Genomic DNA, 57,671 nt, shown 5'->3' on the forward strand with positions numbered 1-57,671 from the left:
TACGAGTTTTTTGACGAACAGCTTCAGCCCACCCGGCTCTGGCTTCGACGTCGACGGCGACGTTGGCAGCGCGGTGTTGTTCTCCATCGTTCTTGCTCCTTCCGTCGGGCTAAAGAATAGAAAGGAAAGCCGGCCCTCAGCACGAAGCAGCGCGTTAAGCCGGCTTAGCCCTTCTATCGAAAACCTTTCTTTACTTGGCGACTTCCACGATTTTCTTGATCTGCTCCGTATACCACTTTTCGTAGCCGGCCGTATCGAGCTTGCCGAATTCCTTCATATAATCGGCCCAGACGCCTTCAAAGTCCGCCGGCTTCGCGAGCACGAGCTTGGCGTAGTATTTCTTAAGCAGATCGTCCTTCTTGGTCTCCCAGATCTGCTGCGGCGATCCCTGCTCCTTGGGGATACTCCAGGCCGGGAACCACGGACGGTCTTCGGGCTTGTCGAACATCTGCGCATAGGTCTGCACGCCGTACTTGTCCAGGATCGTCTTGTCGCCTTCGGTCAGGCTGAGCTGGAAAACCTCCGGCTGGAAGCCTGGCGCCACCGCGTTGCCGTCCGCAAGCGTGGACGAAGTGCCGTACTGCGGCCAATCCCAATCGTACGTCTTGAAGCCGAACTTTTCGTTAAACGCGTCATCCAGCTTGGCAATCTGGTCCGCCGTCCGGTAGAAGCGGCCTTTGTCGTCTACTTCGTACGTCTCGCCTTTAATGCCCCAGCTCTTGAGCACCTGATTGTCGTCCGTCAGCAGGTTGTCCCAGTATTGGATGATGCGGGCGGGATCCTTGGCGCTCTTGGTGATGCCAGCGCCGCGGTTGCTGGTCCATCCCGGCGGATCCAGGTACTGGTCGTGCGTGCCGTCGAACGTCACCGGCAGCGGGAAGTAGACGTAGTCGTCCTGCGCCTGATCCTTTCTCGCCGCGTCCTTCAGCACGTTCATCGCATTGCCGATCTGCCAGCCGTAATCGAAGAAGCCTACGACCTTGTGCGAGGTCAGCTTGGCGATATATTGATCGTAGTTGTCGACGAAGGAGGCTTTGTCGAACAGGTTTTTGCCGTTCAGATCGTTAAGCGTCTTGAGCCAGCGCTTCTCGTTCTCCGAGCCGGCGTACGTCTTGGCTTCGTTCGTATTGATGTCGACCATGACGTTGCCGTCGTTCGGGAAGCCGGCGAGGTGCATCGGCGGATTGGAGGTCGCGAAAAACCGCCAATCGTGCGTCAGCGTGATCATGCCTGTCAGATTCTCGTCCTTGTGCTTGGCGACATAGTCCTCGACAAGCTTGACGTATTCGTCCAGCGTCTTGATCTTCGGATAGCCCGCTTCCTTGAGCACGCGCCGCTGTACCCAGAACGCGCCCTGGTTGATGTTGGGATCCGCCACGTACTCGCCGACCTGCGGTCCGAACGGCAGGAAGTAGATCTTGCCGCCGTAGTCCGCCCGCATGCGCTCGAAGTACGGGCCGTAGACGCGCTTGATGTTCGGGCCGTACTGCTCGATGAGATCGTCGAGCGGGATAAACGCGCCCGCCTTCAGCACTTCCTCGATCGCCGCGTCCGGTATGATGACGTCCGGATATTGATCGGAAGCGATCATCGTGCCGATCTTCGTATTCAGGTCTCCGACCAGATGCTCGATCTTGAAGTTTACGCCGGTCTGATCCTCGAGCATCTTGCCGATCGTCGTCTCGTTGGTGTTCAGATCCTTCTCGCCTGCCACGCCATTAAAGAAACTGAACGTAACCTTGTCGAGCGGCTTCTCTGATGCAGATGCCGTTGCCGTTGCCGAGGCCGATCCGCTCGCCGGCGCCGACGAACTGCCGGCGGGTGCGGCGGAGGACGCGTTGCCGTTATTGTTGCCGCTCGAGCATGCGGTCATCGATACGGCCAAGGCGGCAGCCATGCCGGCTGTCCACAGTTTTTTTGCCACTGCGTTCGATCCCCTTCCCTGACGATCCATTGTTTTTGTAAGCACTTTCATTATAAAACGTTCTCGCGAGTTTGTTTACTGGATAAACTAAAGATCCTACTTAGGATTTTTAGGATATGGAATTTTGGGACATAAATGCTATTAACAAAGCGCTTTCCGGCTAAACGTTGGACAACCTATACAAAATCGGCTATTATCTAATCAATAATCTATACAATATCTATACATAAAAAAACGATATCGATCCGTCGAGCCTGCGTCGCACCCCAGTGATGAATCGAGGAGATCATTCCGAATGAAGAGCGATCCCGTAAACAATGCGTTAAGCACGGCTACGATTCGACGAAAAGACGAGCATCTGGATCTGTGCCTGCATGCGGATGTACAAGGATTAGACGCCGGGACGGGCCTGGACCGTTACCGCTTCCGGCACAATGCGCTTCCCGAGTTGGACTTTGCTTCGATCGATACATCGGCGCGTTTTTTGGGACGGGCGTTGAAGACGCCTTTTCTGGTCAGTTCCATGACGGGAGGAACGCCAAGAGCGGGCGATATCAATCGACGGCTGGCGACGGTTGCCCAGGCGAGGGGATGGGCGATGGGACTGGGATCGCTGCGGGCGGCGATTGAAAATCCCGAAGCGGCGACGTCCTTCCGCGTCCGGAAGCTGGCGCCCGATATTCCCCTTATCGCCAACATTGGCGCCGTGCAGCTAAACTATGGCTTCAATGCCGAGAAGTGCAGCCAGGCGATCGATATCGCGGAAGCCGACGGCCTTGTCCTTCATCTCAATTCGCTGCAGGAAGCGATCCAGACAGGCGGCAATACGGATTTTAGCGGACTTCTGCGGCAAATCGAGAAGGTCTGCCGTTCGCTGAATGTCCCCGTAGGCGTGAAGGAAGTCGGCTGGGGCATCGACGGGGAGACGGCCCGGCTGCTGTCCGACGCGGGCGTTCGGTTTATTGACGTCGCAGGCGCCGGAGGCACCTCCTGGAGCCAGGTAGAAAAGCTGCGCGCCACGGATCCGGTCAAAAAAGCAGCCGCGGAAGCATTCTCGCAATGGGGGCTCCCGACGGCCGAATGCATTCGGGAAGTACGCTCCGAGCTGCCCGGCATGTTATTGATCGGCAGCGGGGGCATCGGCAACGGACTTCAGGCAGCCAAAGCATTGGCCCTGGGAGCGAATCTTGCCGGGTTCGGACGCGGCTTGCTGGAGGCGGCCCATGACTCGGAGGAGACGCTGGGCCGCGTATTTGAGCAAGCCGAGCTGGAACTGCGGCTCGCCATGTTCGGGATCGGCGCCGCCAATATCCGGGAGCTTGGAGAAACCAAACGTCTTGTGAAAAACGAATGAAGCTGCTACGTTCCGCCGAGTTCGCAGACCGTGAGACTGCCGGGGTAATCGTAGAGTCAGAAGGAGGCCTTTATGGACACGGAGCAAATGCAAGCGGATTTCGGTTATTGCGAAGCCATTATCAAGAGGCATTCCAAAAGCTTTTATTACGCCTTCTCGCAGCTTCCGCCGCAAAAAGCGAACGCGGTCTATGCCATTTACGCTTTCTGCAGAACGGCCGACGAATGCGCCGATTCGAATCAACGGCCGGAGCAGAAGCTCGCTTCGCTGCAGCAGCTCAAAACAGAGCTCGATTTGTTCAGAGACCGTTCGGAAGCGGATCGTCCCCTGTGGCGCGCGCTCAGGCATGTCTTCTCCGAATACGAGATGGACATCGGGCCCTTTTACGACCAACTGACCGGACAGATGATGGATTTGGCGTTTTCCAGCCCGAAGAACATGCATGCGCTTGAACAGTACAGCTACTACGTTGCGGGCTCGGTCGGCTTGATGCTGCTGCCCGTGCTCGCTTCCAAAGCTGAAGCCGACCTCCGCCCCTCTGCAATCCAGCTGGGCATTGCGATGCAAATAACGAATATTCTGCGCGACGTCGGCGAAGATCTCCACCAGAAGCAGCGGATTTATTTACCCGAGGAAGAGATGGAGCGCTTCCGTTATACCCCGGCGGATTTGCGGCAAAGCCTGATTAACGAAAATTTCGTTCAGCTATGGGAAAGGCTGGCCCAACACGCCGAACAGCTATACGATCAGATCCAAGGCAGCCTGGACTTGTATGACGCCGACAGTAAAATGCCTCTCGCTTTGTCTGTCGCCCTGTACAGAGCGATTTTGGATGCCGTAAGAAGCAACGAATACGACTGCTTTACCAAGCGCAACTATGTGACAAAGGATGCGATAGCCAAGATTAGCGCATCGATTGTCGACTGGTCCTCCATGGCGGAAAGGTGTGTGTGACGATTGAAAAAGAAAAGCGTACTCGTAATCGGCGGCGGACTTGGCGGCCTGTCCGCGGCGATCTCCTTAAGGCAGAGCGGCTATGACGTTGCTTTATACGAACAGAACCGTCACATCGGCGGCAAGCTGAATCGGCTCGAGCAGGATGGCTTCGGCTTCGATCTGGGTCCCTCTATTTTGACGATGCCGCATATTTTTGAGAAAATGTTTGCCGCGAGCGGCAAGCGAATGGAAGATTACGTCCCCACCGTCAAGCTGAACCATCAGTGGCGCTCCTTCTTCCCGAACGGCAATCGGATCGATCTCTTCGAGAATCTGGCGGATATGAAAACGAAAAATCCCTCGCTGAGCGAACGGGATATGCGCGAATACGAGGAATTGCTCCAATACGCCAAAAAGCTGTACGACATGACGGAGCTGGGCTATTTCAAGCATGGCGCCGACAACACGAAAGACATCGCGCGTTACAACGGCGTTTTCAGCGCGCTGATGAACTTCGATCTGTTTTCCACGGTACATAAGTCCATTGCCAAACGGATAAGCAACCGGGATCTGCGGGACATGCTCTCTTATTTTATCAAGTATGTCGGTTCCTCTCCTTACGATGCGCCGGCCGTATTGAACATGATGGTCTACATGCAGCATAAGCAAGGCCTGTGGTACGTGCCCGGCGGCATGCACCTGCTCGCTCGCGGATTGGTACGGCTGGCCGAAGAGACGGGCGTGTCTATTCATACCGGCCGACGAATCGTACAGCTCCGGAAGACGGACGGCAAAATAACCGGGGCATCGCTCGAAGACGGAACGGAGCTGTCGGCGGACTATTTTGTTTCCAACATGGAGGTCATCCCGTTCTACGAGAAGCTGCTGCAGGAAGAGGAGCCCTTTATTCGTCAGCTAAAAAAGAAATACGAACCTGCAAGCTCGGGGCTGGTCTTGCACCTGGGCGTGAAGAAGTCGTATCCGCAGCTCGCCCATCACAACTTTTTCTTTGCGGACAACATGAAGCGGCAGATGGCCAAAATATTCCACAGCCACGAGCTGCCGGACGATCCGGTCATATATCTCGTAAACGTCAATAAAACCGACCCTGCGCAAACGCGCGAAGGCTACGAAAATTTAAAAGTGCTGCCCCATATTCCCCACATCCAGGACAAGCCGCTGACGCAGCAGGACTACGAACGGTTTGCCGAGACGGTGCTCGTCAAATTGGAAAAAATGGGACTGACGGATCTGCGCAGCCATATCGTGACAAAAGACATGTGGACGCCGGAAGATATCAAGCGGGTGTACGGCTCCGACCGCGGGGCCATATACGGCACCTTGTCCGACCGCAAAAAAAACAAAGGGTTCAAGCATCCGAAGCAGAGCACGCGATACGACAATCTGTACTTCGTTGGCGGCACGGTAAATCCGGGCGCCGGTATGCCTATGGTTACGTTAAGCGGTCAGCAGGTACGGGACAAAATCGTGCAAAGGGATGCGAACGATGGATAGTCAAGAACGCGACGCGCTGCAGGCCCTTTTGGAAAAGCAGCAGGAAGCTGCGCGCATGCGCCCGGTCCCTACCGTGGAAGAACGCAAAGACACGCTGCTGCGGCTTAAGCAGATGCTGCTGGACCATGAAGCGGCATTCATCGCGGCGCTCGTATCCGATATGCGAAGACCCGCCTTCGAAGCGTATTCCTTTGAGATCGCCTTGTTGCTGAACGAGATCGAGCATGTATGCGGGTCGTTGAATAAATGGACGAAGGCCGCGCGTTCCCGCCCGTTCAAATTCGGCTATATGGAAACGATTCGTACCCATAGAAGTCCGTACGGCAGCGTTCTGATCATCAGTCCCTGGAATTATCCGCTGCAGCTCGCCTTGATGCCGGCCATCGGCGCGATCGCGGCGGGTAACCGCTGCGTGATTAAACCATCGGAATACGCGCCGGCTACAGGCGAGCTGCTGCAGCAGACGATCGGCCAAACGTTCCCGCCCGAAGTGCTGACCGTGGTGACGGGTGATGCGCAGACATCCAGGCTGCTAACCTCCCTCCCCTTCGATCTCATTTTTTTCACGGGGAGCCAAGCGACGGGAAAAGCCGTATCGCAGCAGGCAGCGGCGCAGCTCACCCCTGTCGTCATGGAGCTCGGAGGGAAAAATGCCTGCATCATGGACGCGTCGGGTTATTCTCCCAAGGCCGTTCGCGAAGTCGTCTGGGGCAAATTCCTTAATGCTGGCCAGACCTGCATCGCGCCGGACACGCTTTTCGTGCATGAATCGGTCTATGAAAAAACGCTTGCGGAAATAGGGTCCGCGTTAAACGAATTTTACGGGGAAAGGCCTTATGAGAGCAAAGACTACGCCCGCATTTGCCATGCCGGACATTTCCAGAAGCTGCAGCAGCTGATCGAGCAAGGCAGCATCCGGTTCGGAGGCGCCATCCAAGCGGAAGATCTATTCATCGCCCCGACTGTATTAACGGACATTCCGCCCGGCAGCTCCATTTTGGGAGAAGAGATTTTCGGCCCCATTCTTCCTGTCATTCCTTATCGCGATCTGGAAGTTTTATTCGAGCAAAGGGCGGTTCAGCGCGATGCCTTGGTCGCCTATCTTTTTAGCCAAGACAAGGAGCAGATCAAGCGGGTCCAGGCTTATATGCGGTCGACGACCGTCAGCGTCAATCAGGTCATCCATCACGGCGCCAATCCCCGCGTCGCCTTTGGCGGTGTCGGGCGCAGCGGACATGGCAGCTATCATGGCAGAGCAGGCTTTTTAGCTTTCAGCTATGCCAAAACCGACTACCGAGCCCATCGTTACCTGCATGTTTCCGATAAATTTCCGCCATACTCGGAACAGGACCTGTCTATCGTTCGAAGGTTTAGAAAGTGGCTGCTGTAGCGCAAATACGAGGTTGAGGAGGACTACCGTGCCGCTCGTAAACTTGCCTCACCTATGGGTCGTTCTGATCGATATCTTCGCCTGGGCCTTTTTTCATCTCGGCATTTCCGTCATATGCCTGAAGCTCCCTCAGTCTTATTTCCTGCAGGACAAGGCCTGGTTTCGGCTTGGGGCATGGGAGCAGTCCGGCAAGCGGTGGCAGCGGTTATTTTTCGTCAAACGGTGGAAGGGCCGTCTCATAGACGGAACTTCGATACTGAGAAGAGGCTATGCCAAGAAAAGCTTGCACGGCACCCGCTTATGCGATCTGAACGAATTCGCCGCGGAAACCAAACGCGCGGAGCTGACCCACTGGCTGTCCATGGCGCCTGCCCCTCTATTCTTCCTATGGAACCCCGTATGGGCAGGGTGGATCATGGTCCTGTATGCAGGCGCGTTCAACTTGCCCATTATTATGGTGCAGCGATACAATCGCGGGCGCATCGATGCCATTACATTAGCGACGAATAAAAAGGGAGCGGGGTCGTTCACATGAAAAAAAAGGTGCTGGTCGTTGGCGCCGGCGTCGCCGGGCTTGCGAGCGCGATCCGATTGCAGCATGCCGGATACCAGGTAGAAATCTACGAAAAAGAAGCGCTGCCGGGCGGGAAAATGCACCGCATCGAAAAAGACGGCTATTCGTTTGATTTGGGGCCGACGATCGTCATGATGCCGGAATTGTACAGGGAGATTTTCGAGCTCTGCGGCCGCAATCCCGACGACTACATCCCCATGGAGCGATTGGACCCGATGTATCGGGTGTACTACAACGACAAGCCGGACGAGCCCTTCGACATCTCCTCCGACCTTACGCAATTGACGAAGACGATCGAAGGCGTCAGCGAAGCGGACATGGAGGGATTTTTCCTCTATTTGCACGAAATCTACAAACGTTTTATCGTAGCCAAGCACAACATTATTCAAAGGCCGTTCCGCAAAGCCCGCGATTTCTATAACTTCTCCATGCTGAAAAAAGCGATGAAGCTGAAGACGCTGGATACGGCCGACCGTTTTATGAGCAAATATATCCGCAACGAACGGCTCAAGCAATTGATCAGCTTCCAGACGCTGTACATCGGCATTTCGCCGTTTCGTAGTCCTTCCTTTTACACCATGATACCGATGATTCAATTCATGTACGGCGTATGGTTTATCAAAGGCGGCATGTATACGATGGCTCGGGCGATGGAGAAGCTCTTTAAAGAACTGGGCGGCACCATCCACTATAACCGCCAAGTGCAGGAAATAAGCGTGCAGGGGCGCAGGACGACCGGCATTGTCGCAGACGGGCAAAAAATATCCGCGGACTTCGTATTATGCAACGCAGACTTCCCTTACGCCATCAAAAATCTGGTGAAGGACCGGGCCGCCAAAGGAAAATACAGCGATAAAAAGGTCGATAAATTAAAATATTCCTGCTCCTGTTTTCTGCTCTACTTGGGCATGAGCAAAAAATACGAGGAAATCGAGCACGTCCACAATTTTGTTTTTAATGAGGATTTGAAAAAAAATCTGGATGATATTTTTGCCGGAAACAAGTTGACCAACGGGTCGTTTTACGTATACGTCGCATCCAAAATGGACGAATCGATGGCCCCTGAAGGAAAAGACGGCTTATACGTTCTGATGCCGGTATCCCATCTGGCGGCGGCTAATTATGAATGGAACGATGCAACGATCCGGGATTACCGGGCCTATATTCTCGATACCTTAAAAAAGATACGCGGTCTTGAGAACATTGAACAAGAGATCGTCACAGAAACCTGCATCACGCCGCGCGACTTCGAATCGAGGTTCAACGCCTATAACGGCTCCACCTTCGGCCTGATGCCTATTTTGACGCAAAGCAACCATATGCGCCCGCAAAGCAAGGCCAAGCATTGCGACAATCTGTACTTTACCGGCAGCAGCACGCACCCGGGAGCGGGCGTGCCCATCGTGCTGTTATCCGCCCGAATCGCCGCGCAGGAACTGATGCAGGACGATCAAGGAATCCAATTTAATTATTCCGGGAAGTGAACGAGGAGGGACTGCTTTGCCTGCTTCAGTCGGGATCAATCTTCTCATCGGTTTGCTAGCGCTGCTCGTCGGATTCATGATGTTTCGGTCGCTGCCGGTTCTTGCGAGGACAAGCGGCCCTGCGCGTTTTCCGCTGCTGTCGATCGTCATTCCCGCGCGCAACGAAGCAGGGCGGATCGCGCCGCTGCTGCGTTCGTTGCAGGAGCAGCACTACCGGTCGTTCGAAGTGCTGGTCGTGGACGATCAATCGACCGACGAGACGGCGGAGATTGCCCGCCGCTTCGGCGCCACCGTACTTCGTAACGACGCGGTACAATCCGGATCGGGGAAATCCGCGGCCTGTTGGCACGGCGCGCAGAACGCCAAAGGACAATGGCTTCTGTTCCTGGATGCGGATACCGCTCTCGCGGATGCCGACAGCCTGACGAAGCTGCTCGGCTCCTATCGCCAAAGAGGCGCCAGGGGGATATTATCCCTGCAGCCCTATCATACCGTGCATCGCTTTTACGAAAATTTATCGGCTATTTTTAACGTTATCGTGATCGTCGGCATGAACGTATTCACCATATGGAAGTCGCGGTTTAACACCGCAGGCTCATTCGGTCCATGCATTTTATGCAATAAAGACGATTATTTCTTGTCGGGCGGCCATCACAAAATCCTGGGAGCCGTATTGGACGACCTGGCGCTGGGACAGGCGTTCTTGGACAAAAATCTGCCGGTCCAATGCATGGGTGGGGGCGGCGTCATCGATTTTCGCATGTACCCGGAGGGTTTGAAAACCCTTGTAGAGGGCTGGTGCAAAAGCTTTGCCGTCGGTTCGAAATCCACCCACCCGATCGTCATGTCGATGATCGTTCTCTGGATTACCGGCGGGTTTATGAGCGCGGCCGCATTGATCTCGTCGATCGCGGCGCGGGAGCCCGTTGCGTTGACGCTCAGCGCCTTTTTATATGCGGCGTATGCCGGCCAAACCTTGCAGTTCGCCCGCAGATGCGGCAATTTCAACAAGGGATTGTTTTTGATTTATCCTATATTGTTTATATTTTTCGCAGCTTTGCACCTTTATTCCCTATTCAGGGCGCACGTGCTGCATTCCGTAAAATGGAAGGGACGAAAAATAGAGGTTTGACAAGCCTGGCCTTCCTCATCTTGTATCGGTTTTGTATAATTTACAAGGAGGAGGAACGATCAATGTATAGCATGAAGCGGGCATCCGAGCTTCTCGGCATCCCGGTCGTCACCATTCGCGCCTGGGAGAATCGATACGGGATCATCTCCCCCAGCCGAAGCAGCGGCGGACACCGTCAGCTAAGCGACGGGGATCTTGCCAGGCTCAGCTTTCTTAAAGAACAAATCGAAAAAAACGGCTTAAAGATCAGCGAAGCGGTGGAGCTGCTGCTGCAGAGCGAGGCTGCCCCTCGGGAACAGGCTGCAGAACCGTCCGCGATCGGCCAGATGTACGACGGTCTTGTCGATAAGCTGTATGCCGAACTCATGCAGTTCAACTCCGCGCAAGCGGATCTGACCATAGATCTGGCATTTGCCCTGTACGATGTCGAAGAGACGCTGCGGCGCATTATCGTTCCCGTTCTGTATCGGATCGGCGCGGAGTGGGAAGCGGGGAAAATTAAAGTCGTTCAGGAGCATTTCGCTTCGGAAACGATCATGCGGAGATTGTCAGCATTGTTTCGCGTGTTTCCCGTTAATCCAAGCCTGCCGGTCGTATTGGCGTTTTGCCCGGAAGGAGAACGCCACCATCTCGGATTGCTGTCGTTCAGCCTTTTTTTGCGCAAACGGGGCGTAAACGTCCTGTACGCCGGTCCCGACACGCCGCTTATGGAGCTGGAAGGCATTATTGAAAGTCAGAAAATATCGTTCGTCGCGTCTTCCGTTACGGACCCCCGCTATACCGGGAAGCTGATGGCTTGGATCGAAGAAACCGCGCGGAATCGCCCGGAACTGCGGTTTTTGCTGGGCGGGGCCGCGTTCGACAATCCGGCGGTCCGGCGCGACGTGAAGGCGAACGTGCGTTACCTGTCCGCCGATCAATGGGAGAATTGGAGCCAAGCTTAGGACGGCGCTCCCTCTCCATGGCGCAAAGCATACGACCGCAGCCGGTTAAGACAGCATTTCCGACACGTCGACCGGCTCGTAGTGAACGTGGACCTCGTACACCTCCGAGGTCTTCTTCAATTTATTTTCCACGCTCGTCGCGATCTCGTGCGCTTCCGCGAAGTCCAGTTCCATGTTGACGAGCACGACGACGTCGACGACCGCGCTGCTGCCGTAATTTCTCGCCTTGATGTCTTTGACGGCCTCGACCCCCTCCACCTCCAGGATCGCTTCCTTGAAGGATTCGATGGTCGATTCATCGAACCCGTCGGACAAATGATGGGAGGCATCGCGGAAAATATCCCAGGCGGTCTTGCAGATGAGGAGCCCGACCGCAATGGCGGTGACCGGGTCGAGCCAAGGCAGGCCGAACTGCGAACCGACGATGCCGACGACCGCGCCTACGCTCACGATGGCATCCGAGATGTTGTCCTTGGCTGCCGCCATCACCGCCTGACTGTTGATCTGGAGCGCAAGCCGTTTGTTATAACGGTAGACGAAGTACATGACGACCGCACAGAACAGGCCCGTCCACACCGAGATGAGGTCCGGCGCCTTCTCGCTCCCGTTGAAGACCGAGGACACGGCGGCGAATAAAACCTGCAGCCCGACGGCCGCCATAATAAAGGAAGATATCAAGGACGCGATCGTCTCCGACTTCCAATGTCCGTATTGATGGTCTTTGTCCGCCGGCTTCTGCGCGAGCCGCAGTCCGATCAGAACGGCGATGGACGCGACGATATCGGTCGCGTTGTTCATGCCGTCCGCTCTCAAGGCTTCGGACCCCGAGGCGTAGCCGATGATTAATTTTAGCGCCGAGAGGACGATATAAGCGACGATGCTGATGACCGCGCCGCGTTCTCCCAGCTTCAGATTGTCGTACCTTTGCTGCTGATCCATTGCCCGAAGTACCTCGCTCCCTCTCCAATACCATCCATACTAGCAAGCGAAAATGGAGTGGGTCTAGAGAAACGTTTTTTCGCCGGGGCTACAAACGTGTCGGTTTACAACAATCGTGTCGGCTCGCAAAAAAGTTGCCCGGCGTAAAAAAAGCTTTCCATAGCCGCCCTGCGGGCGAATATAGAAAGCTTGCATCTTCGCTGCGCCAATCGCGCTCGCCTAAAACTTGTCGGGGAACTGCTTCACGATGCCCTCGGTCAGGATGTCCGCCAAGTGAATCATATGGATCTCGTTCTTGTCCGTCGCGGCGATATCTCCCTTCCAATCTCCCTTGAGACAGTCGAGGACAATCTCCGTGATCAATTGAAGATGCGTATAGAGCATGTCCTGCAGCGTCTTGAACGACCAATTCGGGTTGGCCCCGCTCAGAAACTTGGCGATGTCGTCAGCGTTCCGATGCCAGTCGGCCTCAAGCTTCGTCACGTCCGCCTGATTGCCGGCTTTGGCGGCGGCTACGATTTTGACCGCGATCTGAATATGCTCTCTCAGCAGATCGGCCAGCTTGTCGCCGGCGGCTGCCCCATAATAAGGCTTGATGAGATCGCCGATGTCCTGCTGATTGCGGAGCAGACGGTCCAGCACGTCCTGCTGATCCGGACGATTGTCCATCGCGCTGACAATGTAGCTTCTCGTCCAGATCGTATGGTCGATCCACGCTTTTTGCATATCTGTTTTCAGCTGCACCATTTTGGGGCTCAGGCAGGCCTTGTCCTTGCTCTTGTCCGCCATCGCTTGAACGGATCCCGTGCCGCTCGTCATGCCAAAAACAAGCGCCAGGACCAATAGCAATGCCGGCATCCATCTGTTTTTCAAATTCATCTGCTCCTCTATGCGGTTGAAATGACAGGCTGGTTTATTTTGGTTGAGCCTGTCCCTTTTTATTCAACCGCGCGGATGGCAGGATGCCGGGCGGATGCCGGGTTGGCGTTCAGCCCTCCGCTTCTCCCCTGACAACGAGGCGGAAGGTCGTTCCTTCCCCCTCCTTGCTCGACACTTCGAAGCCGAATTTGTCCTTGTAATACAGCTTCAGCCGATAATAAACGTTTTTGATGCCGACGCTCTCCCCCATTTCCTCGCTCTGCTCCAGCTCGCTTAAGATGGACGCCAGCCTGTCCGGCGGGATGCCCGCCCCGTTATCCTGCACGGTGCAGACAAGTCCCTCGGCGGTCTTCGCGACCGCGATGCGAATCAGTCCGCCCTCCTTCAGCTTTTCGATGCCGTGAATGCTGGCGTTCTCTACGAGCGGCTGCAGCGTCATCTTCGGAATCATGAGGCCCAGCACCGACTCGTCGGCTTCGATCCGATAGTCGAGCTTGTCCCCGAACCGGTATTTCTGGATGTCGAGGAAGCACGCGACGAGATCGAGCTCGTCCCGGATCGTCACCCAGTCTTTGCCCCAGGTGAGCGACTTGCGGAAAATTTTGGCCATGCTGTGAATGATGCGCGCCGTCTCCTCTTCCTTTTTCATCAGGCTGCGCATGCGTATCGTCTCGAGCGAATTGAATAGAAAATGCGGATTGATCTGGCTCTGCAGCGCGTGCAGCTGCGACTGGTTGCGCTTGATGAGCAGCTCCTTCTTCTGAATGTCCGCGATGTAGACGTCGTGGATGAGGCTCTTGATCTGCAGCGTCATCCGGTTGAACTCGGCCGTCAGCTGCCCGATCTCATCCTGGGCGTCCTGCCGCGCGATCGTCTCGAACGTATGGTTTTTTACCTTTTTCATATGCTTCAGGATACGCACCAGCCGCGCGTTGAGCGACCGGGAAAACCAGATGATGATGAGCGTCGGCAGCAGCACGTTGGGAATGGCCAGATACAGCACGAAGTATTTGGACTTGCGCACCTCCTCCAGCACCGCCGATTCCTTGAATCTGCCCACGATCCGCCAGTCGGACAGATAGGGGACGCCCTTGAAGTCCTCGTCGATGACAATCGTGTCCTTGGACACCGGGGTCGCGGCAAAATCGGCCGTCTGCGCGAGGTCGACTTCCGGATTGGTCGTGTACTGAATCTCGTTGCCCTGCAGCAGGTACAGATCTCCCTCCAGGGTCACGTTATGGAAGATCTCCTTGATCGCTTCGGGATGGAGATCGATCTTCATGTACTTTTCCCATGGCTCCGCGGCCTCGGTATCGGCGATCTTGCGGACGACGCTCAGCATGTCGCCGGTCGCGCCGGGATAGTCGGACGTCGTCCGCAGCACGATCGGGGCCGACAGCGCCGAATCGCGGACGAGCCGGTACCACGGCTGCTCTCTCGTGCTTGCCATGACGGGCTCGACCTGCCCGCCATAGATAAGCGTATCGTTGTCCGAATACAGCGTAATGCGCTGGATCGCCTCGTACACGGGACTATATTTATTAAGCATGCTGATAATGTAGGTTTGATAGTTGTACACGTAATCCGACGGCACGTCGTAATTTTTGTCCATGTATTCGATCAGCAGCGCATCGTTATAGATGACCGCGGAGATGCCGACGGCCACGTTGACCTGCGTCATGAAGTCGTTGCGGATCTGCTCGATGGCGAGCGAGATGTCTCTCATCTTCTGCTTTTTGACGTTGTTGGTCGTAATGTTGTAGAAAATAACGTTCGTCAGCACGACCGGGATGAACACCGACAAAAAGTAGACGATCAGCATTTTGTTGCGGAGCCTGACGTTATTTAAGCTGAAGGCCCGCTTCCGAATCCGTCGCAATCCCATTCGCATTCCCTGCACCGCCGATAATCAGATCTTTTCGCCGATGGCATTTTTGTACGCGGTCGGCGTTTTCCGTTCGACCTTCTCGAATTGGGTGACGAAGTAGTCGGCATTGCAGAAGCCCACGCTAGCCGCGATCTCGTACACCTTTTTGTCCGTCTGGCGGAGCTGGCGCTTCGCTTCCTGAATGCGCAGCTGCAGCACGTATTCGTTGAAGTAGACCCGGTACGTTTTCTTGAACAGCTGCCCGAGGTAGACCGCGTTCATGTAATAGCGCTGCGCGATGCTCTTCAAGCTGATATTCTCGTGGAAATGCTGATCGATGTACGCCTTGATCTTGGCGATATCGCCCTTGCCGATCGATTCGCGCAGCGACGAGATATAATCGGCGCATTCGGTCAGGAAGGCCAGCAGCAATTGCCGCAGTCCCGCGAGCGAGCGAGGGGCTTCCTGCCAGCCGATCGCCGCATTCATCGTCTTCAGCTTGCGGTCGTCGCCCTGCATCGTGCGGACGATGCCCGTCGCCCCGTAAACGACGCGGGATACGGCCGCCGCGACGGCGTCCGGCGCAAAGCGCTGCTCGCGGAACGCCGCGAGCATCCGGTCCAGGGCGTCCGTCATCGCGCCCGCATCATGCTCCTCCAGCCCTTCAAGCAGCGCGGCGTATACCGCGGGCTCGATCTCGCGGCAGGCGTCGGTCTCGGTATCGCGCAGCTCTTCGAACAGGAGGACCGTATCCCCGGCCTTCGCGAACTTCGCTCTGCGCGCCTCCTGCGCGGACAAAAAGGACTGTCGGGCCCGCAGGAGGCCCGGCGCGGCCTCGCCGACGTAGACGCGGGCCACGGTGCCGTCGCCGCAGCCGGCCACTCTCGCCAGGCGCTCGCCCAGCGCCTTCGCCTCGCGCGCATCGGCCGTGCCCGGCACGAGGAGGCCCAGCTCGTACCGGTCCCTGAAGTGAACGTAAGGCTCGCAGGAGCAAGGCGGCACGGCGCCCGCCTCCGACACGGCGCGGGCGAGCGCGCGGGCCGCGTCGCCGGCGCGACGCAGCGCCGCCTCGGGCTCCTCCTCCGTCGGCGCGTCGTTCAGCTCGACGGCGTAATAGCGGAATTGCAAATCCGCCTGCCATCCCAGCGTATGGCGGCCCGCGTCCAGCTCGCGCGCCTCCGCGCGTCCCGACACGAGCGCTTCGAACAGCGACGGGCGCCGCAGCGCGTCCTCCGCTTCGGTCCGCTCCTGCTCCCGCTTCAGCTGCTCGCCGATCCGGACAAGGCAGGCGATAAGCTCATATTCGTCGATCGGCTTCAGCAGATAGTCTTGCACGCCGAAGCGTACGGCCTGCTGCGCGTACTTGAAGTCGCCGAAGCCGCTGATGATGATAAAGTGCGTGCCGCGATAGCCGCGCTCCTGCGCCGCCCGGATCATCTCGAGTCCGTCGAGCACGGGCATGCGGATATCGGTGACGACAATGTCCGGCGACAGGCGGCCGATCAGCCCCAACGCCTCTTCCCCGTCCTCCGCTTCTCCCGCCACCTCGAAGCCGTACTGCTCCCAGGGAATCAAGCCCGCCAACCCTTTGCGGGCGAACATTTCGTCGTCCACCAGAATGACCTTTCTCATGGCAACCTCCCGTCCGGCCCGATCGTCTCGGCATCGTTATTGTAATCGCTTTCATATCTCGTGCCGAAGGCGGCACGGCATTTTATCGTCTTCGCTGCTTCTATTGTAGCGTATCGCGGTCCCGGCCGCACTTTCAAAACTTAGCATATTTCTTTGTAAATTTAACAAGTGCGGCCGCTGTGCGGCGGAGCTAAACTTTGGACGGTGTTAAACCATGGTTTGCGGGGGTGTCCGAGGACATAAGCTCTGCTACAATGAGAGCGCTTCGGTCCTCGGCGGAACGCCGAGCGATCGCGTCCAGGCTGAAATCACAGCGAAAACAGGGCGGCTGCCGTCACGGAATGCGGAGCTGCCAAAAAGCGCCTATCTCACGTGAAAGCGGGTCTTGCCCATGCCCCTTGCTATTCGCGACATGATCGCCTGGCTGCGCGGCGATGTGCCGCCGGTCGCGGATACGGTCGACGTCCTGCTCGGCCCCCACGATCCGGATGCGCCGGTTAGCGGCGCGGCCGTCGCCTTCATGCCTTCGATCGAAGCGGTGGAGCGCGCGGCTGCGCTGGGCGCCAATCTGCTGATCGCCCACGAGGGCCTCTACTACAGCCACCGGACGCCCGATCGGCTCCCGGAAGGCGATCCCGTCTATGCGTTCAAGCAGGACTTGCTCCGCCGGTCCGGCGTCGCCGTGTATCGCCATCACGATTATTGCCACCGCGCGGCGCCCGATCCGATCACGCTAGGCATGGTCCGGGCGCTGGGCTGGAAGGCCGAGCTCCAGCGCATGCTGCCGGCGGCGGCGGTGCTCGCCGTCCCGGCGATGCGCGCGGACGAGGCGGCCGCGCACGTCAAGGCGCGGCTCGGCCTGTCGGGCGTCCGCTTTGCGGGCGACGCCGCCGCGCTCTGTCGCCGCGTCGGCGTGCTCGCCGGCTATCGCGGCGGCGGCGGGCTCGCGATCCCGCTTCTGCGCGAGGAGCGGCTCGACTTGATCGTCGCCGGCGAAGGACCCGAGTGGGAGACGCCGGAATACGTGCGGGACGCGGTCCATCTTGGCGCGGCGAAGGCGATGCTCTTCATCGGGCACGCCGAGAGCGAGGCGCCCGGCATGCGGCTCGTGGCGGAGCGGCTGCGCATGGCATTTCCCGGGCTGCCGGTCCATTGGCTGGACGGTGATCCGGCGCTGCGGTACCTGTAGCGGCTCGCCGCAAGCGCCGGGACCGGGCTCCGATGCAGCGGCACGATTCACGGATGGCCCGCACTTCCTGGCGCGGCGTTATGCCTTCGGTCCGGCCGCGCGAACGACGCGAAATCCCTGGTCCGGCCCGACGCCGCTCGCCTCGAACTTGCCGCGGTAGGCCGTCTCCCCGCTGCCGATGTCGCCGATCCACCCGCCGCCTTTGACGATACGGAACAGGCCGCTCCCGAGCTCCGGATCCTCATACCAGTCCCAGCACCATTCCCGAACGTTGCCGGTCATATCGTACAGCCCCAGCTCGTTAGGCTTCTTGCCGCCGACCGCCCGCGGCTGCGTATGGTTGTTCTCGATGGCGGGCCAGTTCCAGGCGCCGGACAGACGCTGCTCGCCGGCATTTCTCCAGTACCAGGCCGCCTCGTCCGCTTCGTTGCTCCCGCTGTACGTATAGCTCTTGCTCGCCGCGCCGCCGCCGGCCGCGTACTCCCACTCCGCCTCGGTAGGCAGCCGGTAACCGTCCGCTCCCTCGCGGATCGTGACGGTCCACTTCAGGGGATCGTTTTCGCTCCGATTGCGCGGATCCTTGTTCGTTTTGTCGATGACGTAGTAGGGCTCCAAGCCTTCCTTCAGACTTCGCTCATTGCAATACGCGACCGCGTCGTACCAGCTTACCATCTGCACCGGCAGACGGTCGCCCCTAAACGCCGAGGGGTTGCCGTCCATGACTTCGGTCCACTCTTTTTGCGTGACCTCGTAGCGGCCGATATAAAAGTCCGGCACCGCCGTCTCTTTTCCGTAAAATCCGGACTTCGTATTCGTGAAATGCCCCCCATCGATCAGCGCGAAGTTATCGCTTGCGGCAGGCGTCCCGCTTGCAGCAGTACGGGCGGGCGTTGTGCTCGCTGCCGGCTTGCCGTCGGACGAGCGAGCGCAAGCCGCGAGAAGGACGGCGGCGACAAGCGAAATCAAGGTAAGCTTTCTCATGCATCTGCCTCCTTTCGGACGGGTCGAAGCCAATCGGTCCCCGGCGTTGAAAAAGAGAAGACCGCCGGCGGTTAGACCGGCGGTCTTGTGTCTCTCAATAGGGGGACATTACCAGACGGTGACGTTGGAGCTGCCGCTGCTCTGGTAGCCTTCGGTCGCCAGCACTTGATAGGACCAGCTGCTGCCCAGGTTCATGCCTTTGCTCTTCCAGGCGTTGACGTGATTGCTGAAGGTGATCGCTACGTTGCTTCCGGTCGGTCGCTTCGACTGCCGCACGCTCCAGTACTGGGTGAACGTCTGGGTGCCGTCGATCGAAGGCGCGTTGTAGCGCGTCGTCGTGTAAATGTCATACGTGCCGCCGTCGCTGTTCACGGTACCTTTATAAGTCCCGGTCGGCCTGTAAGTGCCCCAGCTGTCCACGACGTAATATTCGATGAGCGAGTTGCGCGTCCAGCCGTACAGCGTCAGGTAACCGTTGCCCGAAGGCGCCCATACGCCGGCATTGTAATTAATGACCCGGTTCGGCGAGCCGGTGTTCCAGCCTTTGCCGACCACGAAGTTCCCGGTATTCGACCAGTTGACGCTGTAGTTGCCGCCGGAACCGTTGACCGCATTGACCGTCCCGCCGCCGTCCGTCCAATTCTGCCAATAGTCCGTCGCCGCGCTCGAGGCCGTCGCGAACAGGCCGAAGCTCATCGTAGCCGCCAGCAATGCCGAAGTCATTTTCTTTGAAAGTTTAAACATCATATTCCTCCTCGTATTCGTTTCGGATTTAATCATGCCTCTCCAGGCACCGTTTGGGCCTTCCTCACGCAGCTCGCCCGTTTGCCGCGTCCGATATCGTGCCGAGTACGACTGCCTCACCTCCGAGTTCATTATAAATTGTAAGCGCATCCATAAATACCTAAGAAATTAAAGATTGGCCTCCAATAAATTTACAGATTTGAAGTTCCCTATGAGATAGGCACCTTTAATAATCAACACATTTAGCCGATCTGTTCACATCTGAACAGATCGCTTTTTTTTAACCATTGAATGCAGGCTTCGGCCCTCTATAATAGACACGAGTCGATTAAACAAAACGTATCGAGCTTGCGCGGCGCGCTTTTATTGATTGCCGAATGGGGTGCGTCGTTGTCGTTGTCGTACTCGTAGGCGTATTGTCAAACCGCACGTTGCCCGCAGCTCCGCTACAAATCATGAACATCCAGGAGGTTTTAAGATGATCACCGTTAACGCACGTGCGACCTTTGGCCCCGAAGGCCCGTTCAAACTGACCGAGATCGAACGCAGAGTGCTTCAGCCTCACGACGTTCTTATTGAAATTAAATACGCCGGCATCTGCCATTCCGATATCCACACCGCCCGCGGCGAGTGGGGGCCGGTTCAATATCCGCTCGTGCCGGGGCACGAGATCGCAGGCATCGTCGCTCAGGTCGGGCCGGCCGTCACCAAGCATGCCGTTGGGGACCGTGTCGGCGTCGGCTGCATGGTCGACTCTTGCGGCGATTGCCCGAACTGCCACAAGGGCGAGGAGCAGTACTGCCTGAACGGCATGACGAGCACCTATGGCGCGATCGACAAGTACGGCCAATATACGCAAGGCGGCTATTCCACCCATATCGTGGTCACCGAGGACTTCGTCGTGCGCATCCCGGACGGGATCGCGCTTGACGCGGCCGCGCCGCTGCTATGTGCCGGCATCACCACCTATTCGCCGCTGCGCCACTGGGGCGCCGCTCCCGGCAGGCGCGTCGCCGTCGTCGGACTCGGCGGGCTGGGACATATGGCGGTGAAGCTCGCGCATGCGATGGGCGCGGAGGTCACGGTGCTCTCCCAATCGCTCAAGAAAAAAGAAGACGGCCTGAAGCTGGGCGCGGACCACTACTACGCAACGAGCGATCCGGAGACGTTCAAGACGCTGGCGGGCTCGTTCGACCTTATTGTGAACACTGTGAGCGCGAAGCTTGACATGAGCGCTTACCTTTCGCTGCTGGCGCTGGACGGCACGCTGGTCAACGTCGGCGCGCCGGCGGAGCCGTTGTCGGTGAACGTATTCTCGCTGATCGGCCACCGCCGCTCGTTCGCCGGCTCGATGATCGGCGGCATACGCGAAACGCAGGAAATGCTCGACTTCTGCGCCGAGCACGGCATTGCGCCGGAGATCGAGGTCATCTCCGCGGACCGGATCGACGAAGCGTGGGAACGCGTGCTGGCTTCGGACGTGCGGTACCGGTTCGTCATCGATATCGGCACGATGGAGGCTTGACTCCCGGTTTTTGGACCGGACTTCCAACAAACGCTTGCTTCGTCTCCCGGCTGCCGTATGATCTGGACCAGGAAAACGGCGCGGCGCAAATGCCTGCAAATCTGCAGGCTTTGCTTCGTATTCCGATGGCCGTAAGTGTAAAGATGCGAATCTGCAGGCTTTGCTTCGGATCCCGGTTGCCGTAAGGGTAAAGATGCAAATCTGCAGGCTTTTTTAACGGCAAGCGCCCCCGCTGCGCAGTTCGAGCAGCAAAAGATGCACGTACGCAGGCATTTGCTCCAAAAACGGATTCAAGTGTTGAAAAGGATGTATATTTGCAGGCTTTCGAGGCTGAGCAACCCGCTCGACTACCCGTAGAGCAACCCGCTCAGCCACCAGCTGGGCAACCTGATGAGCAGCTCGCAGAGCAACCCGCTCGGCCACCAGCTGAGCCATCGCCGGGCCACAAACGAATCGACACGGCGATTAAGTCCGATCTGGACCAGGAAAACGGCGCGGGGGCAAATACCTGCAAATCTGCAGGCTTTGCTTCGTATTCCGATGGCCGTAAGGGTAAAGATGCGAATCTGCAGGCTTTTGTAACGGCAAACGCCCCCGAAGCGCCGTTCGAGCAGCAAAAGATGCACGTACGCAGGCATTTGCTCCAAAAACGGATTCAAGTGTTGAAAAGGATGTATATTTGCAGGCTTTTGAGTTTGAGCAACCCGTTCGACTACCCACAGAGCAACCCGCTCGGCCACCCGCTGAGCAACCCTACGAGCAGCTCGCAGAGCAACCCGCTCGGCCACCCGCTGAGCAACCCTACGAGCAGCTCGCAGAGCAACCCGCTCGGCCACCAGCTGAGCAACCTGATGAGCAGCTCGCTGAGCAATCTGCTCGGCCACCCGCTCAGCAAGCTGCCCAGCAGCCCGCTGAGCAACCCGCCCGGCCACCAACTGCTGAGGTTGACAGTCGACATGCGCTGCCGCGCCTCGCGCGGACGCCATCCGCGCAGGGCCGCTCAAGCCCTGCAGGCGAGCAGAAGAAACGAGGCTGTTCCAAATGACTTTGGGACAGCCTCTCCTTTTCATTTCCTCGGTTCATGCGCCGATTCAGGTCCCGTGCTTGGTGGCGCTATGAGTAACGACAGCGCGGACTCGATGCAATTATCGATCCATTCCCGACTCAGATTCGATTTTTTCAATACGGTGATTCCGACGAAAGAAGCCAAAAGAGACTGCGCGATTGCCCGGCAGTCGACCGAACGGTCGATCTCCCCGGCGATTACCCCCCGCTCCAGCGTTTCTTGAAATATCGCCGCCAAATATTGTTGATGCTCCCGCGTCAAAATTTCAAGCTTCGCATCGTGCGGAGCGAGCTCCACCATCGTATTCAAGCAGAAGCAACCATTTTGCTCCTGCGTCCCGCCCGGGAACGCTCCATCGAGAAACAGCTGCCTGAACGCAGCCTTGACGCTCGTCTTGTTGACCAGCTTCGAACGCACGGACTTCGCATGCAGCTGGTTATAGTTTCGAAGCGCCGATTCGAACAAGGACAATTTGTCTCCATAGGCTGCATACAGACTGGGTTTCTGAATCCCCATGCGCGAGGTTAAGTCGCTAAGCGAAGTCGCCTCGTACCCCTTTTCCCAAAAAACATGCATAGCCTCCGTTAACGCCTTCTGCTGATCGAATGCTCGCGTTCTGGCCATAAAGCCTCCTTATAAAATACCAATTGGTACATAAATAATATCCAATAATTTTATTCAGGTCAATTATTCGTTGACAATACGTGAAATAAGTGCGTTAATCGGAGAATAAATAATGTACCAAATGGTACACTTATGGAGGTTATTTGCATGTTTACTTCTCCGGCGTTTCGTCCAAATGACAAAGCGTCACACACGCATCTCACGCGTGCAGCGGTTTTGCTGTATGCAATCATCTGCGGCCTGGCAGTCGCCACGATTTATTTTTCTCAGCCTTTGCTTGATGCGATTACGCTGGAATTCGGCATCAGCAAGGCTGTCATCGGCATCGTAGTAACGGCGACGCAATGTTGTTATGCGTTAGGATTATTTTTCCTGGTCCCGCTGGGAGATATGCTCGATCCGCGTCGGCTCGTCACCGGAATGCTTGTATTCATCGCGATCGGATTAAGCATCGTTGCGTTTGCGCCGAACAAATGGTTTCTATTTCTCGGCATGGGCATGGTCGGTTTTCAGGCTGTCGTTGCACAAGTTCTCGTTGCCCTTGCCGCCAATCGGGCGTCGCAGCAAAGTCGCGGCCGGACGATCGGCGTCGTTACGAGCGGTATCGTCCTAGGGATCTTACTGGCCCGCACTTTCTCGGGGATCCTGGCGGATATGGCCGGATGGCGATCCGTCTATATAGCTGCGGCAATGATTACGATCGGCATGGCATATTTATTCATAACCGTCACCCCCGCTTCCAAGCGCCCGCCAAGAGCTGTCACGTATCCGGACATGCTCCGGTCCATCAAGGATTTATTCGTTCAAATTCCGCTGCTGACCGTTCGCGGACTGCTTGCGTTCTTCCTTTTTTCAGACTTTAGCATCTTATGGTCCTCCATGGTGTTGCCGATGAGCGCCCCGCCCTTGTCGTTCAGCCACAGCCTCGTTGGACTCTTCGGACTCGCCGGGGCAGCGGGTGCTCTGGCCGCCCGCAGTGCGGGACGACTGGCGGATCGGGGATTCGGACAATGGACGACAGGCATCGCTTTATTTCTATTATCGTTTTCCTGGCTGCCCATAGGAGCGCTTCAGCACTCTATGTGGCTGTTTGTCGCGGGAGTCGTGATGTTGGACTTCGCGGTGCAGGCGGTTCACGTCACGAATCAAAGCATGCTCTTAAGCGTTCGTCCGGAGGCGAGGAGCAGGCTGACCGCAGCTTACATGATTTTTTATTCCTGTGGAAGCGCAGCAGGCGCAGTCGCCTCGACCTGGATTTATTCGTGGGCGGGGTGGCTTGGCGTGTGCATACTGGGGGCCTCGGTTAGCTTGGCCGCGTTGGTTTTTTGGGCATGCACGTTAAAAATGGGGCGAATCGTCGACAACACTTGTCCATGCGATTGATAAAACCTCGCATACGATACATCATGCCATACCAAGAGGAGGTGACAGGCATGCCTTTTTCAACCGGTACGGTAACGAACACGAGAGACTTCAACACGGCCGCTTCCAACATCGTCCTGAACGTCAGAAATCTGGATCTTACGACTCCTGTAAGTATCATCGTTTCTGTTTTCGCTTCTGTCGATTCGGACACCTTCTATTCGGCGTATATGCTCTCGTATGACGTCCCCGCGAATTCCTATGACGTCAGAACCTTTTTCATCGGAGGCAACGTCGCTTATGAAGTACAGATCGACATGTTCTCCACCTCGCTGCCCAATACGCTGACTTCCGTTTACGGCATCGACGAATTCGGCAATCTGGTCACGGACCAGCGCTTCGCACCGAGCGAATTGAGCTTTATTCCTGCTTTGAGCCCGAGCATGTAAAGTAAAAGAAAATTTGAGGGGCGGAGCCTGCCGGATTGTCCGGCGGGCTTTTTCGTTGTGGGACAAGCGTTGTGGCGGTTTGGCGTTATAATGATATTGCGTGTAAAACCCCCTTCGAAATGCAACTAAACTTACTCCGCCTCGTCCAATTAGAAGTTCCTTCAATTTGGAAAAGGAGGCAAATTCATGTCCAGATCAATGTTCCGAAAAACCGGCATTTTAGCTCTATCGCTATCCATTCTGCTCCTGTCCTCCGCATTCGCTCAAGCGGCCGAGTCGTCCGGCCCAGCTGCGAGCAATCCCATCGTCTCCATCGAAGCGGGTTGGAATTCGCAATTTCTCGTCTATGCCGACGGCCGCACCGCCGCATGGGGAGCCAATAAAGACGGTCAACTCGGCGACGGTACGCTGTACGAGCAATATGTACCGAAGTGGCTATCTCTAGCCAACGTGAAGCAGACGGCGTCTTCGAAGAGCGCTTCCTACGCACTGCTCCAAGACGGCTCGGTATGGCGGTCCGGCACCTTCATAGACGCCATCAGTCACAACGTGGTCAACGCTCCGCCGACCCGGATCGAAGGGCTCTCGAACATCTCGGCGATCAGCGCCGGTGCGGACTTGTTGATCGCGCTCAAGAACGACGGAACGGTATGGACGCTTGGCAACGATCTTCAAGGAGCCAATCGTGCAGCCCAGGATGCTTCGCAAATCCCCGTGCAAGTCAGCGGTCTCCAGAACATCTCAGCCGTATCGGCTGGCGGCTACCATATGATGGCGCTGAGCCGGGACGGACAAGTCTGGACATGGGGCTACAACTATTACGGCGCGATCGGCAACGGCACGAAAAATACGCAATTCGAGCCCTACCTTGTTCCCGGAATCGGCAAGGTCAAATCCATCGCTGCGGGCAATTATGACTCCAATGCGCTTCTGGCGGACGGCAGCGTGTGGAACTGGGGGAAGACCAACGGGCTCACAAGCGTCCGTAAAACGCCAGCGAAACTGAATGCTTTAAAAGCTACGGTCGCGATATCCGCCGGCGGTCAACTGTTGGCCTTGCAGGCAGACGGAACGATAAACACGGTCGAAGGCAAGGTCGCCGGTCTCTCCCATGTCATTCGGATCCATGCAGGATATACGATGAATCTGGCTCAGACGAAAGACGGAACCGTATATAGTTGGGGTTACGGCGGCTATCCCGGCGACGGCACGCCATATGCAGTCGACTTAAAGCCGTCGAAAGTCAAGATGCCGCTGAGCTTTTCGGTCAACGGCGAACCGGCAAACGTAAAATTGTCCCCCATGTATCGCGACGGCATCCTGTACATTTCTCGCTCGGAATTGTTCCAGAGCCTGGGCGTAAAGGTCGATATCAGCTTTTCCAACCCGGATCCTAAAAAGTATAACGCGGTCTATGAAACCTGGACGTTCTCCAAGGGAGATCGGCTTATTACCTACTCGTGGCGCGACCAAAGCTACCGAATCGGCGACGAGCCTATAGCCGAAGCGCCGAAGCCCTTTTCGGTAAACGGCAACTATTCCAATACAACCATGTTCCCCCTCCGGTTCTTATGCGAGAAATTGGGGATTTCCGTGGCGTTCGACGCGGCTATGAATACGGTTATGCTGGATGAATCCTAATTATCAACCGATACATGCAAGCCGTAATACTTCCGCCCTGTTCGCGTTCCGGAAATTATAGGATGATAAATGACATCAGGACTGGCGGTCATCGGCTGCCGGTTCTGATCCCCAGGCTATTGCGATCCTTCCTTCTAATCAAATTCGAGATTTAGGGTCGCAGCTTTCCTGGGGATTTCTTTTTACGGGAGAACAACAATGATGAATTCCATTTTTTTGCGCCGAGCGCTCAAAGTTGTCATCGAAAGCGAGCCTAGCGACAATCCGGTCTCGACGGCTTGGCTGGCTACCGCCATGAAGAACATCGAGGCGTTAGGATATCGGTTTTCGCCGCGTTTGACGCGCGAGGCCAGCTTGCTTTCTGCTGAAGACTTTCATGTACTCTACGACGGAATCGTTGCCGATCTGAAGGTGATGGTCGGGGCCCATGTCCAATATCGGCCGATGTATTCCGGATTTCCCGGACAACTCATGCAGGAGCACGATGCGGATCTTTATTTGAACGCCTTCTATCATTACTACACCTTGGAGCTGCCCCATAACGAAGCCAGCGACAGAATGCCGTTGAAGGATGGGCGCCGCGAACTGAAGGTCATCGACCTGGGATCAAGGGCTGAATTCCACGTGCTCATCGGCCGCATCATGAGTGCCAAAGGATCGATCTCGGAGACCGACAAACAAGATCTAGATACCGCGATCAGTTGTTTGGAAAATGAAGCGTTAAAAGAGACACTTCCTTCTACGATTCCTTTTAAGGAAAATGCAGCTTTTGTTGTTGGCTCCCTTCTCAAACACGGCAAAGCTGAACCGGCTTTAATCGGACGATACGTCAAAACGGCTACCGACGTTCTGCGGCTTGCCGTCGCCTGGTCGGGCGGCGATACGAGCCTTGCCGAGGCAACGCGGTTCCGCAAGTTTACGCGACCTGAGAGAAAGTTGCTGCTCTCCCTGCTAGAACAGAGCAACTCCACGACAGAGGATATGCTGCGGCACAAACAGCGCTGGATTCGTTTGGGCGAGATTCTTCATCCGTCAGAATATAAGCGCCGATTCCCTCAATGTCAGGAAGCCTTCGATATCCTTCGGAACGATAAGCCGTTCGTTACGTTCAACAATAGTATTGAACTCGCTTTTCAGTCGAATCAGGTCTGGAGGCTTATCGATCTGCTGATGCAGCGTCCGGGCGAGTTTGCCAGAAGACTGGATCAATTGGCGCGTTCGACGGAACACGGCGAGTACGTTGTGCTGGCCTTTGAAGAAGTGATAAACGAGATTGCGACGCCTGTATTGCTCCAGGTCAAATCGCATTTCGCTAATCGCCCGAACCCGCAGAAGCTGCGCACCTTTTTCCCAAAAGGCAATGTAGCCAAAGCATTTTCGATTCCTTATTCGCTCTCCGACATTCCGGATGCCGTATGTTCCGCTATCGTGGACGCATGCCGGCAGGAGCTGGTTCGCCGCTTCTCCTTGCTGCCTCCGCTTGGGAAGACGTACATCGATCAACGCCTTAAAACCTACCTCGTTCCGTTCTCACAACGGTCAGCAAGCAAGTCGCTGCGCACCATCGTTCGCGGCAGCCGCGTACCGATACCCGAGGGAGATACGATCCGCTTTTTTACTTGGTGGAAAGAAGGCTTGGTCGACGGCCAGCCAACCGGGAGAGTCGACATCGACCTGTCTGCCGTCTTGTACGATCATAAATGGCGATACGCCGATCACATCTCCTATACGAATTTGCGTTCCTCCAAGTATCTGGTCGTGCATAGCGGCGATATCGTATCCGCGCCTCATGGCGCTTGCGAATTCATCGACCTGCATATCCCCACGCTGGTCGGAAAAGGCGTACGGTACGTAGTCGCCGCGATGCAATCCTTCACCTTGCAGCCATATTGCGACTTGCCGGAATGCTTCGTGGGATGGATGATACGCAGAAATCCGGGTTCCGGCGAAATATTCGAGCCTACTACCGTTGTCGATAAAATCGACTTGGCGGCAAATACGCAGGTTGCGATTCCGGTAATTCTTGATTTAGCAAAGCGCACCGTCATCTGGACCGACCTCTCGCTGACAAGGCACCCCGACTACTACAATAACGTGGAAGGGAACCGGCAAGGGATGACGCTGATGGGCCAGGCTATGACTGAACTGAGAAAGCCTGACCTGTACGATTTGTTCCTGCTCCATGCGCAGGCAAGAGGCGAGCTCGTCGAATCGATCGAGCAAGCGGAATCCGTCTTCGCCGTGAACCGAGGGGTGTCGCCTTACGATATCGAGCTGATTATGGATGCGTATATGGGATAGGTATTCTGGCTGCGGGCGAGCGTTAGCGGGACTGACGTGCGGGGGAGTCCCTGCATGCGAGAATAGCGCAATTTTGCGCTATGCTGAGTATCATGTGAGCGGCGGGCGAGCGTGTGGAGTCTTTGCATGCGAGCATAGCGCAATTTTGCGCTATGTTGGGTACCACGCGAGCGGCGGGCGAGCGTGTGGAGTCTTTGCATGCGAGCATAGCGCAATTTTGACAATTTTGCGTTATGCGGGTTTCACGTGAGCGGAGGCAGGCGCCTTACCGATTTAATTCAGGGTCTTTTTGTTTTGGCCAGCCGAATACTCGCAACTTTGAACTTGATAAAAAAGAAGATCTCAGCAATGAATACGACCATTATAGAAAAAGCCAAAAAACTGCTGCCCCAATAATGCTCCTCTGCATCTTGAGGATTGTTGTGGAGGATATAATCATTTGAAAAGGCATAACCATACCTCTGGCCCAAATAAACCGCGCACAGCGGTACAATAAAGCAAGAGATAGAGATTGAGCGATAGTGATTCCAATGGTTTTTAAAATTACTCCGGACAACGATGACTGGCAGTATAAATACTAAAAATAAAATTATTAAAATGTTGAACACGCCTATGTAGCTTCCCAAAATGTACATAGAAAAATATACGAATATAAAAAGTATGTTTGTAAGTACGTTCGACCAAGCAAAATTCGTTTTAGTAGGTTTCAAAATTATATTAACTCCTAATGAGAATAAAAATGGATTAAGGCACCCATACAAACGGCTCGCTCATTTCAAAGTCCTTCAAAATCACCTTTGTTACATCTCTCTTGAAATCCCATACCACTAGGTCATAGCCTTTGCTTAACGAACTGCTCGACTTTTCAAATGCCACGAAACGTTCACCGGGCGAGAAGATCGCATAGCGATGATCGACATCGATGCTCCATTCGTTCCGAGACGTGGAATCCCGCACAACCAGTCTATCTCTAGATTCAGCGTCTAGTTTATATCGATTCGTCGGCGTGCTGCCGCTCGATAGACGATTTAAGATGGTATGGGCGATCGGTCCCCGAGAAATACTTTGCTCGTTTGACGGCAGAGCGATCTCGAGAACTTCCTTCTCATTCGACTTCGAAGAATAAGGGTTGGGTAAAATCAGTCGTCCTGATAATTCTTGCTGCTTAAAGGTCCTAAACGGATGTAGTTGGATCAAAAATATCCCGATGAGAACAAACCCGATAAGCGTTAATGCGGACAAAAAGATATACAGCTTTTTAATCGCTTATCCCTCACAATCCGCAGTCGCTACTCCTACTGTCTCCTGGAAATATTATGCTTAATTCGCCCAATCCGCAAGCACTTTACACAAATTTAAGAGCGCTCCCTGCCTCCCGCCCCCGCCTGAGTCAGCCTGCCCCGCGCAAGTCCCGAGCCTGCGAACAGGCTGTAGCCGATCGCGCCGCCGAGCGTGTTCAGGATCATATCGTCCACGTCGAAGCTGCCCATGGCAAAGACCAGCTGGGCGCTCTCCAGCGTGAGGCTGACGCCGAGCGCATAGAAGAGCACGGCGGGCAGACGGCATCCGACGAACAAGCCGAGGAACAGCCCGAGCGGCACGAACAGCGCGATATTGCCGAACAGGTTGATCGTATCGTGCATATGCGGCAGTCCCGCTACATTTTCCCGGATCGATACGAAGGGCGTCAGGTTGGCGAACTGCAATCTGTAGGCGATATTGTGCGGTTGATCGGCAGCCTCGAGCAAGAGGCGTCCGAGCAAGGTGACGTTCACGTCGCTGAATTTGAACAGGATAATCTTGATCAATACGTAAAGGTAGCCAGCAAACAAGGTGGCGGCGCCCAGCTTGATCCATAGTACAGGAGAAAGGTACTTCGCGTTCAATCGTTCCACGCTCCTCTGCAGCTCTTAAGTGCATTTTAGCGCGTATTGTTAAATTTTTTTCCATATTAACTTTTAAATTTTCCTTAAGATTGGCATTGGGGCAATCCCCGGCATAACGAACACGAGCCGCGCAGGCACCGGCAACCGGCGTCCGTACGGCTCGCTTTACCTCGCCCTCGATAAGTCCGTCCCAATACGAAGGCTCCATGTGAAAGTGGAAGTGATGACCGACGACCGGCCCAAGATTATTTTCCATCGGTTTGCTGGTATGGATGTTGGCGATCCACTCGGCCAGCTTGGCGGAATCGGTTAAAGCAGACCACAGCTTCTCGATCGACGTCTCGTATTCAAAATCCAGGACACCATTAAGATTCATGTCAATCTATTTATGAAATGCAACCTTCCTTCGGTCTAACGAGTCTACCTTGTAAGGGGATGATAAAACGATGACACGCGCCGCCAAAATTTCAATCGCCGTACCTGCCGTCGTTGCCGCACTCCTGCTGTCCCTCTTCGCGGTATGGAAGACCAACGACGAATTTTTCAGGCAATTCCGAAGCTTCTCCGTGACTGTCGTCAACGACTCCGATTACGACCTCGTCTCCGTCGAGACGGGCATCCTGCACAGCGACGCCGCCGGCAATGCGATCGAGAGCGGCGCCAAACACACCTATGCGAAAACGATCAAGACCGGACAAAAGAAAGCAATTAGTCCCAAGCTAAGCCTCAACGGCGAAGGCGGCATTTATCTCAAGTACACCGACGCGCGCGGACAGACAGTTCAAAAAACGGTATGTTCTTACACGGAAAGCGCCTCCGGCTATTCCACCGTCACGATTAGAAACGATCGCGTCGACGTGAAGGAGAATTGTCGCTAGACGCCCCCGCGAACAAGGAGAGAAAGCAAACAGCAGACGCGCGCGTCTGCTGTTTGTTTATTCTGATGGTTTTCCTGGTCGTACTGTAAGCAAACGATTCGATTATTGGAACAAGAGCATCGAGATCACCTTGGCGGTCTCCGCGCGGCTCGCCGGGTTCAGCGGCTTGAAGCTGCCGTTCGCATCGCCTTCCATCAAGCCGAGCTTGCTAAGGGCTTGCGCCGCATCGCGCGCCCAATCCGCAAGGTCGGCCTGATCGCCGAAGTTCGCTCCGCCGCCGGTCTGAGGCACCGTCACCTTGCGGTAATCCAGCGCCCGCTGGATCATGACGGCCATTTCTTGCCTGGAGATGTCGGCGTTCGGATTGAAGCGCCCGCCGCTATTCCCCATGACGATGCCGTGCTCCGCAGCCGCGGCGACAGCCGAGCCGTACCAGGCGCCGGCCTTCACGTCCGCAAAGGCAGCCGAGCCCGATGCCTGAAGCCCAAGCGCTCTTGCGATCATCGTCGTGAATTCGGCCCTCGTCACTTTCTTGTCCGGGCTTACCGAGCCGTCGCCGGTGCCTTGGATGACGCCGATGCCGGACAGCATCTGGACGTACGGATACGACCAATGGGAAGCCGCAAGATCCGAATAGCCGTGCTTCACTTCAACCGCTGCATACGTCACGCCCGAGGACAGCGTCGGCGTCTGCTTTTGGTTGACGAGGCTGAAGGTCGCAAGCTCCAGCTTTCCGCCTTCGGTCACCTTGTACAAATTCGTATAAGGCGTAAGAGACAAGCTCTTCCAATCCAATGTGTACGCGAATGCCTTGCCGTTGGAGGATACGCTGAAGGCCAAGCGGCTGGACGCTTCTGCGTTCGGCGCCATCGCGACCTGATTCAGGGTGCCTGCATTCACGAGTTCTTCCTTCTTCCAGGTCAGAACGAGATCCGATCCGTCGGCCGGCGCGCTCAGCCCGGCTGCCGCGATCCGGATTTGCGGCTGATTGTCGCCCGCGATGACCAGGGAATCGACTTTATTCGCGGCCAGCTTGGCCAGCAGGCTCGGATCGATTTTCAACTGTTGAATCGTGCCCGTTACCTTCACCGTCAGATCGCCGTTCGCCTGGACCGCTTGCAGCTCCTTCTCCGTCAGCTCATGCACCGTCTTATCCGTTTCACCGGAACCGGCCTGGTTGGTCGGCGTGCCCGGGTTGGGAGTGCCCGGATCCGTACTGCCGTTCGTCTTGGCGATCGCAAACGAATCGACGAGCTCGCCGGTCAGCGTTCTCGCTTCAACCTTGATCGCATCGTCCGCCACTTGAACGTGAGAATAGACGGGCACGTCGTCATCGAACGAGAAATTCAGGTAATCGTATTTCTCGCCATCGTAGAACTTCCAGCCGGAAGCGCCGCCGTCCAGGTACACGGTGCCGACGCCGTTCGCGGCGACTTTGCCGCCCGCCATCGGATGCGTTCTCGCATACACGTGATCGTGACCGACCAGGACCAGATCGACTTTATGGCTCTCGAGAATATCGGCAAAATAAACCTTCACGTCTTCCACGAGATCCCCGCGGCCGGCTTCCGTATGATACACGGGACGGTGGAACATCGCGATGGTCCATTTTTTCTTGTTGCTGTCCAGGTCCTTGCGCAGCCATTCCGCCTGAAGCGCCATCTGCTCCTTCGTTCCCTCGGAGTTCAGGACGACGAAGTGGGCCTCGTCCAGATCGTAGGAATACGCGTATTCCTTGTACGTATCCGGACCGTTGTCCGGCAGGATCGCGCCCTTGGCGTAGACTTCCTTGCCCTCCGCCTTGACGTCATGGTTGCCGAGCGTCGTCGCCGAAGGAAGGAACGTCGCGTAACTGCCCGATGCCTCCCAGAATCGCTTCCATTCCGCGAACGCGCCGCCCGCATCCACAGCGTCGCCGCCATGCATCAGGAATTGGGTATCGGGGTAAGTGTCTAGCGCGTTTTGAATGAGCGATTGATACGTTTCCTTGCCGTTGTCGGCCTTGATGTGGGAATCCGTGACGAAGACGAACGATACCGGCGTAGACGTCTTCGCATCAGTCGTCGAATAATCGTACCACTCGCTCCACTCGTAATCGTCGCTACCTACCCGATACTTATAGGCGGTCGACTCGCTAAGCCCGTCGATCAGCGCCGTATGGAAACGCACCTCGCCCTTCGGCCCGTTTTCCAGCTCGCTGAGCACTTGATTCACGCTCTCCGCTTGGACCGTCGTGATCTTGGGATCGTCCGCAACCAGCTTTTCCTCTTTCCAATCTGCCGCCTTCACGTATTGAATGTAGTTTGTCTTGGCCAGCGGGCTTGTCGTCCAGCCCACGCTCAGCTGAGAAGACAAGTCCTCCGTTACGTATGTCTGTACGTATTCCGGCTTCAGCGCGCCGTATGGCTCGACGACCTCGAAGCTCATGGCCGCGCTATTTTGGCTGCCGACGACCGCTTGCACCTTGTAGGTGCCCTTCGCCAACGTCGCTACGTCGGTTTTCAGCTCGCCGTTCTCGTCCGTCTTGCCCAGGGAGCCGTTCAAAGGAACGATCGAAGCAGCATTCACGTTCGCTTCCTGAACGTACCCCGTCGTCACGCCGTCGGGAAGCTGTACTTCAAACCAGCCATCGTCAGCTTCAGGCGTTCCATAGATACGCGTACCTGCGGGAAGCGTGGCGATCACTTTCTCCGACGTATCGTCGTCCTCATAAACCGGCGTTTCCGCATGAACCGTTAAGACGGCCATCTGACCCAGCAGTCCGCGCAGGAAGACGTCCGCGCCTGCAAACGGCGTACCGTCATGCTTGGTCACCTTGAAGGTCGTCAACGAATTCAAGCCTACGCCATCGACCGTGATCAAGTAAGGAAAAGCGATGGTGTAACGGACGGGCTGGGCTAATGAAGAAACATTCGCGGCATCGGAAGCGAGCGTGCCCGCGCTCATCTTCACGAGCTTGAAGCGCTCTCCGCGGCCCAGTACAGCATCGGAGCTGACGCGGAATTGCACCGTGGCCAACTCGCCGGACGACTGAACGTCGTTGACGTCAAATTGGAGCACGCCGTCCGCATCGGACGTCTTGGTTGCCGTCGTTCCGTTTTTGGAGACGATCCGCTCGACGGTGAGCGTGGTCGGATCGTATTGGAGCGAGACCTTCGAGGACTTGCTCGTCCGTTCTCCGGCAAGAGAGACGGTCACTTCGTACAGCTCGTTGCTGATCGCCTCCGCCGGTGCCGACATGACGAGACGCTCGCCGGCGTCTTCCGTGAAGGAATAGCTCAGCCGGGCCGGATTGCCAGCCTTATCCTTGGCCGTCACGACAACCTCGTGATAGCCGCTCGTGATGAGCGAAGCAGGCAGCGTCAAAAGCTTCGTTTCCTCAGAATAAGTCGCCTGGGCCGTCAGATCCAACCCGTCCACGAGCAGCGAGATCGAGGTCGTGTCGATGCCGGACATCGTGTCCGTACCCGCTTGCACGTCCTGAATGCTCACCTCGAACTTGTCCAGGTCGCTCGTCAGCAGCGCATTCGGCGCCGGGGAGACGGCCTGAATCGCAGGCACTTCATGATCGAGCCCCGTGTCCTCGTAGATCAGCTGCACGTCGTCGATCCAGAGGGAGCCTTTGTTCTTTTTGGACATATCGGACTGCTTCACCTGAAAATAGAGCTCCAGGGAGCTGCCTTCGATCTTGTCCTGAGGGACCCCAACCTCTATGTACTTCCAGCCCGTCCAGTTCACGCCGATGGAAGCGTCCGAAAAATATTCGGGCGTAAAAGAAGAGCCTTTGCTGTCGCGGAACTTCGTCGTTAACAGGTGGCCGTCGTTGTTGCCGTATACCCACAAGCCGACCTTGATCGGCTTGCCTTGGATGGCGATGCTGCCGGTACCGGGCGCCAGCTCCAGCTGCGACGGATTGTCGACGACGTCGATCATGTCGTAATCGATTTTAAGCGAGTACGCGCCGTTCCTTACGTACTGCGGTCTGCTCTCGATCGACGCAGCGGCCGATACGACCCGCTTCGGATTTAATTTTACGACGCTCGCATTACCGGACTCGAAGTCTTCCAAAATCAACACGCCTTTATCGTCGGGAACGGTCGGAGCAGCGTGCGCGACATGCTTGACGGACGCCGGTACGGCGAAGGGAACGGATAACAGAACCGCCATCGATCCGATGACGATGCGGGTAAGACCGGTTTTACTTTTAATCAAAACAGGACACATCCTCTCTTTAATGCGCTAAGCTAATAAAGGAGATTATAGATGGCCCATGTCAATTCCAATCCATTTTTATGTAAACATTTGGTGAACGTTCGACAAAAACCGCCAGGAACCGCCCTGGCGGCATGTCGGAAAAGTCTATTATTCTTGTTCGTCCAAGCGTTCGATCCACGTCTCGTCCGGCCGATAGACAGCGGTCACGGCGCCCGAACGGTCGATCGCGAACAGTACCGAGCGCTCGGCTTCGAGCTCGAACCGATAGATGCTCCTGCTGACGGGATCGCGCACCTCGATGTCCGCCGATACCGCATATTCGGAAACAAAGACGAACAGCGAGCCTCCTGCGAAATCAAGCTTGCGCCCGAAAACGCCTGGCAGCTCTCCGCCGCGTCTCCACTCCAGCTCCGGTCCGACGCCCGCTTCGCCCAGCGCATACCGGTACAGCTCTGTCAGCGTTGCGTGCCGCTCGTTCAGCTCGACGGGCAGCGGGCAGCGGATCAGCTTGCCTCGGCCTAGCGGCTGGACCGTGACCGAGACTGCGCCGTTCGCGTCCGTCGCATCCGCCGGAAGCTCCTTGGCCGTCTCGGCGAACCGCAGCTTGTGGAACGAGACCGGCAGCGCCCGCCCCTCGAGCAGCAGCAGCTCTTCCCTTCGCACGTTGGCCCAGCGCGTCTCCCCGATCCGCGAAGCCATGCGAGATGTCGGCCGCCAGTATTCGTCCAGCCCCATCGGGCCTGTGAACAGCAGCGTACCGCCTTTCGCTTCAACATGCGCCAGCAGACGCTCCAGCGCCTCGCCGCTGAAGTTGTGCGGGCTCGGGACGATCAACAGCTTGGGCGGATGGTCGTCCAGCGAATCCAGCGCGTACTCCGACAGCCCTCGTATCGGCTGCTTCAGCTCGTAGAGCATCGTGCGGGTCAGCCGCGTCGTCGCGTCCATCGCCAGCTTGCGCGTCGAGAAGTCGTTGGAAAACGGATAGACGACCGCCGCTTCCTCCAGCCGGCGCTCCTTGAACAGGCCCGAGATCGAAGCCATGAACCGGCCGAAATCGTACGACACGTCCGCCTCCGGCTTCTGCGTGCCGTCCGCGCGCAGCGCCCCGATGTTCGACTCGTTGACGTTGTCCATGTAGGGATTGATGTTCCAGATCCACTGCACGGCGCCCGCCCCGCCCGAAGCGAAGGCGTACGCGTACTTGCGCTCGAGGATCGCCTTCAGCTCGTTCTCGGTGCGCTTCGCCTTGCCCTCCGGCGTCTCTACGTACATGAGGCCGGTCTCCTGGACGAGGTTCGGCTTGTCCGGCGTCTTCGTGAAGATGCCGTCCCACATCAGATCGTCGTTCTGCCACCACGTATGCACGGTCGTGTAGTCGACTGCCGGTCCGTAGAAAAACGGAGACGGCCGCTGGCTGCATATGCCCTCGTCCTGGCCGACCGTTACGAGCTGCGCCGGCTGCGCGTCGCGAATCGTGGCACTGAGCTCGCCGATCCACCGGTTGTGCATGTCCATGGAGAAAAGCGTGTAATCCAGCAGCCGGGCATTGCGCCGGGGCTGTACGCCGGTGATCTTGAACTGGAGATCCGCCGCCGTCGGCGCGCGGACCGACTCGAAGTCCGGCAGCTCCTCCGGCGTCATGTTCCAGCGCTCCTGAAGGACCCGGATGCTGTTGTCATGGCGGGCCTTCAGCCAATCCGCATACAACTTCCGCTCAAAGGGATCTCCCGCCGTCTGCGCGCCGTTAAAAATGTTTTTCGGATCGAACAAGGACGGTTCGTTGATCAGATCCCAATGCACATGCGTCGAGGCGGCGTGCCGCGATACGATCGAGGCGATAAAACGCTTCTGGGCCTCCACGCTCCGCGGGTCCAGGTACGGATTCGACCCTTCCCACAGCTCCGGCGTGAACGTGAAAAAGGTGAAGGTCACCTCGAGCCCGTGACGCTTGGCCGTCAGCAGGAAAGCGTCGATCGCCCGCATCGTCTCCTCCGACGCGTGGCCGTCGACGAACATCGTCTGCCGCCACATCGACCAGATGCCGGTGCGGATCAGGTTGATGCCTGCCCGGCTCATCTCGGCCATGTCGCGGTCCCAGGCGGCCGCATTCGGCAGCAGCAGGAACTTGCGCGCCACGTCCGATGTCATGTAGGTCATTCCGACGATCGGGACCGGCCGTCCCCCGCGCTCGAAGTAATCGCGGCCGCACGCAAGGAATTCTCCCTCGGCCAGCAGCTCGCGGTCAAAGCCCCAGAACCCTTGGCGGAGCAAGCGGTTCTCCCCGTCGTCGGACGTCGCCCGGCATGCCGCTTCGTAATAGCCCGGCTCGGCGTTCAATCCGGTGGGAAGCCGCGTGAACCGAAGCTCGCGGGAGGCATCGAGCGAAGCGCGCGTCTCCCAGATACGCTCGCGGCTTCCGTCCCGGCCCGGGCGGAAGATCTCAAGCTCGAAGGTCCATCGGCGCGGACTCGAGCCTGCCGACGATCGGCCCAACGCCTGAAGCTGCACGGTCAGGACCGGCATCTCCCCAAGCTCGTAGCTGGCGTAGTTCGGCTTTAACCAGATCTCGGTCACGCCTCTTGCGCAATAGGCGGCCCAGTCCGCGAGCGCCTGCAGCCCCTCGTCCTGCCACAGCTTCGCTTCCGCCTGCAAATGAACGAACAGCCACCTGCCGCCGGCGAAGGCGCCCTTCGTGTTGTCCAGCAGCACGGCCGGCGCAGCCACCTCGCGCCCGTCCCGCGATACGCCCTTCAGCAGCGGATACAGATGCGCGTCCATCGGGCCGGAGGTTCCTCCGTCGCCCGGATGGTCGTCGAGCGTCGTGAAGTGCGCGACGATGCCGTACGTCGGCTGCACGCCGAACAGCGCTTCCCTGCCTGCGAAAAGCGGAAATTCCTCGGAAGCCCGATACTCTACGATCGGACCCGGGTCTACGGGCAGAAGCTCATGGATGCCGAGCTGCTGATGATAAGCCGTCTGCTCCGTCTCCAGTTGCCACGCGCCGTCTTCGCCCCGGTATGCGGGACGCCGGAACGGCGCGCCGCCCACGTGCAGCAGGCCGCCGCCCCGCTTCAGAAAAGCGGAAAGTGCGGGCCAATCCTCTTTAGGAAAATAAGGACCCTGAAGATGGATCGCTGCCGTCGCATGCGCCAGTGCCGCCTCCCACTCCCCGGCCGCCGCCAGCGTGCCCAGCTTCGCCAGCGCTTGCAGCGCGCGGGCGTCGGGACGTTCGCCGGGGAAGGGCAGGTTTTCGTCGTATAAAATCGCGATTTTGCTCATCGGATCGTTCCTCCGTCGTCTTCGATTGCGTCGATTTCTTCGATGTCTTCGTTGTCGGCCAACTTAATCGCCCGTCACCATCACCATGTTGGCGGGATCGAAGTTGACGCTGACCCCGCGTCCCCCGAGCGTATCGAGGAACGCGCGCAGATACGAAGCCCGCTCATGCCCCGTCTCGATCGCGAAATACCCGCCGAGGCTCGACGCGTACTCCCCGAGCTCTCGGCAGGCCCGCTGCATCGCGTCGTATACCGGGCCGTCGCGGTCGTCCGGCACGATGCCGATATGCGTCGTAACGATGTTCGTGCCGAGATCCAGCGCCAGATCGAGGATCCGCTTGGACTTCTCGATCTTGGCGGCATTCGCCGCCCGGTCCTGGAAGCCGTGCCCGCCCAGATCGCCGCACAACGCCGAGATCTCCAGCCCTAGCGACGCGATGTATGCGCGCAGCTCCGCGCGTGCCGCAGCCGTCAGGCCGGCCGGGTCCATCTCCCCGTCCACCGCGTAGATCTGCACGCCGTCCGCGCCGATCGCCCGCGCGCGGCGCAGGCCTTCCCGGACGCCGACCCGGAAGCTGTCCACGATAACGCCGATTTTATTGCCGGACATGTTCATCCCTTCCTCTCTCCTTCAGTTCTCCTTTTCCGAAATCCAAAAAAAACGCGCCACCCGGCCAGCGTGCCGAATGACGCTACAATACCCGTAAAATGCGAAACTCGCCGCTCCCGAATCGCCTCGAAAAAAACCGCCCGCAGCCGAACCTCGCCTCAGCTATTCAGCCCTCACGCTTCGTCCCACAGACGCCGCGCGTTCGCCAAGGCGATGCGCGTCCCGTCGCGGCAATCCTCCATGCCCTCGAACTCGATGGAGATATAGCCGTCGTACCCCGAGCGCTTCAGGAGGGACACGATGCCCGGCAGGTCGAGATCGCCCTGACCGACGATCGCGCCTCGCAGGTATCTGCCCGCCGTGCTGCGGAACCAGCCTTCGCCCGGGTCGCGCCCGGGCGGCCGCACGTAGAAGTCCTTGAAATGCACCATGGACGCATAGGGTACGCTTGCGAGCACGGACGCCAGCGGATCGCCGTCCGCACAGACGAAGTTGCCCACGTCGAGCGTGGTACGGAAGTTTTCTCGTCCGACCGCGTGCACGAGACCGAGCACCCGATCGAAGGCTTGCAGCAAATAGCCGTGGTTCTCGACGCTCGTCACGATGCCGTAACGGGCGGCGTAGTCGGCAATTTCCGCGCAGCCCTCGGAAAGGCGCGGCAGCAGCCGCGCGTAATGCGCCGCCGACGTGTCCGGGTGCGTCGCGGCATCGTGCCGCATGCGCTTGACGCCGAGCCTCGCCGCCATGTCGACCTCGCCCTTGAGCCGCTCGAGCTCTGCGCGGAAGGCTTCCTCGCTCTCCGCGACGAGATTGCCGCGTACGGCATAATTGGACACCTCGATGCCGCATGCCGCCGCCCGCGCCGCGATTTTTTCCGCGAGCCCGTCTTCTTCATAAAGGCTGTAGCCGACGGGAACGATCTCGATATGTTCTCCGCCCTGGTCCGCCGTCCAATCGACGACGTCAAGGACGTTCATCTCTTTTCGCAAGACCGCTTGATACAGACTATACGTGCTGACGCCCAGCTTCACGCGGGTTCGCTCCTCTCCTGTTCCGGGCCGCCCGCAATTACGAGAGCCGGATCTCCTCGCCTTTTTCCGCCGACTCGTAAATGCCGCACAGCATCTTCATGACCGCGACGCCGTCGGACACCGGGCTGATCGGCTCGCTGCCGGTCCGGACACAGTCGACGAAGTGGTCGATCTCGTTTTGAAACGCGCTCTCCAGGTGGAAGCCCGGATGGTCGGTCTGCGGCGTCACGTTCAGGATCGTGTCGTGCTTCTCCGTCACGATGGCCAGCGCCGGATCGATCTCGACGCCGCCTTTGTCGCCGAACAGGGAGATCGTCGTCTTGTTCTCCTTGGCGTGGAGCGTGAAGCTCGCTTCCAATAGAAGGGATGCGCCGCCTTCGAAGCGGATGATCGCGTTCGCCATGTCCTCGACCGTGTTGCGCGAGGCGTCGTAATCGGCCGCCCTGTAGGAGGTCATATGCTTGACGTTGGCGCGGTTGCCCAGCTTGCGGTACGTATTCGCGGAAACCGACACCGGCTTGGGACGGCCCATCAGGTACCAGCAGAGATCGACGACGTGCACGCCGATATCGATGACCGGACCGCCGCCGGAGCGCTCCTTGTCGGCGAACCAGCCGCCAGGGTTGCCCACCCGTCGGATGCTCGAAGCCTTCGCGTAATAAAACTCGCCGAATTCCCCCGCATCCGCGAACTGCTTCACGAGCTGCGCATTGTTGTCGTAGCGGCGGACGTAGCCGACCTGCAGCTTGCGGCCCGTCGAGCGGACGGCTTCCTCGATCCGCAGCGCCGCTTCGACCGTCGTGCTGAGCGGCTTCTCCAGCAAAACGTGAAGGCCCGCTTGAAGCGCCGCGATTGCGATCGGCTCATGGGTGTTGTTCCAGGTGCAGATGCTCACGCCGTCCAGCCCGGCCTCGGCGAACATGCGGTTATAATCGGAATACGCCTGCGGCGCGCCGTACTTGACGGCAGTCGCCTTCGCCCGCTCCTCGTTCAGGTCGCAGATCGCCTCGATGCGGACGTTCGGATTGTTATTGTAGGCGTTCAGGTGCAGCTCCGAGATGGTCCCGACGCCGACGACGCCGATTTTCACGATGTCCGTGCTGCTCATGCGGTTTCTTCCTCTCCCTCTTCGTTTCCGTAATTCGCGATCAGTGCCGCGAGCGCGTCCGCGGCCGCGCATACCTCGGCCAGCTCCACCCATTCGTCGTCCGTATGCGCCTGTCGGATGTCGCCAGGTCCGAAGACGATGGACGGGACGCCGACTCTGGCCAGCTTACTCGCATCCGTCCCATAGGCGGCGCCGTGTTCGGCGGTTCCGCGCTTCACCAGGTTCACCGCTTGCGCAAGCCTGCCGACGACAGACTCGTCGGTACGGATCTCCATGGCATAATCGATGATAAAAGGCTCGTGAACGGCGAGCGCAAGGCCCGGCGTCTCCCGCGCGAACCGCTCAAGGTCCGTCTTCATCCGTTTCCAGACGCCGAGCGGCTCCTCCCCTGGCACGGTCCTGCGGTCGATCGTCAGCGTGCAGGCGCCGGGAATCGTGTTGGGTGCGTCTCCGCCCTCGATCTGCGCGATGCAATGCGTCGGCGGCCCGACGAGCGGATGCCGCAGCGCCTCGTAGCCAGGTTCGATGACCTCGCGCAGATAGCGCACGATCTCCATCGCTTGCTCGATCGCGTTGACGCCCTTGCTCGGATCCGAGCTATGGCCGGCGACGCCGCGCGCCTCGATGCGGAAGCGGACGCAGCCTTTGTGCGCCACGACCCGGCTGAGCCCCGTCGGCTCGCCGACGATCGCGGCCTCGTAGCGGAGCTCGCCCGCCTCGATCGCCTGGGCCAGCCTCGCAACGCCAGCATAGCGGTATTCCTCGTCGACGACGGCCGCGAGATGCACGCCGATCGTCGGCTTGCGTCCGCTGCGGGCGAACGTGCCGAGCACGACCAGCATCGCGGCCAGCGACGCTTTGGTATCGCAGGCGCCTCTTCCGTACAACCGACCCGACGCCGTCTTCGCGCCGAAGGGCTCGATCGTCATGCCGGTCGTCTGCACCGTGTCCATATGCGCTTCCAGCAGCAATGTTCTGCCGGCGCGAGTGCCGGGCAGCATGCCGATGACGTTGCTTCGGCCTTCCGAGACAGGCTGCTCGATGCATCTGATGCGGTTGCTCTCCAGGTAGTTTCGGACATATGCGGCGACTTCGGCCTCGCCCGTTCCGCCGGGGAAAGCCGGATTCACGCTGGGGATCGCCACGAGGTCCCGAAGCACTCGCCAGATCTCTTCGCGATCAACGATCGGAACAACCATCTTCTTCCCCCTCTTCTTTAGTAGCAGCAGCCGCGGGCGTCGATCCGGAGCCATTGGTCCAGTTCCCCGCCGCGCACGCCGGCTACCCGGTCGCACAGGTTCGGGAGCACGCAGGAATGATTCGGGATTAGCTCCAGCCGGTCGCCGACCTTAATCTGTTCCGATGCCGGATCGAACGCCAGGAAACCGTGCTCCTCGTTTAAGCCTTCTATCCGGATGCCTGGACGGCCGACGACGATGCCGAAGCCTTCCCGGCCGTGCGCCCGGTCCCCGGTCAGCGTCTTCGTGCCGGCATCGATCGTCGCGCGGCCCGGCAGCGGCACGCTGACGACGGTCACGACGACGCGTAATGCGCAGTCCTCCTCGCGTGCAATGCCGAGACCGACGCCGGATGCGTCGAAGAACACATAGTTGCCGGCTCTCACTTCGGTGACCCCCTGGAGCTCATGGCTGTAAATCGCCGCAGGCGAGGAGCCGGTGCTGACGATGCCGACCGGGATGCCGGCGCCGCGCAGCAGCTCCGCCGTCTCGGCCATTTCGGCCGCCTCGGCACGGACCGCCGCCGTGAAGCCGGCTTTGTCCCGCTGCGCGTAGATTTTGCCGTAATAGCCCATGATGCCCGCGATCTGGATGCCCGGCAGCTCGCGCAGATCCCGCGCGAATGCCAGCGTGTCCGCGCCAGGCTGGCGTCCGCCGCGATGGAGACCGCCGTCGATCTCGATCAGCACCCGGACCGGTTTGCCAGTGCGGGTGCCGACGGCGGACAACCCCTTCGCGACCGGCATGCTGTCCGCCGTCACGATCAGGCTCGCGCGCCGATGCAGCGCTTCGAGCCGCCGCAGCTTGTCTTCGCCGACGATCGAATAGGCGATGAGAATGTCCTTGATGCCGGCGTCCGCGAACGCCTCCGCCTCCGACAGCTTGGCCACCGTGATGCCGACGGCCCCCGCCGCCAGCTGCCCGCGCGCGATGGCGGCCGACTTGTGCGATTTCATATGCGGCCGGTGGGCGATACCGCTTCGGCGCAGGCGTTCAGCCATCGCCGAGATGTTGCGTTCGGCGATGTCCAGATCGACGATGACGGCCGGCGTCGTCAAATCCGCATAGAGGCTCACACCTCCTCGACCTCTACGATCAGCTCGATCTCGACCGGCGTATCGAACGGAAGCTCGTTGGCAGAGATGGCGGAGCGGGCGTGCCTACCCTTTTCGCCCAGCACCTCCACGAGCAGATCCGACGCGCCGTTAATGACAAACGGCTGGCGGGTGAACCCATCCGCCGAATTGACAAACGCAAGCATTTTGACAACCTGCTTGATCCGATCCAGCTCCCCCAGATGCGCCTTGAGCACGGCAAGCAGGTTGATCGCCACCTGACGGGCCGCCGCGTACCCTTCTTCCACCGTCAGATCCGATCCGACTTTGCCCGTCGCCATTAGCACGCCGTCAATGCGGCAATCGTTGCCCGACGTGTAGACGACATTGCCCACCTGCTTCGCCGGCACATAAGAAGCTACCGGAGGCGGCACCTCGCCGAGCTTGATCCCGAGCCGCTCCAGCGCTTGTTCGGCTTGTCCCATCGCGAATTCCTCCTGTTTGGTTTTAAGTAACTAGATTTCTATTACGCCGCGGACCGACGATTCCGCCACGAACTGACGATTCCCGCTGGCATAGGACGCTCGCATATTGCTATCCCGCTTTGGCCCCGCCATAACGGCACAGCATGCCGCTAGTGCTGCAGCCACACACATTTGCACCGCCATAGCGGCATTGCATGCCGCTGTCGTCGCGGCCAGACACATTGGCCCTGCCATTGCGGCACAGCATGCCGCTATCGCCGCAGCCACACACTTTCGCCTCGCCATAGCGGCACAGCATGCCGCTATCGCCGCAGACAGCTTCACCTCGCCATAACGGCACCACATGCCGCTATCGCCGCAGACAGACAGCTTCGCCTCGCCATAACGGCACCACATGCCGCTATCGCCGCAGACAGACAGCTTCGCCTCGCCATAGCGGCACAGCATGCCGCTATCACCGCAGCCAGACAGCTTCGCACCCCCATAGCGGCACCACATGCCGCTATCGCCTCAGCCAGACACTTTCGCACCGCCATAGCGGCACTGCATGCCGCTATCGCCGCAGCCACACACTTTCGCCTCGCCATAGCGGCACAGCATGCCGCTATCGCCGCAGCCAGACAGCTTCGCACCCCGATAGCGGCACCACATGCCGCTATCGCCGCAGCCAGACACTTTCGCCTTGCCATAGCGGCACGGCATGCCGCTAGCCTCGGGCTCTTCTTTGGTTACTCCAACACCTTACCGCTCTTTCCCGTCCCGATAGACCGAGGTCCCGCGCTGCGTCCGCGCCCAATCCGCCACGCGATGGGGATCGCCTTCCCACAGGCGCTGCCTTCCCCAGGAGTTGGCTTCCGGCGGTCCTTCGCACTCGACGCGGATGACCGGGAACAGGCGGGACGGCGCCTCCCGCGGCAGTCCGTCGATGATCAGCTCGTCGCCTTGCTGGGTGAAGCCGAGCGTCTGGCCGGTCGTCAGCAGCGTGACTCCCTTGACGCGGGTCGCCAGGTCGGCGAGTCGAAGCGTCGGGCGCCCGTCCCAGAAGCGGATGATCAGGTACAGATTGTTGCCGCGCGTCGTCTGGCGTCCGCGCGTGATGAATTCCGTGATCGCGCCGCCGTCCGAGCCGTAGATCGCCTCGCCGTGAACGTCGAGCCAGCGGCCGATCGCTTCGGCGCGCTCGAGGAACTCCGGCGGGAACTGTCCGTCGGCCGTCGGTCCCACGTTGAGGAGCAGGTTGCCCCCGTGGGCGCCTCCCTTCTCTGCGCATTCGACCAGCATGTCGAGCAGATAGTCGGCCGGGCGCCAGCGCTCGCCGAATACGTGGCTCCACAGTCGCCACGTCGTGACCTGGCACGACTCCCACAGCCGCTTGCGGTCGACGACGATCAGATGCTCCGGCGTGCCGAAATCGCCGAGCGTATCCGAATCCCCCGCCCCGATGCCGCCGTCGGCGCGATATCCGTCGTGCTGCTCGGAGTAGCCCAGCCGGTTGTTGATCAGGATGTTAGGCTGAAGCTTCCGCATTTCCTCGACGAGCTCCACGCTGCCGAGGTCGTCCGCGTTGCGCGGCCATACGCCGTCGAAGAAGAAGTGGTCGATCTGCCCGTAGTTGGTGAGCAGCTCCTTCACCTGGTTGTGCAAGTATTCCTTCGTCTTGGCCCAGCCTTCGGGGTCCTTCTCCGGCCCGTCGAAGTAAGCCGGCAAGCGCCAGTCGATCCACGAATAGTACAGTCCGACACGAAGTCCCGCCTTGCGGAAAGCCTCGACGTACTCGCGGACGAAATCGCGCTTCGGCGCCTGCTTCGCGCTTGAGTAGTCGGTGTACGCGCTGTCCCACATGCAGTAGCCGTCGTGATGCCGGGTCGTGAAGCAGGCATATTTGAAGCCCGCCTTGCGCGCGGTGTCCGCCCACAGCTCCGGATCGAAGCGCTCCGGGTTCCAGGCGCTGGCCGCGTCCGCGTACTCTGCATGGTTCATATGCTCTCGGAACAGCACCTGCTCCCCTCTCCCGAATTGGGCGTAAGGTCCCCAGTGAATGAACAAGCCGTAACGGCTCTCGGTAAACCATTGCCACTTGTCGGGCACCGAAAAGGTTTGTGTCGGCGCTTGCGTCGTCATCGATTCCGCTTCCCTTCAGCGCGCGCGGAAGCAAGACGCCGGCACGGCGGCCTGCGGCTCTGCCGTTTCCCGCCGTGCCGGCGCCTCCCTATCGCCGCTATTCCATTTTTTTTAAAACCTTACTGCGCAGCCGCAGCCTTACGCGCCTCATAAGCCGTTTGATAAATCTCGAGGTAACGCTTCAGGTTCATGCCATCCAACGTCTTCAAATACTTGTCCCACTCGGCGTCGACGTCGGCATCGCCGATAATGAAGCGCGCCATCATCTCGCTCGTGTAGTCGTAGATCGTCTTGGACAGATCCGCGATCTCCTGGGATTGATCCACCGTCAGGTTCAGTGGAGGCAGCACCGACTTGACGTCGACGCGGTACGGCTCGTACTTGTCTTTCGTTTCTTTATAAAGGATCGACTCCAGCGGGTTGTCTTCGCTCGCGACCGCGCCGAGGCGAAGCGAGTTCGGACGGTAGGCGATGCCGCTCTGCGACCAGTGCTTGTTCTGCGTCACGCCAAAGGAGGACATATCCTTGTAGACGGCCGGTTGACCGTTCAGGCCGATCTCGCCATCCTTGGCCCAGCGCCAGTCGACTTCCGGCTCCCCGATCGTCGAGCGAAGCGTGATCTCGCGGTCGTACAGCGCGTCTGCGAAGCGGAACGCCGCTTCCGGATTTTTCGCTTCCTTGGTGATGACGAACTTGCCGGGAGCGACCTGGTACGGATCGTACTGGGTGAGCTGAACGCCGCCCGGTCCCTTCAGCGGAGGAACGGCGACATACTCCTTCCAGCGTCCGCTCGCGCCGTTCAGCTGTGTGATGACGCTCATATTCGGGCCGGAGGCGGCGCCGAGAATGACCGTGTTCGGATTTTCCCCGAGCTGAACGAGCTGCGCCGGGTCGCGCGTCAGCGCCTGCGGATCCATCAAGCCCTCCGCGTACAGCTTGTGCAGGTACTTCATGCCGTCCTTCCAGCCGTCCTTGGTGAACGGAACGTCGACCTTGTCCTGATCGTTTACGTAGAGGCGGGTGTATGGCGCATAAGTAAAGGAATTCATCAGGAAATTCTCGACGCTCGTCGTGAGCGTAGCGCCCTGGGATTGGGCAGGCGCGCCGGAGAACGGAATTTCGTCAGCTTTGCCGTTGCCGTTCGGATCCTGCTCCTTGAACGCCTTGAGGACGTTATAGAACTCATCCGTCGTCGTCGGCATCTTCAGGCCGAGCTTGTCGAGCCACGGTTGATAAATCCACATCTTCTGGCGCATCGAACAGTGATAGCATTCGTTAGGCGCAGGCAGCGCGTAGATGTTGCCGTCCGCGGACGTGATCGTCGGCTTGACGAGCGGGCTTTCCTCGAACATCTTCTTCGTGTTGACGCCGTATTTCTCGATGTAATCGTTCAGCGGAAGCAGCACGCCTTGCTGTCCGTACAGCGCTTGCTGCTCCGGCGTGACGTCCATCATCATGACGACGTCGGGCAGGTCGCCGCTGGCCAGGGCGAGGTTGAGCTTTTCAGCGACCATGCTGCTCGGCACGATCTCCCATTCCACGTGGATGTTGGTGAGATCCTCGAAGTACTTCGTGAATTCGTTCGTGTTAAAATCCTCTACGGCAGGGTTGGCCCCCGTCATCACCTTCAAGGTGATCTTATCCTTCACGATCGGGAATTCCCCGGCCGGCGCGACCGCCGCTTCCGTACCCGTGGAGGCTCCGCCGGAGGCGTTCGTGTCGGCGTTGTTGCCGCTGCAGGCTGCCAGAATCGTGACCAACATTACAATCGCAAGCGTCATCGAGACCATCTGTTTGATTTTCATCGTATCTATCCCCTTCTTTATCCTTTTAATGAACCGATCATGACGCCCTTGACCAGATACTTTTGCACAAAAGGGTAAACCACGAGCAGTGGTACGGTAGAGATGACGATCAGCGAATACTTAAGCAGCGTCTTCAGCGCTTCGCGCCTCGCGGCGTCCATCGGGTCTCCGGACAGCATCGCGACGTCGACGTCGTTTTTGACCAGAATATCCTTTAAAACGAGCTGCAGGGGATACATGTGCTGGGACTTCAGGTAGATCATCGCGTTAAAATACTGGTTCCAGTTCGCAGCCGCGTAATAGAGCGTGATGACGGCCAGGATCGGACCGGACAGCCGGATGACGATTTTCCACACGAACTGAAAGTCGTTGCAGCCGTCCAGCTGCGCCGCTTCCAGCAGCTCGTCGGGAATCGACATCTGGAAGTAGGTGCGCGCGATGATGACGTTCCAGACGGTCAGCGCGGTCGGGATGATCATCGACCAGACCGTGTCCAGCATGTGCAATTCGCGAACGAGCAGGTAGTTCGGGATCAGTCCGCCGGTGAACATCGTGGTGAACATGAACAGGAACATGAACACGTTTTTCCCATAGAAGTCCTTGCGCGATAACGGATAAGCTGCCAGCACCGTCATTGCGACATTGACCGCCGTCCCCGCCACCGTGTAGATGACCGAGTTTTTAAACCCGGTCCATACCATCTTGTAATCGAGCACCGCCGTATAGCCTTCGAGGCTCGGACGCACCGGCCACAGCCACACTTCGCCCGATACGACCGCCTGCGAATCGCTGAAGGAAGCGCTGACGATGTAGATGATCGGATAGAGCACGCTTATGAAAAGCACGGTGATGAACAACGCGTTAACAATCGTGAAGAGCTTGTCCGTGAACGACTCGTTGCGAAACCGGATATCCATGCGCACCCTCCTTTACCATAAGCTCGCCTGCTTCGTCTTCTGCGCAAGCTTGTTTACTGCCAGCAGCAACGCCAGATTGATGACGGATTTAAACAATCCGATGGCGGTGGAGTAGGAGTAATTCGCGACCTGCGCGGTCAGGCCGACCTTGTACACATACGTGTCGATGATTTCGGATGCCTTCAGGTTGATCGGATTTTGCAGCAGCAGCACCTTTTCGAAACCGACGTCCAGAATGTGTCCGGTATTGAGGATGAGCAGAATAATCGCCATCGGCATGATGCCGGGCAGATCGATGTGCCACATGCGCCTGAACTTGCTCGCTCCGTCTACGACCGCCGCTTCGTGCAGCGCCGGATCGATGGCGGCCAGCGCCGCGATAAAGATGATGCAGTTGAACCCGGCATGCTGCCACACGTCCGACCAGACATAGATGGAAGAGAACATCGAGATCTCGCCCATGAAGTTGATCGGCGCGATGCCGAAGACGTCGAGCAGCTTGTTCACGATCCCGATTCGCGGGTCGAGCAGCTCCTTGACGATGCCGACGATGACGACGATCGAGATAAAGTGCGGCGCGTACGTCACCATCTGGACGACCTTGCGGTACGACCTGCTTCTTAGATAGTTGAGGCCCAGCGCCAGCAGGATCGGAAATGGGAATCCCGCGAGCAGGTTGTAGAAGCTGAGCAGCAGCGTGTTGCCCAGAATCCGGGTGAAATCGTACGAATGAATGAACCGCGAGAAGTGATCGAGTCCGACCCAGGCGCTCCCCCAGATTCCCTTGGTGACAATAAAGTTCTTGAACGCGATCTGGGCGCCGTACATCGGCACGTACTTGAAGATGATCAGGTACGCGAAGGGCAGCGCCATCAGCACGTACAACTGCCACCCGCGGATCATCTTTTTGGAGACGGCTGACTTGCGGGGCGCGACGCTCTCTCTGCTTGCTAGACGCTTGATATCGGGTACGCTCACTTCCTCTCACCTCCCTTGCCTAAACGTTTAGAGTCCGTAGCCCCCGATCGGGGTCTGCCGGGTACGACCGTGTCTCGGATCGTCCGGGCTGCTCTGCGGCTTAGGGCAAGCTTAGGCGCTGGGGGCCGGGCTAGTAAATTGCGTTGTCCTCCGATGATAGCCATTCGTTCAGATTTGGGGATTGATGTTTGCGTTTTCAGTGTGCATTTGATCAGAAATCGCACTGAAATTCCCTTTTTTAGTGTGTAAATGAGTGGAAATAGGCGGTCGCTTCAGAACAAACACCCTCGTCAGCGAAGCTGCGTCACCTGTCTACTTGGCTCCGTGAGGCCGCTAAAAAAGTTCCTTGATGAGTGAAAGGTACAGCGCCCGCGAGACCTCGGGGCACTGTACCTTTTTTGCAAGACCTTTTAGGAACACGCAAGTGCGGATTGATGCCGCGCTGCTCTGTCTAGAAAACATTCGCCGAAATGTGCTTCCTGGGCTTTAACCTTCGCCGCCATCATTGCGATGCCGAGCCCGAGACGTCCAAGCCTCAACACGCATGGTCCCTCTAAGCTCACTTCTTGCGCTTACAGCTCCCAAGCTAAAGTTCTTCCGCGCCTCACGCAAGCTTCGCGGCCAGGGGAACCCTCGTCTGTGCTGTTGTCACGCCTCGCTCATCGCTCCCGCGTGACCGGTAGCGGACGAATATGTCGTTTCGTTGCGGGCCAGCTCGCGGAATACGGTCGCGCTCAGCCCCGTTCCCCGCTTGAACGCCCGGCAGAACGTGCTGGACGAATGGTAGCCCACCTGCTCCGCGATCTCGCGAATCGTCAGAGACGTCGAGGCCAGCTTGCTCTTGGCCTCGTCCATGCGCATATTTTCCAGATACTCGGAGAAGTTGATGCCCGTCTGTTCCTTGAAAAACTGGGACATGTAACCCTTGGACACGTTCATGTTATCGGCAACGGCATCGAGCGTCAGGTTCGCGTCGCCGTAATGCTGCTGCAGGAAAGCCAGCATGTCGTCGAGCAGCCTGTGATTGCGGCTCTTCTTGCGCCGATCGAGATCGCGGGCGGTTGTCAGGAACATCTCGGAGGCGCTGCGGTAGGACAGCTTGGGATTATCGACGGCGCTCGGATGCTGCAGAAGCTGCTGGATATCGATGGCGTTGTCCAGCGCCAGCTGCTCCTGAAGCTTGGCCAGGCAGCTCACGATCTCATAATAGAACAGCTGCTGAAGCGCGAGAGGCAGATGCCTGTCGCTGAAGTTTTCCTTGTACAGCTGGCGGAGCACGGCCTCGACTTCCTCGGGCTCGCCCGCTTTGGCATAATTGATCAAGCGGTTCTCCAGCTCCTGCGGGAAGAAGAAGCGGGCGTTCGTATGCGGAAGATCGGCAAACCAGACGGTCTCGTTCTTGCCTTCGTAGCTGATCGAGGACAAGCACTGCCTGGCCTCCTCATAGGAGCCGGACACCTCGAGCAAGGTCGACCGGAAACCCCCGATGGCAAAGTAAAGCTGCAGCCCCTCGCGCCCGCTCGTCTCCGCCTCGATCGCGGCCACGCTCCGGTCGATCATATGCCTGAACGATGCCTCGTCTCCCAGCTCGTCTACGAACAGCAAGGCGATCTTGTCCTCCGCGATATGATGGGCGTACCGGTCGTCCCCGAGACCTCTGCGGATCGCTTCGGTTACCCATACGCGATTGACGTCCAGCTTGTCCAGCTCCGCTTCCGTATTGCTTTGCCCCGAACGGCTGAAGTTCAGGATCCCGATCGCGTAGCCTTGGCCGTGCAGGCCGATCCGCTGGTGCGCGAGCAGCGAATTGATCTCGTTCATCGACAGGAAGTCGCCCTTGAGCAGCCGCTGGAAAAACGTGTCCCAGACGAGCGGCACCTGCTTGTCGATCTCCTCCCGCAGCTCCGCGTTGTTATCGAGCAGCGAGGACAACGATTGCTGGATGTAGCCGTACATGTCCTTCGGCTTGCGCGGCGCGCCGGCCGCCTGGTGACGGTCCCGAAGCGTGGACATAATGCGCACGAGCGGACGGCCGCTCCGGGTCGCGAACAAATACGCCAGCACGATGCCGAGCCCGAGGAACACCGCCACGATCGAGAAAGTCAGCTTTTTAATGGAGATGACCTTCCCCAGCACGATATGAGGAGGCTGAGCCACGACATAGGACCACTTGTTATACGAGGATGTCGTATAGGTAACCATGCGTCCGTCCGTTTTGTCCGAAGCCTCGATCGTACCGGCAAGACCCGGCAGGACGACGCTCCCGCCAAGCGCAGGCGCCGAGCCGTCGCCGGAGAGCGAAGCGACCACTCTCCCCTTGTCGTCAATGATCGATGCCGAGCCGCCGTCCGAGATGTCGATGCCGCTCAGCAGCGACTTCAGTTCGTTTCCGTCCACGAGCACGATCAAAGCGCCCTGGATGCGTCCCGGATAACCGAGCGACTGCACGTAGGTGATCATATCGTACGTCTTATCCTCGTACCGGGCCGCTCCCGTCGGCATGATCTCCCGGTTGCGGTACGTCGAGAGCAGATCGTCGCGCCAAGCTTTGTAACCGATTTCATTGTAAGTTAATACATGATCGTAGAAGTAGGGAAGCTCATAGGAGGAGTTGGACGACAGGGCCAGATTGCTGTTTTTGAAAATGAGAAAATAATCCAGCACGAAGTTATTGGAGGCGTTGTAGCTGTACAGGCTCTTCTGCGTCCGCAGAACCTTGTATGTATTCGTGCTGCTGAAAGGATCGGAGACGCGCTGGAAGCTGTTGACGCCGGGATCGTTGAGCAGCTGCAGGGAGATCGTGTTGATCTCGGAAAATCGGCTGTCGAGCGTATTTTTGACCTGCTCGAGAATCTGCATGTTGTTGCGGACGACTTCTTCCTTCACGACATGATACGTCTTGTTATAAAACAGCCACCCCAGCGTGAGCGCCAAGAGCATAAACAGGAAATAAGGAAGCATCATTCGGAGAAATAAAGGCTGCTGACCCAGTCGATTCCTCAAGCGCATGACACACGTCCCTCCGTTCGTCTCAGGTGTATTGTTAGCTATTATAACATCAACTCGCGAATTCTTAACACTAAATTAACAAGCCTAATAAAAGGTAGCGCTATCATTTTGAGTCGAACCATCGCTTCGAAAGTGTAGCGCTTACAGAAAACAAATTTAATCATAACACACTCCGTCAAGGTGTTGAGGCGGCTCGTGGTTGAAAACAAAAGGAACGAAGCAGCTATTTCCTGCTTCGTCCCTTTTTGTTTTCGCCCGGTGGCGCGGGCTCGCTATGTAGCTCCATCTGGAGCTTCTTCGCCTCGGTTGGGCGAGTGGGCGTGACATATAGCTCCAGATAGAGCTTCTTCGCCTCAGCTAGGCGCGCGGGCCTGCCATGTAGCTCCATATAGAGCTTCTTCGCCTCGGTTAGTCGTGTGGGCGCGACATGTAGCTCCATACGGAGTTTCTTCTCCTCGGTTACCAACGCGTGCTCACTTAGAAGCTCCATTTAGAGTTACTTCTAGTACTACTGCAGTAGCTCACGTCCAACCTCTCCACCGAGGAAGGACTGTCTGCGAAATGCATCCAATAAAGCCCCCTCCATGTCGCGGGAAACGAGTGATCGCTATTCGCGTCCCCCTTTTTGCGCTTCATTCCAGCAGGTAACGACCGGCATGCCGGTCCATTCGACGCCCGCCATGGTCCGATAAGCGACTTCCCTTGTCTCGCCCGGCATCAGATCGAAATAGTTGTCCTCGAGCAGCAGTTCATTCTCGATCGTGACCACGCGCGCATAAACGTCCGTACGAATGACGAGGTGACCGGATGACGCGTCTCGGCGGAAGCATTCAACTTCTAACGTCGCAGGCGGGCAGACCAATTCCTTCGGCAGGACGTCGAAGAAGACCACACTGTCGCCTTGAACGCCTTGATCGCCTTGATCACCATGAACGCCATGAACGCCTCGATTGCCAAAATCGCCCTGTTCGCCCTGTTCGCCCTGTTCGCCCTGTTCAGCCTGTTCGCCCTCCGAACCGCTTCCCGTCGCATAAGGCTGCCATAACGCCTGTACGACCGCATCGGCCGCGCCGCCCGTCAACCCCCACTCTCGCTTAACGATCGTATGAATCAGCGCTGCCTCGTTCGCCGGGACGACTGCTTCCGTTTCCCACGACACCCCGTACACCCCCGCAGTCGTGGCCGCGCGGACCCGGACCACGCCCCGCCGCTCCGTCAGCGTATCGTTCACGAGCCATACGCCAAGTTCTTCCCCGCGGTCCTCCAGCGAGATCATAACGGGCTTGGATGCGCGCTTGGCCCCGTAATAGCCGGCCTTCGGATACCCGTAATAATCGATCATCGACCAGCCGCTGGCGGGCCAGCAGTCATTGTACATCCAAAAGAGGACGCCGCTCGAATCGTATTTGCGCCTTCGGTAATGCTCGATCTGCATGCGCTCGAACTCATACTGGACGTACTCCATCTTCTTGACCTTCTCAAGCGGACTCGCGCTCTCCCCGAACAGCGCCGCCGACGTCTTTTCCAGCAGCCGGTAGTGGGTCAGTTCGTCCTGCCCGTTGTACGGATTGTCCTTCGTCCTGAATTCCCAGATGTCCGCCTGCTCGTCCGTCACGTCCGCCATCGTCATCATTTTAAGCAGCGAGGACAGCGGCGGCGAGCCGGGAATAGCCGATTCGCTCAAGAACCGGCCGCGTCCCTCGCGGATGCGTTCCCGGTAGTCGCGCATATCGCCAAGCAGAAAGTCCACCTCGTACCAGGGCGATACATGGCAGTCTCCCGCATCCTGACTGTTGAACGGACGTCCGTAAATAGGCGAGGTTGGGAAAAACGGACGCGACGGGTCCAGCTCGGCGCACAGCGGCGTCGTCACTTCGGCGCACACCCGCTTGCCCCAGTAGTCGTCCTCTTCGTTGTTGTTCATCGCCAGCTCGTTGTCCCCGTACCAGAGGGCGAGGCTCGGATGATTGCGCAGCTGCTTGATCGTCGAGGCGACTTCCTTTTTCATGGCCGCGATGAACCACGGCTCGTCGTCCGGATATTCGGCGCAGGCCATCATGAAGTCCACCGACACCAGAATGCCCAGCCGATTGCACGTGTGCCAGAATTCCGGCAGCTCGTACGTGCCGCCTCCCCACACGCGCAGCATGTTCATATGACCGTCGACCAGCAGCTGCAGCAGGTGCGCGTAGCGCTCCGCGGTCACCGTGGACGGGAACGGATCCGCCGGAACCCAGTTGCCTCCCTTGGCGAATATACGCTCGCCGTTCACGACGATGGTGAAGGAGCTGCCGCGCTCGTCGGGGATTTGCTCGACCTCCACGATACGTATGCCGATCTCGTCGGTCCGGGTATCCAGCGCCTCGCCGCCGCTCGCCATCAGCGAGACGGAGAAGCGATACAGCGCAGGCTCGCCGTAACCGGCCGGCCACCATAGCTGCGGCTGCTCCACCCTGAGTTCTCCCTTGACGACGGGCTGCGACGGACGGATCCCGGTCACAAAAGACCATACGGGTTCTCCACCTGGCGCGGCGAGCTCCAAGCGAAGTACGCCGTCCTGCGACAGCCCCGCCGTTTCCACTTCCCAAGCCAAAGTCGCGGAATCTTCATGAAGCGCCAGTGTGCGGACCCAGCTATGGGCAATCTCGCCGGCGGGCTTCGCCTCGATGTATACGGGCCGCCAGATCCCGTAGCTCACCAGCCGGTGCACCCAGTCCCAGCCGAACGTGCATTGCATCCGGCGGACGTACACGCGATCCTGGGAAAACAGCGATACGTATTTGTCCGTGTCCTTATCCTGCAGATAGATCGGGATCGGCGTAAAACGCACCTTCAATCGGTTAACCCCGGGCTGCAGCGCATGCGCGACGGAAAAGGCATGCGGAATAAACATGTTGTCCGCCTCGCCGACCGGGCTGTCGTTCAAATAAACCGCCGCGATCGTATCCAGACCTTCGAAGCAAATTCGCACCGAAGTTCGGTCCCGGCCGGCTGGCCACTCGAATTCCGTTTCATAAATCCACTCACCATGTTCCACCCATTGGCATTCATTCGCCTGATCGCGCCACATCGGGTCCTTAATCAGCCCGCGCCTGAGCAGATCCGTATGGACATGCCCGGGCACCGTCCCTTCAAAGGGGCCGACCGGCTGCCCGTCCGGCATGATGCCCGTTACTTTCCAGCTTCCGTTCAAATCGATGCGTTCGTTCATGTGCGGCTCCCTTGCCTGTATTCGGCGTGGCGCCGGGCGCATGCGGAACCGTCTTCAGCGATGAAGCTGTTCGCGATACTCCTTGGGCGTCCATCCGGCATGCTTTTTGAACACCTTGATAAAATAAGGCGGATTGTCGTAGCCGAGCAGCTCGGCGATCTCGTGCACCTTCTTGTTGCCTTCGGTCAGCAGCTTCTCGGCCTTCTCCATCTTCAGCCGCAGCACGTAGCCGCTCAGCCCCTCTCCGGTCTCGGACTTATAGAGCCTGGATAAATAGACGGGATGCAGGCAGACATGATCCGCCACCGCCTGCAGCGAAGTATCCCCAGCCAGATTCTGCTCCACGTATTCCTGCGCCCGCCTGACGAAGTAGGCCGCCGTCTCGCCCTGCTTGCCCGCAATGTCGTCCGTCCGCACCAGATCGATCGCGCGCGCCGACCAATCCCGCAGCTGCTCGACATTGCGCAGCTGCGACGGCTGCAGGAGCGCGCCGAACGGCTCGCCGATGACGTCCTCGAGCCGTTTGCCGTTCTTGTGGCAGATCGAGATCAACGCGCTGCCCAAGGCAAAGACGACTTCCATGATGTGCTCCTGGGAAAAAGACCGGTCCAACCGTCCGATCGATAAAAAAACGGCCTCCAGCTTGTCCGCGAGCATCTCCCAGCGGCCGGCCTCCAGCAGCTGGACGAGCGTCGGCGTATCGTGCAGGCCGGTCAGGCCGTCGACCCGCGGCGCCTCGCCGAACGCCTCCGCCGAGATCAGAAACTCGCCCTCCTGCCCGAACCGCTGGCGGATCATGGCGAGCGACGCCTGGTACAGCGCCGGCACGTCGCGCGGGAAGGTTCCCCTGCCGCTGATCAGGACGGATACCGTGCCGTGCAGGTAAGCTTTGACGCCGCTCTGAATCTCGCTCGCCTCGCGCTCGAGCGCGCGCTGCCGCCGCGGCGGCTCGGACGCCTGCGCGTCCGCTTCGCCGCCCGGCGATTTCTTTTCCTTGACCAGAAAAACCAGATAGCCGTGCGCATCCTTGCAAAACCAGGCCTCGTAGCCGTCGCGGAAAATTTCCTCGGCAATGTTGCCGATGGCATACTCCATCAAGCCCAGATCGTGACGGCTGTATGCAAAAAACGTCTCGTCGGGACGCAGCAGCACGAGCCGCACCTCGTCTTCGGCGGCGAACGCAAGCTCCAGCGACCCGAGCCGCTGCGCCAGCGCAGACGGGGACATCGCGCCGCCTGTCAGCAGCTCGCCCAGCAGTCCGTCCCTCAGCTTGGGGAAGTTCTCTCTCAGCGCGGTCAACGCCCGCTGACGGGAGCTGATCTCCTCCCATTCCCGGTGGATCAGCTCCGTCGCCTTGCGCAGGCTCGCGACGATCTCCTCGTCCTCCGCCGGCT

41 protein-coding genes and 1 pseudogene (2 of these 42 running past the window's edge) are annotated in these 57,671 nt (G+C 58.2%); 15 read left to right on the plus strand and 27 right to left on the minus strand.

The window, feature by feature from the left end; translation table 11 throughout:
* Together KB449_RS22780 and KB449_RS22785 are read right to left on the minus strand one after the other, a co-directional pair.
* On the minus strand, positions 1-87 hold the start of the coding sequence (locus tag KB449_RS22780; protein ID WP_282910540.1) for an ABC transporter permease. Its footprint begins 888 nt before the window's first position; 87 of the gene's 975 nt are visible here — the first part of the coding sequence; its start codon is at positions 85-87; its stop codon lies beyond the left edge, outside the window.
* Between the two features lie 103 nt (positions 88-190).
* Positions 191-1,924 carry a type 2 periplasmic-binding domain-containing protein gene (locus KB449_RS22785; protein ID WP_282910541.1) on the minus strand — a complete coding sequence of 578 codons (1,734 nt, stop codon included), beginning with the start codon at positions 1,922-1,924 and terminating at the stop codon, positions 191-193.
* A gap of 295 nt (positions 1,925-2,219) precedes the next feature.
* On the opposite strand from KB449_RS22785, the gene fni reads away from it, so the two are divergent.
* The 8 genes from fni to KB449_RS22825 all read left to right on the plus strand — a co-directional run bounded on the left by fni (position 2,220) and on the right by KB449_RS22825 (position 11,253).
* Entirely contained in the window at positions 2,220-3,278 is a 1,059-nt protein-coding gene (fni, locus tag KB449_RS22790; RefSeq protein WP_282910542.1) for a type 2 isopentenyl-diphosphate Delta-isomerase, read from the plus strand.
* Positions 3,279-3,350: 72 nt separating this feature from the next.
* Entirely contained in the window at positions 3,351-4,232 is an 882-nt protein-coding gene (locus KB449_RS22795; protein ID WP_282910543.1) for a phytoene/squalene synthase family protein, read from the plus strand.
* A 3-nt stretch (positions 4,233-4,235) separates the two neighbouring features.
* Positions 4,236-5,729: a phytoene desaturase family protein gene (locus KB449_RS22800; RefSeq protein ID WP_282910544.1), complete on the plus strand. Its 1,494-nt coding sequence runs from the start codon at positions 4,236-4,238 to the stop codon at positions 5,727-5,729.
* Positions 5,722-7,119, plus strand: coding sequence for an aldehyde dehydrogenase family protein (locus KB449_RS22805; protein WP_282910545.1), 1,398 nt, complete (start codon positions 5,722-5,724; stop codon positions 7,117-7,119). Before KB449_RS22800 ends, KB449_RS22805 begins: the two co-directional genes overlap by 8 nt.
* A gap of 28 nt (positions 7,120-7,147) precedes the next feature.
* Positions 7,148-7,654 carry a glycosyl-4,4'-diaponeurosporenoate acyltransferase CrtO family protein gene (locus tag KB449_RS22810; protein ID WP_282910546.1) on the plus strand — a complete coding sequence of 169 codons (507 nt, stop codon included), beginning with the start codon at positions 7,148-7,150 and terminating at the stop codon, positions 7,652-7,654.
* A complete protein-coding gene (locus tag KB449_RS22815; RefSeq protein WP_282910547.1) occupies positions 7,651-9,177 on the plus strand; it encodes a phytoene desaturase family protein in 1,527 nt (508 codons plus the stop codon). The genes KB449_RS22810 and KB449_RS22815 overlap by 4 nt, the downstream gene beginning before the upstream one ends.
* 16 nt (positions 9,178-9,193) lie before the next feature.
* Complete coding sequence (locus KB449_RS22820; protein ID WP_282910548.1) at positions 9,194-10,309, plus strand: glycosyltransferase family 2 protein; 1,116 nt, start codon at positions 9,194-9,196, stop codon at positions 10,307-10,309.
* A 62-nt stretch (positions 10,310-10,371) separates the two neighbouring features.
* Positions 10,372-11,253, plus strand: a complete 882-nt coding sequence (locus KB449_RS22825; protein ID WP_282910549.1) for a MerR family transcriptional regulator — start codon at positions 10,372-10,374, stop codon at positions 11,251-11,253.
* Positions 11,254-11,298: 45 nt separating this feature from the next.
* On the opposite strand, the gene KB449_RS22830 is transcribed toward KB449_RS22825, so the two are convergent.
* From KB449_RS22830 to KB449_RS22845, 4 genes are all read right to left on the minus strand, one after another.
* Positions 11,299-12,192, minus strand: coding sequence for a cation diffusion facilitator family transporter (locus KB449_RS22830; protein WP_282910550.1), 894 nt, complete (start codon positions 12,190-12,192; stop codon positions 11,299-11,301).
* A gap of 219 nt (positions 12,193-12,411) precedes the next feature.
* Positions 12,412-13,065, minus strand: coding sequence for a glycosyltransferase (locus KB449_RS22835; RefSeq protein WP_282910551.1), 654 nt, complete (start codon positions 13,063-13,065; stop codon positions 12,412-12,414).
* A gap of 115 nt (positions 13,066-13,180) precedes the next feature.
* Positions 13,181-14,956, minus strand: coding sequence for a sensor histidine kinase (locus KB449_RS22840; protein WP_282910552.1), 1,776 nt, complete (start codon positions 14,954-14,956; stop codon positions 13,181-13,183).
* A 24-nt stretch (positions 14,957-14,980) separates the two neighbouring features.
* Positions 14,981-16,570 (minus strand): response regulator transcription factor, encoded by a 1,590-nt coding sequence (locus KB449_RS22845; protein WP_282910553.1) that lies wholly within the window; start codon positions 16,568-16,570, stop codon positions 14,981-14,983.
* A gap of 391 nt (positions 16,571-16,961) precedes the next feature.
* On the opposite strand from KB449_RS22845, the gene KB449_RS22850 reads away from it, so the two are divergent.
* A complete protein-coding gene (locus tag KB449_RS22850) occupies positions 16,962-17,759 on the plus strand; it encodes a Nif3-like dinuclear metal center hexameric protein (protein ID WP_282910554.1) in 798 nt (265 codons plus the stop codon).
* 78 nt (positions 17,760-17,837) lie between these two features.
* Here the strand turns inward: KB449_RS22850 and KB449_RS22855 are convergent, their stop codons facing one another.
* Positions 17,838-18,740 (minus strand): formylglycine-generating enzyme family protein, encoded by a 903-nt coding sequence (locus tag KB449_RS22855; RefSeq protein ID WP_282910555.1) that lies wholly within the window; start codon positions 18,738-18,740, stop codon positions 17,838-17,840.
* A gap of 108 nt (positions 18,741-18,848) precedes the next feature.
* Positions 18,849-19,484: a glycoside hydrolase family 11 protein gene (locus KB449_RS22860; RefSeq protein ID WP_282910556.1), complete on the minus strand. Its 636-nt coding sequence runs from the start codon at positions 19,482-19,484 to the stop codon at positions 18,849-18,851.
* Between the two features lie 478 nt (positions 19,485-19,962).
* Between KB449_RS22860 and KB449_RS22865 the strand changes: the two genes are divergently transcribed.
* Positions 19,963-21,009 carry an NAD(P)-dependent alcohol dehydrogenase gene (locus tag KB449_RS22865; RefSeq protein WP_282910557.1) on the plus strand — a complete coding sequence of 349 codons (1,047 nt, stop codon included), beginning with the start codon at positions 19,963-19,965 and terminating at the stop codon, positions 21,007-21,009.
* A gap of 712 nt (positions 21,010-21,721) precedes the next feature.
* On the opposite strand, the gene KB449_RS22870 is transcribed toward KB449_RS22865, so the two are convergent.
* Both KB449_RS22870 and KB449_RS22875 read right to left on the minus strand, forming a co-directional pair.
* Positions 21,722-21,967: a hypothetical protein gene (locus tag KB449_RS22870; protein ID WP_282910558.1), complete on the minus strand. Its 246-nt coding sequence runs from the start codon at positions 21,965-21,967 to the stop codon at positions 21,722-21,724.
* Between the two features lie 108 nt (positions 21,968-22,075).
* Entirely contained in the window at positions 22,076-22,699 is a 624-nt protein-coding gene (locus KB449_RS22875; RefSeq protein WP_282910559.1) for a TetR/AcrR family transcriptional regulator, read from the minus strand.
* Between the two features lie 147 nt (positions 22,700-22,846).
* On the opposite strand from KB449_RS22875, the gene KB449_RS22880 reads away from it, so the two are divergent.
* From KB449_RS22880 to KB449_RS22895, 4 genes are all read left to right on the plus strand, one after another.
* Positions 22,847-24,082, plus strand: coding sequence for an MFS transporter (locus tag KB449_RS22880; RefSeq protein ID WP_282910560.1), 1,236 nt, complete (start codon positions 22,847-22,849; stop codon positions 24,080-24,082).
* A 50-nt stretch (positions 24,083-24,132) separates the two neighbouring features.
* Positions 24,133-24,510: a hypothetical protein gene (locus KB449_RS22885; RefSeq protein ID WP_282910561.1), complete on the plus strand. Its 378-nt coding sequence runs from the start codon at positions 24,133-24,135 to the stop codon at positions 24,508-24,510.
* Positions 24,511-24,696: 186 nt separating this feature from the next.
* Positions 24,697-26,151, plus strand: coding sequence for an RCC1 domain-containing protein (locus KB449_RS22890; protein ID WP_282910562.1), 1,455 nt, complete (start codon positions 24,697-24,699; stop codon positions 26,149-26,151).
* Positions 26,152-26,349: 198 nt separating this feature from the next.
* Entirely contained in the window at positions 26,350-28,452 is a 2,103-nt protein-coding gene (locus KB449_RS22895) for a TerD family protein (RefSeq protein ID WP_282910563.1), read from the plus strand.
* A gap of 744 nt (positions 28,453-29,196) precedes the next feature.
* Here KB449_RS22895 and KB449_RS22900 read toward each other — a convergent pair.
* Complete coding sequence (locus KB449_RS22900) at positions 29,197-29,694, minus strand: hypothetical protein (RefSeq protein WP_282910564.1); 498 nt, start codon at positions 29,692-29,694, stop codon at positions 29,197-29,199.
* Positions 29,695-29,807: 113 nt separating this feature from the next.
* Entirely contained in the window at positions 29,808-30,338 is a 531-nt protein-coding gene (locus KB449_RS22905) for a VanZ family protein (protein ID WP_282910565.1), read from the minus strand.
* A 446-nt stretch (positions 30,339-30,784) separates the two neighbouring features.
* Here KB449_RS22905 and KB449_RS22915 point away from each other — a divergent pair, with 446 nt between their 5' ends.
* Positions 30,785-31,216 carry a hypothetical protein gene (locus KB449_RS22915; RefSeq protein WP_282910566.1) on the plus strand — a complete coding sequence of 144 codons (432 nt, stop codon included), beginning with the start codon at positions 30,785-30,787 and terminating at the stop codon, positions 31,214-31,216.
* Between the two features lie 102 nt (positions 31,217-31,318).
* On the opposite strand, the gene KB449_RS22920 is transcribed toward KB449_RS22915, so the two are convergent.
* The 15 genes and pseudogenes from KB449_RS22920 to KB449_RS22990 form a co-directional block, all read right to left on the minus strand.
* Positions 31,319-35,428, minus strand: coding sequence for an S-layer homology domain-containing protein (locus KB449_RS22920; protein WP_282910567.1), 4,110 nt, complete (start codon positions 35,426-35,428; stop codon positions 31,319-31,321).
* Between the two features lie 150 nt (positions 35,429-35,578).
* Positions 35,579-38,710 (minus strand): beta-galactosidase, encoded by a 3,132-nt coding sequence (locus tag KB449_RS22925; RefSeq protein ID WP_282910568.1) that lies wholly within the window; start codon positions 38,708-38,710, stop codon positions 35,579-35,581.
* A 66-nt stretch (positions 38,711-38,776) separates the two neighbouring features.
* A pseudogene (locus tag KB449_RS22930) lies at positions 38,777-39,319 on the minus strand (sugar phosphate isomerase/epimerase family protein); the annotation flags it as partial.
* Positions 39,320-39,492: 173 nt separating this feature from the next.
* Positions 39,493-40,350 (minus strand): sugar phosphate isomerase/epimerase family protein, encoded by an 858-nt coding sequence (locus KB449_RS22935; protein WP_282910569.1) that lies wholly within the window; start codon positions 40,348-40,350, stop codon positions 39,493-39,495.
* Between the two features lie 37 nt (positions 40,351-40,387).
* Positions 40,388-41,458, minus strand: coding sequence for a Gfo/Idh/MocA family protein (locus tag KB449_RS22940; protein WP_282910570.1), 1,071 nt, complete (start codon positions 41,456-41,458; stop codon positions 40,388-40,390).
* A complete protein-coding gene (locus tag KB449_RS22945) occupies positions 41,455-42,657 on the minus strand; it encodes a M20 family metallopeptidase (RefSeq protein ID WP_282910571.1) in 1,203 nt (400 codons plus the stop codon). Before KB449_RS22945 ends, KB449_RS22940 begins: the two co-directional genes overlap by 4 nt.
* A gap of 17 nt (positions 42,658-42,674) precedes the next feature.
* Entirely contained in the window at positions 42,675-43,772 is a 1,098-nt protein-coding gene (locus KB449_RS22950; RefSeq protein WP_282910572.1) for an alanine racemase, read from the minus strand.
* The gene (locus KB449_RS22955; protein WP_282910573.1) at positions 43,769-44,236 is read right to left on the minus strand and encodes a RidA family protein; all 468 of its coding nucleotides are present in this window, start codon (positions 44,234-44,236) and stop codon (positions 43,769-43,771) included. The genes KB449_RS22950 and KB449_RS22955 overlap by 4 nt, the downstream gene beginning before the upstream one ends.
* 741 nt (positions 44,237-44,977) lie before the next feature.
* Positions 44,978-46,357, minus strand: coding sequence for an alpha-L-fucosidase (locus tag KB449_RS22960; RefSeq protein WP_282910574.1), 1,380 nt, complete (start codon positions 46,355-46,357; stop codon positions 44,978-44,980).
* Positions 46,358-46,476: 119 nt separating this feature from the next.
* Positions 46,477-48,162, minus strand: coding sequence for an ABC transporter substrate-binding protein (locus KB449_RS22965; RefSeq protein WP_282910575.1), 1,686 nt, complete (start codon positions 48,160-48,162; stop codon positions 46,477-46,479).
* A gap of 17 nt (positions 48,163-48,179) precedes the next feature.
* Positions 48,180-49,079 (minus strand): carbohydrate ABC transporter permease, encoded by a 900-nt coding sequence (locus KB449_RS22970; RefSeq protein WP_282910576.1) that lies wholly within the window; start codon positions 49,077-49,079, stop codon positions 48,180-48,182.
* Between the two features lie 12 nt (positions 49,080-49,091).
* The gene (locus KB449_RS22975) at positions 49,092-49,982 is read right to left on the minus strand and encodes an ABC transporter permease (RefSeq protein ID WP_282912891.1); all 891 of its coding nucleotides are present in this window, start codon (positions 49,980-49,982) and stop codon (positions 49,092-49,094) included.
* Between the two features lie 723 nt (positions 49,983-50,705).
* Positions 50,706-53,066: an AraC family transcriptional regulator gene (locus KB449_RS22980; protein ID WP_282910577.1), complete on the minus strand. Its 2,361-nt coding sequence runs from the start codon at positions 53,064-53,066 to the stop codon at positions 50,706-50,708.
* A 607-nt stretch (positions 53,067-53,673) separates the two neighbouring features.
* Complete coding sequence (locus KB449_RS22985; RefSeq protein ID WP_282910578.1) at positions 53,674-56,277, minus strand: glycoside hydrolase family 2 protein; 2,604 nt, start codon at positions 56,275-56,277, stop codon at positions 53,674-53,676.
* Positions 56,278-56,331: 54 nt separating this feature from the next.
* Positions 56,332-57,671, minus strand: the 3' portion of a protein-coding gene (locus KB449_RS22990; protein ID WP_282910579.1) for a response regulator. Its footprint extends 313 nt past the window's final position; only the last 1,340 of its 1,653 coding nucleotides appear in the window; the start codon falls outside the window, past its right edge — the gene reads right to left on this strand; it ends in the stop codon at positions 56,332-56,334.

It is taken from the genome of Cohnella hashimotonis, assembly GCF_030014955.1.
Lineage (GTDB): Bacteria > Bacillota > Bacilli > Paenibacillales > Paenibacillaceae > Cohnella > Cohnella hashimotonis.

Coding starts and splice junctions, on each gene's coding strand:
- fni (WP_282910542.1), top strand. CDS start 2,220: ATGAAGAGCGATCCCGTAAACAATGCGTTAAGCACGGCTACGATTCGA.
- KB449_RS22795 (WP_282910543.1), top strand. CDS start 3,351: ATGGACACGGAGCAAATGCAAGCGGATTTCGGTTATTGCGAAGCCATT.
- KB449_RS22805 (WP_282910545.1), top strand. CDS start 5,722: ATGGATAGTCAAGAACGCGACGCGCTGCAGGCCCTTTTGGAAAAGCAG.
- KB449_RS22815 (WP_282910547.1), top strand. CDS start 7,651: ATGAAAAAAAAGGTGCTGGTCGTTGGCGCCGGCGTCGCCGGGCTTGCG.
- KB449_RS22825 (WP_282910549.1), top strand. CDS start 10,372: ATGTATAGCATGAAGCGGGCATCCGAGCTTCTCGGCATCCCGGTCGTC.
- KB449_RS22830 (WP_282910550.1), bottom strand. CDS start 12,192: ATGGATCAGCAGCAAAGGTACGACAATCTGAAGCTGGGAGAACGCGGC.
- KB449_RS22840 (WP_282910552.1), bottom strand. CDS start 14,956: ATGGGATTGCGACGGATTCGGAAGCGGGCCTTCAGCTTAAATAACGTC.
- KB449_RS22845 (WP_282910553.1), bottom strand. CDS start 16,570: ATGAGAAAGGTCATTCTGGTGGACGACGAAATGTTCGCCCGCAAAGGG.
- KB449_RS22850 (WP_282910554.1), top strand. CDS start 16,962: ATGCCCCTTGCTATTCGCGACATGATCGCCTGGCTGCGCGGCGATGTG.
- KB449_RS22855 (WP_282910555.1), bottom strand. CDS start 18,740: ATGAGAAAGCTTACCTTGATTTCGCTTGTCGCCGCCGTCCTTCTCGCG.
- KB449_RS22860 (WP_282910556.1), bottom strand. CDS start 19,484: ATGTTTAAACTTTCAAAGAAAATGACTTCGGCATTGCTGGCGGCTACG.
- KB449_RS22865 (WP_282910557.1), top strand. CDS start 19,963: ATGATCACCGTTAACGCACGTGCGACCTTTGGCCCCGAAGGCCCGTTC.
- KB449_RS22870 (WP_282910558.1), bottom strand. CDS start 21,967: ATGTCGACTGTCAACCTCAGCAGTTGGTGGCCGGGCGGGTTGCTCAGC.
- KB449_RS22875 (WP_282910559.1), bottom strand. CDS start 22,699: ATGGCCAGAACGCGAGCATTCGATCAGCAGAAGGCGTTAACGGAGGCT.
- KB449_RS22880 (WP_282910560.1), top strand. CDS start 22,847: ATGTTTACTTCTCCGGCGTTTCGTCCAAATGACAAAGCGTCACACACG.
- KB449_RS22885 (WP_282910561.1), top strand. CDS start 24,133: ATGCCTTTTTCAACCGGTACGGTAACGAACACGAGAGACTTCAACACG.
- KB449_RS22890 (WP_282910562.1), top strand. CDS start 24,697: ATGTCCAGATCAATGTTCCGAAAAACCGGCATTTTAGCTCTATCGCTA.
- KB449_RS22895 (WP_282910563.1), top strand. CDS start 26,350: ATGATGAATTCCATTTTTTTGCGCCGAGCGCTCAAAGTTGTCATCGAA.
- KB449_RS22915 (WP_282910566.1), top strand. CDS start 30,785: ATGACACGCGCCGCCAAAATTTCAATCGCCGTACCTGCCGTCGTTGCC.
- KB449_RS22925 (WP_282910568.1), bottom strand. CDS start 38,710: ATGAGCAAAATCGCGATTTTATACGACGAAAACCTGCCCTTCCCCGGC.
- KB449_RS22940 (WP_282910570.1), bottom strand. CDS start 41,458: ATGAGCAGCACGGACATCGTGAAAATCGGCGTCGTCGGCGTCGGGACC.
- KB449_RS22945 (WP_282910571.1), bottom strand. CDS start 42,657: ATGGTTGTTCCGATCGTTGATCGCGAAGAGATCTGGCGAGTGCTTCGG.
- KB449_RS22955 (WP_282910573.1), bottom strand. CDS start 44,236: ATGGGACAAGCCGAACAAGCGCTGGAGCGGCTCGGGATCAAGCTCGGC.
- KB449_RS22960 (WP_282910574.1), bottom strand. CDS start 46,357: ATGACGACGCAAGCGCCGACACAAACCTTTTCGGTGCCCGACAAGTGG.
- KB449_RS22965 (WP_282910575.1), bottom strand. CDS start 48,162: ATGAAAATCAAACAGATGGTCTCGATGACGCTTGCGATTGTAATGTTG.
- KB449_RS22970 (WP_282910576.1), bottom strand. CDS start 49,079: ATGGATATCCGGTTTCGCAACGAGTCGTTCACGGACAAGCTCTTCACG.
- KB449_RS22975 (WP_282912891.1), bottom strand. CDS start 49,982: ATGATCCGCGGGTGGCAGTTGTACGTGCTGATGGCGCTGCCCTTCGCG.
- KB449_RS22980 (WP_282910577.1), bottom strand. CDS start 53,066: ATGCGCTTGAGGAATCGACTGGGTCAGCAGCCTTTATTTCTCCGAATG.
- KB449_RS22985 (WP_282910578.1), bottom strand. CDS start 56,277: ATGAACGAACGCATCGATTTGAACGGAAGCTGGAAAGTAACGGGCATC.